A 57671-nucleotide genomic window follows, 5' to 3' on the forward strand; every position below is an offset into this window, starting at 1 on the left:
GTTTAGTCGGGTTTACAGCCGCGACAGTACAGGCCCCGTTGCTCTTAGGAGTGGCGGGGCTTGTGCGTTGGTGGGGGAGAGGAGAAGGTATTGTCTTGGCTTTAGCCCGACCAGTATTGTCGGGCTAAAGCCCGAGATGGGGAAGTCGGGCTGAAGCTGCGACAATACTTTGGGGGTCGGGCTAAAGCCGCGACAATACCTTGGGGGTTGGGCTGAAGCCGCGACAATACCTCTAGCGACCTTCGGTCTTGAGAGAGTCGGGCTAAAGCCGCGACAATACCTTGGGGGTCGGGCTGAAGCCGCGACAATACCTCTAGCGACCTTCGGTCTTGAGAGAGTCGGGCTAAAGCCGCGACAATACCTTGGGGGTCGGGCTGAAGCCGCGACAATACCTTGGGGGTCGGGCTAAAGCCGCGACAATACCTTGGGGGTCGGGCTGAAGCCGCGACAATACTTTGGGGGTCGGGCTGAAGCCGCGACAATACTTTGGGGGTCGGGCTAAAGCCGCGACAATACCTTGGGGGTCGGGCTGAAGCCGCGACAATACTTTGGGGGTCGGGCTAAAGCCGCGACAATACCTTGGGGGTCGGGCTGAAGCCGCGACAGTACCTTGGGGGTCGGGCTAAAGCCGCGACAGTACCTTGGGGGTCGGGCTGAAGTTGCTCTCCACTACCTAATATGCAGGAGTGTATTGTTGGCTGGCTTTGATTTTCAGGCAATTAGGTGGAAGTCGTTTTGTCCTAGTGTTTGTCCTAGTGCCGAAAAGCGAAATTCGGGGTGTAATAGGGTTCTTTGCAGGGTACAAAGTTGCTGTCAATAGTCGTCTTTCGATTTTCTTTTTCGCCTTCTTGTAAAAGCCCTGTCAAGTTGAGTTTAGATATTTTTTCGAGATTATAGGATTTCCTCAGGTGATTAGCATTCTGCCGTGATGGGGCTTGATAAACACTATGAACAACAGATCTACTCTCTTTCAGGTCACACCTTTTGAAGGCTGTGGCCTTTTTTATTTTGGGCGGGTGATCTACGTTTTGATTGGTAGGAGTGCATTGTCTTACCCATTAATCACAGCGACTGCCGAATATAGTGGTCGAGGTTTTTGGCAGAATCTAGGTTTAGGCTTTTAACGAGGCGGTTTCGGCTGCGCCATACACTACTGTCCGCTATCCCCAGCATTCCGGCTATTTGGGGAGTGTCAAACCCGATTTTGATGAGGATGATCAGGCGTTTTTCTGCGGGGGTAAGTGCGGGATGGCAAGATTGCAGGTGTTGCAAAAAATTGGGGAATTGTGCTGAGAATTTCTCCTGAAAGTAGCGCCACTCCTCCTTAGTGAGTATCCGCATTTCACTGAAGGGCGCTTCTTGAGCCTCTGGGAATGGCGCTTTGACGGGGTGTGCTGGTATGGGAGAGGCATCTTTGGACTTGTCGTAGCGCAGCAAGCGGAGTTCTAGGGTGTTGATCAGTTGATTTTTAAAGTTGAGAAGGCTTTCAGCTTCCAGCAATTCGTCCTTAGTTTGCAGGAGCGCTTCTTGCGATTGTGCCAGTTCTTCTTCTTTAAGCTGCGCGCGTAGCTCGACGAGCTGTTTTTCTTGTTTGAGTAATTCATTATGTTGGGCGAGCATTCTACGGTGCTGTTTATGTCGTAGATAGAATGAGATGCCGGTGCCAATGAGCAGGAAAATACAAAGCATTAGGGCAATCAGCCGCAGCCGATGAATGTGGTGTTGATTTTCCAATTCAGTTACTCGCTTGGATTGTACCAGGGCCTCGTAGCGAGCATCGGTTTCAGCGGCGGCATTGATTCGGTCGCTAGTAAATTTGGCCTTGAGCAGTTCGTCGCAGGTTTTTTGGTGTTCCCAAGCCTTTTTATAATTACCTTGTTGTTGGGCTATTTCGCCGAGCATCTGGTGGCTTGCGGCCAGGTTGCCAGTATCTGGGCTGGCCAATGACTCGTTAAGCAGGAGTACGGCGGAATCGAGACGTCCAACGCAAAGGTAGGCTTGCCCCAGGGCCATTGCATACTGGTAGTGCCCAAATGCCGTTTGCGCGCCAGGCCTCTGCTGGTAAGCGGCCAGTAGGTAGGGAAGGGCCGCATCGCATTGTTCCAGCTCCGAATACGCGCGTCCGAATAGGTAGGAGAGCCTGGCAGGTGGTGGCAATTGCAGGTCTTCCCGGATGATCCGTTCGGCCTGGTTTGCCCACTGAAGGCTAGAATCGGGCCGGACACCAAGCTGGCCTATTCCAGCCAGCAGCGCAGTTTGTGCTTTCAGCCGAGGCACCCAGTAGTCATCGTGGAGCTGAAGGGCCGTCCAGAGCCTGTTGATCCATGCCAGCATACTTTCGTACTGGCGGGCGCGCTCATAAGATACCGCGATAGAATGATAGGCTAGCGCGTGGGCCTGGGAGAAGGCAGGGTCCAGGCCATCCAAAAGTTCGATGTATTTGAAAAGCGCCTGGCGAGATTGGGAAAAATCGTTGCGATACATAGCGATCCGCCCCCGCAAAAAGTATACGTCACTTAGGTCCAGCGTTCGATTAAGGCGTAAGCTGATTTGCTCCACCTCGCGCAGGCAAGTGTCCGCTTGCGCGAATTGAGCGGCATCCACATAGAACTCGGCACGTTTTAGCTGTGCAAAGGCTCGTACGGTGTCGTGCGGGTAGTAGCGTTCGTAGAGTTCCAGTAGCCGGAACGAGGAGTCTCTATTGGTGTGGGGCATCCGGTACCACAAGCCCATGCATCCCCAGGGCTGATAGGGTGAAAGCACCTCCGCCCGTAAGCGAATGATGCTCGAATCCGGGCTGTGTAGTGGGTACGTAGCCAGATAGTCGCCGTCGTGCAGCTTGTTTCTTTCCTCAAAGTAGTGTTCCCGTGCTTCGTCCGAACGCTTGGAGGTGCAACTGCACAAAACCGCCAACAGTGCCAGGAGTAGGTGAGTGAAGCTAAGGTTGATCTGCATGGTGATGTGGTAAAACTATTTATCCAGATGGGGGCGTATTGGACTGGTTTAGCCAGTTCTCAAGAGGCTGTAAGAGGCACCACGGAGGAGTAGCCGCAAAGCGAAAGGTAATCCTGCACTGCGTTAAAAAGCCTCGCTGAACCTAAGGTCTTGCCTACGTTTTGCTTCACAGTACCCAGCGCTTTTGTCTTGTTCAGTGTAAAATTCTGCACGTTTTGGCTACGCCGCTCCTGCGTGGCCGACCCGCTAAACCAGTCTGCTGACTTCGCGGTCAGGTCCTCCGCCTCCCCTTATCGTCCGGCCAGGTCAAGGCAGGTGCTCTACAGGTCCCCACTGCTGCTGTACAGGCCGCCCAGCTGCCCGTATTTGAAGGGGAGCGGGCTTAAGATGAGGCCAGCAATGGCCCGGCAAAATAAGCCTTTTTCGCTTGGTCCAAGTCCCAATAAAGCGGTTGGTCTCCACTTTGTCCAGGTGGAAGCCCGATGCTGTCCGGTTGCTCCTCGCGTTGGTCCAGGTTTAGAGGGGCACCCTAGCCGGCAACCCAACCCAGTCAGTTCCGTGCTTGGTTTTGGGGAACGCGGGCTTGGGCCAAGAAGGGGCTTAGGCTTGGACGGGTTGGGCGAAGGCTGTGACTTCCCCGGTTCCGGCCTTTCCTTGCTCAGTGGTCCGATTCTGCGCACCTGCGGCCGCGCCCAACGGAGGCGATTACGCATAAAAGTCTGTAAAACAAGGAGATGCAAAAGTTGCTGGGAAGGAGAAGAAGGAGCTTGAAGGAGTGTTATGGAAATGATAAAGAACTGTTAAAGATCGGGGGCAAAATGGTAACAATTGGATTTTCTATATATTCGCATCCAACAAAACGTTAAGCACCTGCGTTTGTCGGCCAGCGATGCATGATTCGCCCCTAGTTAGCCAAATTTTAATCCCAGTTACATTCTTGTCTTCGCATTTACTTTTCACACCATCTGGTCTACCTTTTCCCAAAATTCATCATCACACCAGTAGCTCCGGATTCAAAATGACTTATGGCTAAGCGCTTTTTCCTTCTGCTCTTCGTGTCGTTATCGACAATTATGATGAGCTTCGAAAGTTTTTCTTTCGACGAAAACCTCAACCGACGCATTTCTGCGGCGGGCATGTTTTTCCTCCCCGAATTTTCCACGGCCCCTGCGGAGCCGGAAGTGGAGGCTCCGAGTGAGCCTGCGGTGCTTCCCCAGTTGCGCAGTTTGGAAAACACTGATCTCGCTTCGCGGCTCCGCGAGCGCATCAACGCCAACCCAGTGTGGCGTGAACTGGTGCGGAGCAAAAAGATGGCCATCGGCGTTGTTGACATGGCCAACACGGCGGCGGTTTCTTATGCTTCCATCAATGGACGGCACATGATGTACGCAGCAAGTTTGCCCAAAATTGCCGTTCTGGCTGCCGCCCACGACGCCATTGAGCGTGGTGAGCTCAAAGAGACGGCTACGGTGCGCCAGGATATGCGCCTGATGATCGCCAAGTCAAACAACGCCGCTACTACGCGGATGATCGACCTGGTTGGTTTCAAGAACATTGAGCGGACGATGACCTCTCCCGCGCTGAAGCTCTACGATCCTGAATTCGGCGGTGGCCTCTGGGTTGGAAAACGTTACGCTGCGGGGGGCAACCGCCATCCGGACCCCATGCTGGGCATCAGCCATGCGGCGACTACGGAGCAAATCTGCCGTTTCTTCTACTTGCTGGCCAATGACCAATTGCTCAGCCCCGAAAGCTCCGCCAAAATGCGCAGCTACCTGGTAGATCCCGAGTTGCACCACAAGTTTGTCAATACCCTGGACCAGGTAGCGCCCGATGCCAAAGTTTACCGGAAGTCTGGCTCCTGGAGCACTTTCCACGCCGACGTAGCCCTCGTACAGGGCCCCGCCCGCAATTACGTCATGACTGCCCTCATCGATGATGCCAATGGGGAGCAAATTTGCCGCGACCTGGCTAAAGTGCTCGACGATTTGCTGAAGCACCCGGTAGCAAAATAATGCTGGCAGGGGAGGGCAGGACCTTGTTTCCTGTGATCCATCCTTACCTTAACCAAGGAAAAAAGGCCTTCGGACGCTGTGTCCGAGGGCCTTTTTGCGTTGGAGAAAGGGATGCTGGCATGGTCTTTGCCCCGCTGGCCGGACAATCTACTGGCGGGCTGCTCAAATCCTGCCGGGAAATTCTTATGTTTGTCTTGGGCTATCGTGCAGGCCCCTAGTTTGCTGCATCGATCGGAAAGCAACCCTTAATTTCCCTGGACATCCTTGTACTGAAACGCTTCCTCGGCCGGATTTTGAACGTGCGCCCCGGCGAGTGGCGGGCCATGCTATTGCTCCAACTGCAAATTTTTCTGATCATTGCCGTGCTGCTCATCACCAAGCCGGTGGGGAGTGCGTTTTTTCTTTCCCGCTTTGGCCCGGAGGCTTTGCCCTACGCGTACATTCTGACGGCTATAGTTGCGGCGATCATCTCCACGGTGTACGCTGCGGCGGTTAAGTACTTCTCCATCCTCCGCGTTAATCTGTGGAGCCTCGGGGTGTGCATATTTACCCTTCTCCTGTTTGGTTTGGTACTGCCGTTGGGGGCTTCCAAAGACATTGTCGCGGTGGGTTTGTACCTGTGGGTGGCCCTTTTTGGGGTGCTCGCGGCCTCCCAGTTTTGGATGCTGGCCAGCATGGTTTTTGACATCCGGCAGTCCAAGCGGCTCTTCGGGCCAATTGGCGCCGGGGCCATTGCGGGCGGCATTCTGGGCGGCTACCTGGCCAATTTACTGGCCTCGGTGGTGGGGATGCGGATGCTGCTCTTCCTGGCTACGGCCATGCTTTTGCCCTGCATTTTCATCAGCCTGTACATCTGGCGCCATTACGTGCAGCCGCAAAGAACCAAAGCCAAACGGGAGTTTACCGAAGAACTGGCGGCGGCACAGCCTTACCGCATCATTCTGGCCTCTAACCATTTGTTATTGCTTTGTGGCATCATCGCGCTCAGTGTCATTACGGCTAAGTTGGTGGATTACCAGTTCAGTGCCCTGGCCTCGGCGCGCTTTGCCGACCCCGACCGGCTGACTGCCTTCTTCGGCTTTTGGTTTTCTACTTTCAACGTTATTGGCCTGCTCATCCAACTGCTGTTCACCCAACGGATTGTCCAGCGCATCGGGGTGAGCGGGGCTCTGCTGTTTTTGCCAGCGGGGCTCTCCTTGGGGGCCTTTTTCATGTTTTTGGTGCCAGGATTGGGCGCGGCTACCTTTAGCAGATTGGTGGACGGTAGTTTGAAACAAAGCCTGCACCGCGCTGGGGTGGAAATGCTCTTCTTGCCCGTAGATCCCCAGGTAAAGGGAAAGGTAAAAACCTACATTGACGTCTTGGTTGACTCTGCCGCTGGCGGAATCGGGGGCTTGCTGCTGCTTTTGTTGGTCGACGGATTTGGCATTACCTCCTTCGGCATCAGCCCGGTCGTGCTGTTCTTTGCCCTCATCTGGCTGGTGTGCGTCCTGCTGATCCGGGAGGAGTACCTGGATGCCTTCCGCGATCAACTGCGCCACCTGCGGCCCAAAGACAAGCGTAAGGGCCTCGACTCCCGCCACAAGGAAGTCCTGGCTGGTTTTCTGCGGGTGCTCAACGAAGCTGAGCTGGGCTCCGATGGCCGGCAGGTGCTTTACGTCTTGGAAAGAACGGCCGACTTACGCGACGAGCAGTTCACTGAACCCATTCAGCGCTTGCTTCACCACGAGTCTCCGGCCGTCCGGGCCCGCGCCCTCAATAGCCTGAGTTTGCGGCAGGGACCCGACCTGCTGATGGAAGTGATGCCCATGTTGGCCGACCCCGACATCCGCGTCAAAAATGCCGCACTGGAATACCTCGTCACTCACCACCTGGAAGATGCCGAGCCACTGATCCAGGACCAGCTCAACGACCCCCGGGCGGAAATTGCCGGGGCCGCCCTCGTTGAGCTCGTGCAGGAGACCCGCAGCAACCCCGTATTGCGCAAACGCTGGAAACTGCAGGAACACTTTGACCAGCGGGTGGAGGCCTTGCAGCGCCTGCCCGAAGAGGAAGCGGTCGCCTGGAGACGCAAACTTCTGGTGGCCGCAGGACGCGCCGGAACACCTCTCGGGCACGAGTTTCTCGCCACTGAGCTCGGGGGGCAGGATCCCAAAATGGTCCAGGCCGCTATCCTGGCGGCGGGGGAAAGCCTGGACGAAAGGTGGATTTTCCCTCTGGTCAATTTGCTGTCTGAAGCCCCCTACCGTCCCTACGCCATTTCCGTTTTGGTGCAGTACGACCTCAGTCTGGTGCGCGCCTTGCCCACTTACCTGCAGGAGGGCAAAATCCAGTTGGAAGACCTCCGCCGGCTACCTACGGTGCTGGAAAAAATCAACCACCAGCAAACCGTTGTTCTCCTTTTTGCCCTCATCGAGAAATACTTTCCGGCCGATCTCGAATTGCGGCTGGAAGTATTGCGTGCCCTCAACGCCATGCGGCGGGATTTTCCCGAACTTCAAATGCCCGCCACCCAGATTTTCCGCCATATTCTGGCCGAAGCCAAAACCTACCGCACGGCCATCAAAAACCTGGAAGCACAGGCGAAACTGCTGCCCTTGGGCAACGAACAACTCCGCGAAGCCCGCAGCGGGCTCTACCGGCTGCTCCTCCAGCGCCAGGATGGAAACCTTGATCGACTGTTCCGCCTGATGGGACTTCGGTACCCGCCCGCTGACATCATCCCCGTCTACCGCGGACTGCGCGCCGCCGGCCAGCAGGAAAAAATCAATGCGCTGGAATTTCTGGATGTGTTGCTCGATCAGCCCCTCAAGCGCCTCGTGATTCCCCTGATGGAGTACGGCATCCAGGCCGCCGACGCCCACCACGCCCGGCAGCGGGAAACAGATGTGGCGCAACTGGAAGAGATCCAGTTCAGAAATTTCCGCCGGATTCTCGGTGGCCGCGACGTCAGGCTCAAGTTGGCCGTCATCCACGTGCTCGGCTTGCAGGGCGACGTTCGCTACCGGCCCATCTTGGAAAAATGCCTTTCCGCACCCGATAAAAGGGTGCGCGACTTTGCCGAAAAGGCACTCCGCCGCCTGCGGGGAGAACAATTGCAGTAGGAGCGGGTCCTGAACCGCCCGCAGCGTTGGAGTAGGGCGCGGTCGCAGGTGCCAGGGAAAGGTAACGGAGCAAGGGGAGGAAAGGAGTAAAGGGACTATTCTTCTCCAGTACCAATGCTTTCGGGCGGGTCATTGGTGGCCTGAGCACTGTTGCGCAGCAGTTTATCGATCCGCGTGGCCAGCAACTGGTGGTCGTAGGCGGAGTTGCGCGAAAGCACGTTGGTCATCAGGGCCACCAGGTAGTTCGTCCCATCGGGTTGCTCTACGATGGCGACGGAGTTCATGTAATTCATCCGGTTGCCGCGGTATTTGCCGCAGCTGGTGCCTGGCTTACAGCCGTACAGAGATCCTGATTTAAAGTAGACGGCCGCGCTATCCAGGGCGGGGGCGTGGGCGTAGCGGATACGGCGGTCGGTCATGTACATCAAACGCTTGATTTCCAGGCTGGTGGGGGCGTCGATCACCCGGCCACTTTCCAGGGCGGCCAGCCACTTCATCAGGCCGCGGGGCGAGCCGGTACTGCCGCCCTGGGGTGGCACGATGGCGCTGGCCCCACGGGTAAACATGGTGCCCAGCCGCCACTCGTCGTGGCCAATGCCGAGGTGGCGCAGTGGTTCATTGACGACGTTCTCCGCAATGTCGCTCAGGGCTTTGCGGTTGGCGGTCCGGAAGTATTCATCAGCTTCTTCCTGCGTCAGGGTAGGGTAGCGCTGGCCGAAAACGCGCATCAACATGGCCTCCCGCCATACTACACTGGCCGCACCGTTGTTGCTGACCGAAAGCATGTGGTCAATCCATTCGTAAAGGCTAAACTCATGTTTCGTATTCACCTGGGGGCGGGTATAGCGTTCCGTCTCCGGGTCGTAATCGGGGATGGTGTGGTGATCATAGACGGCAAAATCTCCACCGCGGACCACCTTATTCTGCAACAAAGCCCAGCGGGCCTCAATGCTGTCCTGGTACAGGTTTTCCAGTTCACACATCAGGGCCGTGATGACGGCCAGCTTGCCTACGCTTCCGGGTTGGTAGCCCAGGTTGGCGTTCCGTTCGAGGTAACGGGGCGCGCGGCCGGCCGTAATGTCCATGATTGCCAGCGAGTAGGCCCGCCCGCCGTTGGGGATGTATTTTTCGAGTTCCGCCTCCAGGGTGGAATCCCGCGCCAGCAGGTTGGAGTCAACGGGTTGGTCGATGAGGTTGAGGCGGATATAGGGCAGGCTGTAACGGCTCCCGTAAGGCAACGTCTTGACGAAGCGGCTGGAGTCCATCCGCTCTAAGCGCACCAGCCGGCGAATGCCCGTGTGGTCAATCCCCCCGCCCACGGGGTAGCTCTCTCCCCGCTGCCAGGGGATGAACAACAGGGCGGCAATAGCCACCAGCAAGAGGGCAGAATAACGAAGTTTCATTCGGACTTAAATTTCCAGGGGGACAGTAAGGTCGTAATAAATGCCTTCGGGCTGCCGGGGGCTGATGCTTTCCAGGTAGTCGGAAGACTGGGCTTGTTTGTTTTCTACGAAGGGGCGGATCTGAAAAAGCCAGATTCTGTTGTTCTGGAAGCCTAACTCAACGTCCCACGGGCCACTACCCGTCACCCCGGGCGCTTCCGGCATCACGCGTTCCACCTCGGCGGCGAGCTTACGGAGTTCCAGCAGGTTGGCTTCCGAAAGGATGCGCTGGTGGAAGGGGGCGGACAGCATCACCGAACCTCCCGTGGCGGGCAGGCGACGGTGAAACCGTTCGCGGGCGGGACTGAGCAAAACGGTGCGGCCGGTATAATCCAGCAGGTAAGCTTCGGCGGCCTGCCCATCCACCGCTCCGCCAGCGCCACGGCTGAAGGCCACCGTCACGTCGTCTTCCCGCCCCGAAGCAACGCCTTTGGTGATCATCACCCCGGAGTAGTCTACGTCCACACTCGGAATGATCAGGATGCTGGGATAGACGTTCTCGGGGTTGAGGAGGTAACGCTGCCGCCAACGGTAGCTCCGCTCGGTGTAAGGACTGGCCCATACCTTCTTGATGCCGTCGATGATGGCCGCAGGATCCACGGCATTGAACACCGTCAGGTTGAGGCCCGCGCCCGTAAAATCGGGCAGGTCTTCCATGTTGGTGTCGGAACGAAGAAAAACGGGGACTTTCCCGAGCGCATCGCCCAGTACCGTCCGGAAGCTGTCCTGGAGCGCCTGGATGAGACCGGGGTCCAGCTGAATTTCCAGGATGGCTTCGCGCAGGATATCCAACTGGGCCAGGGTGTAGGCTTCCACTTCCGTGGCGGAGCGTCCACTTTCTTCCATCTTGCGGGCTTCGGCAAAGCGCTCGTTCAGGAAGGCCCAGTAGGACTTGCCTCCCTGGCCGGGCATGGGCTGGTCCAGGTGAGCCCGGAAAATGCCAAAGGGAATGACGAGTCCTTCCACTACTTTTTCGGGGAAGAGGGCCTTGAGCTGGCCCAGGTTGGCGGCTTTGGGGCCACAGAGTTTGCCACTGTCCTTGCTCCGCACTTCCCGCATGTTGAGGACCCGGCGGACGTCGAGGCGGATGTTTTCAACGGGGACGGTGATGCGGTCGGTTTTTCTTTCGGTTTGGGTGAAGAGGGCCTTTTCGGTGTCGGTCAGGTCAGCGGCTTTTTTCATGACGATGGTTCCTCCGTTGGACACGGCGTAGAAGACCTCCTGGCCGTCGTACTTGCGCAGTGCCCGGAACTGCTCGTCGGTGAGCACTGCGTTGGGGATGCCCAGGTTGCGGGCCAGCAGTTGGACGTGGCTGACCATATTGCCTTCATTGACGGTGGCAATGCCGCCTACGGGCTTGAGGTCGGCCGGCGGCGTGGCGAAGACGTAGATGTCGGTAGCGTTCACTTCCAATTCTTCCGGGGTGCCTTCGATTACGTGGAGGGTACCTTTTGCGTAGCCGGGGTTGAGCCCGCGAAGCTGGCCCTGGTTGGGCACGTCCAGCATGGCGTTGTTGAGGTTGCCGGCAATGGCTACCCAGTCGCCCAATTTACCCACTGCATTGCCGAGTGGGAGGAGCACGGAACTCCGGATACGGTCGTCAAGGAAACCCTGGGCTTTGGGTTCGAAGGCGGTGTAGCGTTCCACTACCTCACCGTACACCGCCCGGTTGGTAGCGGTGCCCCATTCGACGACCCGGCGGGCGTTATCGAGGTAATTCTCCAGCATGTAGGGGAAGACGTAGCGATAGTTCATATCGGCCAGCTGGAGGGCGGCGGCTTCAAATTCCCACTGCTCGACCAGGCCAGCCCCTGCGGCGGCTTCGGCCAGGTAGCAGATTTTTTCGGTCAGGGCCCGGGCGTCGTTTGCTTTCCAGTCGTTAGCGGAAGTGAAGATGATGGTTTCCAGGATCAGGCTGGCGTCGAGCAAAGGCAGGCGATCCTGGTCCCGTTCGTCCAGCAGGCCCAGACGAATTTCCCAGAGTAAGTCGGCCGCAGCCGTTACCCGGCCCATGGTGTTGGGCACGGAGGGGTTGGTAGCGTGGTATTCGGTAAAGGCGGTGAGTTTGGGCTTCAGGGCGCTTTCGCCACCGAGTTGTTCGATGTGGGGGAGAAGATCGGCGACCAGGTCGTGGCTCAGGTAAGCGGTACGGATATCGTCGGCCAGGGTTTGGGTGGCTTCGACCAGTTGCAGGGTGGCAAGTTCATCCTGGTGTTCCCGCAGGAAGCTTTCCACGGCGGCGGCATCTTTGCCTTCCGGCTGCCCGTGAATTTTGGTGCGCAGGGCCATGAACTTCGGGTAAGTATCGGCGATGTACTTCGAGTCGGCCCGGATTTTCTGGGTCAGGTTCGTATCGTTGTTGTGGGGAATGTCCTTTACCGCCTGGCGGATGAGGTAAAAGTTGGCGGCAACTTCTTCGTCTTTGGCCAGCAGCCAGGCAAAAAACTTGCGTCCCCAGGCCATTTCGTCTTCCACCTGAAAAGCGCCGCGGTAGTACTGGGCCTGGCGCAGGATCCAGCCGTCGTCAATAGCCGCCAGGTAGTTGCCGAGCTGGTACTGGATGAGGCGGGAGTGGTTGTTGGCTTCGTCCCAAAACTTGGCCCGATCGGTAGGTGCCAGAATTTGCCCCAGAAAGAGGTGTTCGTCGCGCCCCAGGTTGATGACTTCCGTTTTATAGCGGGCGTGCTGGCGGTTTTCTTTGCTGGGCTCGGGGCAGGGGTCCTTGGGTTCGCGGACGTCCCCGGAGGCACAAAACCAGCGGATGTCGCGGTAAGGACCACGGGGATCTTCCTTGTATTTGGCCACCAAGGCACTTACGTCAGTCTGGGCGGCAAGAGCCGCTAAGCAGGAGAAAGCCAGGGAGGTAAAGAGCAGTCTAAGCGACATCGGCGAGGGGGGAGGCTAATGGAATAGGGAAACAAAAAAACAAGGACCTGCCTACTTTACTGGAAAATGGCCGCACTTGTTTGCCCGGGAGCATAATTTATGCGTAAAGTTCGGTCATTGCACCCGCTTTTTACGGTTCACCGCCGGAAAATTAAGCGGGTTTGCGGCTTTGTTGCGGGCGATGTCAGGGCTGGCAGGGTAGGGGGGCGTCTTTTTGGTCGTGGGGGAACTTTGCTCCCCGTGGCGTTTGTCCGCGCTGTGTCGATTATCTTAACCCCGCTTAAAGTCACTTCATTGCCAGCACATCCTTCCCCCGCTCCTTTACCGTTCCCGGCACCTGCGTTGAGCGCCCCCGTGCTGCTGACCTCCTCCGTGCGCTTGCTGTTGCTGGCGTGCGCGCTGGGCTGTCTTTTTTCCTGTGGGGAGATCAGCGAGGGGAAAACGCTGCGCCTGGCCCACGGCCTGGACGTGAGCCACCCCGTACACGGCGGCATGGTGCGGATGGGCGAGGTGCTCGACTCGATCAGCGACGGGCAATTGCGGCTCAAAATTTACTCCGGCGGCCAGCTCGGCACCGAGAGCCAGAACCTGGAACTGCTCCAGCTCGGGTCTTTGGCCATGACGAAAGTCTCCGCCGCGGTGATGGAACGCTTCGCCCCTGCCTACAGCGTGTTGAGCCTGCCTTATCTGTTTGAGGACCGCGAAACCAGCTTCCGGGTGCTCGATGGCCCGGTCGGGCAGGAATTGCTCGCCCAGGGCGCCGCAGCCCGCTTGCGGGGACTCACCTTTTTCGATGCCGGCACCCGCAGTTTTTACACGAAATCTGCGCCGGTGCGGACGCCCGCCGACGTGGTGGGCAAGAAAGTGAGGGTCCAGAACTCGCCCATGGCCGTTGACCTGATCAAAAGCCTCGGCGGCAGCCCCACGCCCATCAGCTACGGCGAACTCTACACTGCCCTGCAACAGGGCGTAGTGGATGCGGCGGAGAACAACCTGCCTAGTTACTACACCAGCCGCCACTACGAAGTCACTCCTTACTACAGTTACGACCGGCATACGGCGGTCCCCGACGTCCTAGTCATCGGCACGGCCACCTGGGAAAAACTCAGTGGGCAGGAGCGGGACTGGCTGGCCGTAGCCGCCCGGAGCGCCACCACCTTCCAGCGCGAGAGCTGGCAGGCGGCCGAGGAAGAGGCGGTGCGGGAGCTGACCAAAGCGGGCGTGACCTTCACCGAAGTGGATGCCGCTGCCTTCCGCGCGGCCGTTGAGCAGATGTACACCGCCGCCCGGCAGGATCCTGACCTGGCCCCTATTCTGGAACGAATCCTCACTGCCCAATGAAGCCCCTGAAATTCCTCGGTTACCTCTGTGCGCTGCTCCTGGCCGTGCAGGTCGTCGTCGTCCTCTGGGGCGTCATTACCCGCTACGCTCTGGGCAACCAGGCGGGCTGGACGGAAGAGCTGGCCGGATACCTGCTCATCTGGATCAGTCTGATGGGCGCCGCTTACGCCGTGGGCACCCGCAGCCACATTGCCATTTCGCTTTTTCCCGATGGATTGCCGCCGGCGCGCCGGCGGCGCGTCAACCGCATCATCGATGGACTCATCCTTTGCTTTGCCGTAGCCGTAATGATGGTGGGGGGCAGCTACTACGTGTGGCTCACCCTCAGTCTGGGGCAGCGGGCCCCTTCCCTCCAGCTGCCCGTAGGCCTGGTGTACCTGGCGGTGCCGGTGGCGGGGCTCTTCGTCAGTTTCTTTCAGCTTAAAGACCTTATATATGGACGGGATTGAAGTGGCCGTGATGGTGATCAGCTTTTTGGCCCTGCTTAGCCTGGGGGTTCCGGTGGCCTGGACGCTGGGCCTCACTGCCATGCTCACCCTGCTGACGACGATGGATGGCCTCGTGGCGGTCGGGACGGTGGCCCAACGGATGGCTACGGGCCTGGACAGCTTCAGCCTGCTGGCCATCCCCTTCTTCATCCTGGCGGGGCAACTGATGAACCGGGGAGGGCTGGCGCGGCGCCTGATCGACTTTGCCAAGGCCCTCGTTGGTCCCCTGCCCGGGGGCCTGGCGGCCGTCAACGTCGTAGCGGCCATGCTTTTCGGGGCCATTGCCGGGTCGGCGGCGGCGGCGGCCAGCGCCATTGGCAGCATCATGACCAAGCGGATGGAAGACGAAGGCTACCCCCGCCCTTTTTCCGCCGCCGTCAACATCACCTCTGCCACTACCGGCCTGATCATTCCGCCCAGCAACATCCTCATCGTTTACAGCCTGGCTTCCGGCGGCGTATCCATCGCTGCCCTCTTTGTGGCGGGCTACGTGCCGGGCATCCTCACCGGCCTGCTGCTCATCGTGGCGGCAGCCATTTACGCCCGGCGGAAGGGCTACCCCAACGGCGAGGGCTGGAGTGCCGGGCTGATTTTGCGCACCTTCGGCGGGGCAATGCCGAGTTTGTTGCTGCTGGTGGTCGTCATCGGCGGCATCGTGGCGGGCGTATTCACCGCCACCGAAGCCAGTGCCGTGGCCGTGGCCTACTGCCTTTTGCTGGCCTTCCTCTACGGCGAAATCAAGTTGAAAGACCTGCCGGAGGTATTCACCGAAAGCGTCAATACCACCGCCATTGTGCTGCTATTGGTCTCCACCTCGCTGGCCCTGAGTTGGGTGATGAGCTACGAAAATTTACCCCAGGCCATCACCGAAGGCCTGCTGGGCATTAGCGACAACCCCATCGTCATTCTCCTGCTCATCAACCTCATCTTGTTGGTGGTGGGCATTTTTATGGACATGACCCCGGCGGTACTCATCTTCACGCCCATCTTTTTGCCCGTGGCCATCAAGCTGGGCATGGACCCCGTACACTTCGGCATCATGATGGTGCTCAACCTCTGCATCGGGCTCTGCACCCCGCCGGTGGGAACGGTCCTCTTCGTCGGCGTTGGCGTCGCCCAGGTCAAAATCACCCAGGTACTGCGCCCCCTCATGCCCCTGTTTTTGGTGATGTTGCTGGCCCTGCTGCTCGTGACTTTCTTCCCGCCCCTCACCCTTTGGTTGCCGGATTGGTTGCTGGAATAGGGCGCGGCCGCAGGTGCAAGGTATGGACGCCCCCCCAACCCCCCGGGGGGCGCAGCAAGGGAAGTCCGAACGCCGGCTCAGGGTAAGAAGCCGGCTGGAATACCCCTTCCCGGGCCGGTTCCGGGCAAAATTTTGCGCTTTACCGCAATTCTGGCAGATAAATGTTGGTGGTACATCACATAAATGTTTATGTTTGCCGTGAGAAATTGCTGAAACTCTTCCGTGCGGCAATTTCCTGGACTAGTTTTGAAAGCTTTTATCTACACCTGAGTAAAACAAGTAAGACTAAAGATAACCGCGTTCACGGGTCCGCCCGGGTGCGCTATTGTTGTGTTCGGATTGACTAGAAAACGCCAGATCAGAAACCAAAAGAGCTCCGACCCCGCGTCGGTTTATTTGCATAACCACTTCAACCCACATCGTCCCTTTAAGGCGTACATCCCAAACAAATCGTTTTCCCTATGAAGAATGTTACCTTTTTCACCAGACTACTGTCACTGGTGGTCTTACTCGTCGGATTGGTCTCCGGCTCCGCCTCCGGGCAATTTTGCAACCTCAATAGTAGTAACATTTCCGTCTCGGTAATGAACACTTGCGACGGTGAGCGCCCTACGGTATTCGTCAACTTCAACTCCTTCAACATTGAAGGGGACGTCGTTATTGAATACCAGCCCGTTTTCGCCGGTTTTATCACCACCAACATCAACTACCAGGCCAACGTGGAGGCCGTCAATGGTTTTACGAGCTTCCAGATCGAGGAGCCCATTTTGGTGTTGAACAACCAGGTCACCAACTTCGTCCGCATCCTCAGCGTCAGTGTGACCGGGGGCTGTACGCAAATGTTTACGGGAAATGAAGTGGTCAGTAACAACTACAGTTTGCAGACGCCTTCGGACATCACGATCAGCAACCTGACGGTGACTTCGCCCCCGTGCCCCAACGTGCCGACGGGCCAGATTGCGTTCTCCTTCCTGCCCAATACGCCGAATGCGGGTCCTTTTACGAACTTTAACCGCTTTCAGGTGCGGGGGACGCCGTTCAGCCCCAACTTCTTCATCACCCTCAACCCGCCCAACAACCCACCCAACAACACCAACCGTTACCGGGTGACGACCAACCAGGGCCTCGTTTCGGGTACTTACACCTTCCTGATCAATGACTTGCAGACGGGCTGTGAGGTTCCCTACACGGTTTCCATCGGCGGGATGTTTGACGTAGCCGCTGCGGCTACCGATGCTACCTGCTTCGGAGTTTCTGACGGAACGATCACCATTACGCCCCAAGGGGCCAACCCTCAGGTAAACGGCCCCCTGACCTGGGCCATCGCCGGCCCCAACTACAACGCCACGGGCGTCATCCAGGCCAACGGCCCCAATACGTACCCCAGCTTTACCCAGTCGGGCCTGGCATCGGGTTCCTACACCGTATTCCTGACCGCATCAAGCGGTGGCTGCACAGCCAGCGAAACGGTATTCATCGGCCAGCCTGCGGAAATTGTGGCTACGGTTTCTGCTCCCACCATTTGTGCGGATGCTGACCTTTTCACCGTCAACATCAGCGGTGTCAGTGGTCTGGACCCCAACGCCCGCTTCCGCTTCATCGACGGCAGCCAATTGGACAACATCCCCGGCAACAACAACAATTGCTGGACGCGCCCCAACAGTGGTACCACTCTGCTGGCTACCATTGCCAACGGCGACGGCACTTACACCTTCACTTCCGGTACCGCCTCCGCTATGCTGGGCTGCCGCGACCTGAACCGGGATACGACCGTCACCATCGCGCTCGAACTGCGTAATGCCCTGACCAATTGCCGCAACACCTTCTTCTTTGACCTTCAGATTGATGCCCAGCCCGTCGCCCCTGCAGTGGATGCCATCGCAGTGCTTTCTCCCGGTGATACGGTGACTGGCCCATTCTGCTCCGGCCAGGATATTGAGGTGTTCGTAGCCGACTACGACCCCGCCTTTGTCTACACCGTAGATTTTGCCGATGCTCTCGCGGGAGCCAACATCGATACCCTGGGCGACTTTGCTGCTCTGCCCATGACCTACACGGGTGCGGGCACCGTCGTGGGCAACTTCGTCAACAACAACAATAGCCAGCGGACCATCGCGTTCAGCATCACCAAAACCAATCCCACCACGGGTTGCGTTTCTCTGGACTCCGTTTTTACGGCCGTCATCCGCCCCCTGCCCGTAGTTGATCCTAACCTCTCTCTTACGCCCTTCGTCTGTTCCGATGAGGAATACAGCATCAGCGTAAGCCTGAACGATGGTGGTTCCAACGCCAATGTGCGCTTTAACTACCAGTGGTCGTTCAACGGCAACCTGCAGCAGTCCGGAAGCTTTAGCGGCTTCGGTTTAGAAGATGGCGACAACATTACCTCTACCTTCCGCAACGTCTCAGGAGTGGCCCAGACGGTTACCCTGACGATCACGCCCACCTTCCCCCAGAACAATCCGCTGGCGGGGGGTGGAAACACCGACAACTCCTGTGAAGGCACCCCGGTGGTCATCACCCTGACGGTAGCGCCCGAGCCCGTATTGACCTACAGCCTGGCCATTGGCGGCTCCGCTCCCGTTACGCTGGAGAGTGGCGACGTACAGGCCTACGAAATTTGCTCCGGCGATGATTTCCTGCTCAGCAACCTGATGATTGCTGAGGATGGCGGCAACTTCCGGGCGAAATTCGTAGAGTTCCGGGTCAACGGTGACGCAGGCTTCCTGAACATCCCCGTTCAAAGCATGGATCCGCAGCTGGTGCAAACGGTGGCCATCGAAAACTTCACCCTGGGGGTAGAGGATGTGATGAACAACAACCCCGACAACAATGCCCAGGTTGCGGAGATCATCCTGACCCCTTACTTTGAATCCTTCGCGACCAACTTCCCAACCTGTGCGGGCGAGCCCATTCGCCTCTTCCTGACGGTCAATCCCGAGGTGCCCACCCTCGCTTCTCCGCAGGCCGTAACGGTTTGCAGCGACGAGCGGATTGAGTACCGCATCGGCGGTGCCAGCGGCATGGGTGATCTGGAGACGCGCATTACGCGGGTGCAGGTGCTGAGCGAATCTGGCGACTTCATCGTCCCCCCGGGTGCCGCTAGCATTGATTCCTTTGCCTTCACCATTGCGGGTGCCGACGGCGGCAACGCTTTGGGTACTGGTGCGGGGAATAGCTTTGGTGGTCGCGGCGCATTGGTGCGGGGCTCCCTCAGCGACCTTGAACTGCTGCCTGGCGATACCGTACGCGTTCGCCTGGGCGTAGCCGGGGCTTCCAAACCCACGAACGGCGACGGTGGTGACGCCACTACGCTGGTCGTCATCCGGCCCGGTACCGGAATTGTCCATACCGTAGTTGCTGGCGGCGGCGGTGGCGCGGGCAATGCCTTTGGTGGCGGCTCTGGATCTTCTTTCAACGTCGGTGGAATGCCCGGTAACGGTACCCCCGGCGTAGGCCCTGGCGGCTTCGGTGGCACGGGCTTCCCGTCTGCCCTGGGCGGCGATGGCCGCAGCACCGGCGGCGGTGGCGGCGGTGGCTGGCGTGGCGGTAACGGCGGCACCAGCATTACTGGCGCAGGTGGTGAAGGTGGTTTCTCCTACCACAGCGGACTCAGCGTTTCTCCCACCTTTGGCTTCAAAAGCTCTTCCGCTACCGACGGCGAGGCGCGGCTCTTTTACACGGTGGTGTACGACGACATTCGCTTCAACCTCCTTTCCCGTACGGTGGACCCCAGCCTGATCGACAACAGCGAGCCCCTGACCAACGGTGAGGTAGACAGCATCCTGTTCGGCCAGCGCTTCTTCAATCCCACGAATGGTCCGCTCGACGTAACCTACGTCTTCAGTACCAACACCGAGGCCAACTGTGGCGACGCCGGTTCTGTAGAAGTGGTCGTAACGGTAGAACCCAACCCCACGGGCTTCCTGACCAGCGGCGCCACCGAAATCCTTGGCAATGCCACCAATGGCTACACCGCTACGATCTGTAGCGACGACCCGCTGGAAGCATTCCTGAATACGGTGATTAACCCTACCACTTCCGTAAACAGCGTTTACTTCCTGGTCAGCACCACCACTTCGCCCGGCATCACCTTCGCCCCCGGCAACGGAGAACAAGCTAATGCCAGCAGCAATTTTGGCGGCGATAACAGTGGTGCCTTCTTCCCCCTGCGCCTCTTCGAAAACGGCATCATCAACAATACCGGGGCTACGGGCACCGTAACCTACACCATCACGCCCTACATTTTCCGGGGCAGTATGCTCGACGCCTGCGCAGGTGATCCTTTCACTTTCACCGTTACCGTAGAACCAGGTTTTGATCCCGGCAACATCGCCACGCCCAGCCTGGTGACGCTGTGCTCTCGCGAGGCGCTCTCCGACGTCGGATTCGACTTCGCCGCTACGCAGACGGGACTCAACAATCCTTTCAATACGATCCGCATCGTCGACTTCCGCGCCAGCACCAATAGCCCTGACTTCACGGCCATCCAACTGGATACCGTAGGTCTTGCTAATGGTGGTACATTGGTTTTTGCCAACGAAGGCTACTTCAACGACAACAGCTTCAGCAACCGCACGGGTGCCGCAGTAACGGTAGAATATGACGTCCGCCTCGTGTCTTCCGAAGGCTGTGAGAGTGAGATCATCACCTATCCTTTCCGGATTCGTGCCGAACCCATCATCAGTGAGAGCAACGCTGCGCTTACCGTTTGTTCCGACGACGACCTCGGTATTGCGGTACTCCCCGCTCCCAACTCGGCCTTCTTCGCTACGTGGAACAACACGGCTGACGTGACCTTTTCGTATGAACTCACGGCTCCCAACCTGACCTACACGGGTTCAAACAACTACCCCGCCAGCGGAGCCAACGCTTCCCTGTTCAGCAATGATTCTTTCGAGAACCTGACCAACCAGCCCCAAACGGCAACCTACACCGTAGTAGCTACCACCCGCTTTGGTTGTACCAGCCTGCCGGCCACCTACACGATTACGGTGCTGCCCCGCCCCGATATTTCTGTAGTCGCCAGCCAGGGCAACGCCAGTGTGACGGGTACCGTCCCGGTATCGAATGCCGATACCCTGACGATCTGCAGCGGCTCTTCCGTTAACTTCGATCTGTCTCAAACCGTAACCGGAACGCCCGTCCGCTACCGCGTCGCCCGCGACCTCAGCAACGCGCCCGGCGTAACCGATGGCAGCGGTAATCCCCTCGACAACTTTGAGGGCGGCCTGGAGGTCGCTGACTTCTCCGAAGCCATCGTTAACCCCGGAACGGCTTCTGCCTTCGTACGCTACACCTTCGTAGCTTACACCTTCGGTACGAACGGAGAAGACAACAATGGTGGTACGGACGACTGCCGGGGTACCGCCTCCATTCTTTTCGTTGAGATTACTCCCTCCAACGTCGATGAGAATGCCCTGGATAATGTACTGCGCGTAGATAACGGCACCGGCCTGAACACGGAGCCCAACGGCACCCAGGTATGTGATAATTCCGAGATCCGGGTACGCCCCCGCACTACGCTCGACCCCCGCAGTGGCCTCGGCTTTACCTGGGTTCGGGAAAATGATGGTACGCCCCTCGCCGGGGATACCGAAGGCACTGGTGTTTTCGATACAACGCTGAACGGCAGCTTCTACGACGCCGTTGGCCCGAACCGGATTCGTCAGATCCTTACCGCAACCGATGAAACGACCCAGGAGGTTCGCTACATCATTCGCCTCTACTCCTTCGGTAACGACGGCATCAACGATTTCCTCACCGAAGGCAGCGACGATTGCCTGGGTGACGTAGACACCGTTACGGTGCTGCTCGATCCTACGCCTGTCCTGACCCTTGATCTGGAAGTAGGCAGCCAAAGCGCTACCCTCAACGCAGCAGGTGGGCCTTACTTCTACGAAATCTGCAGCGGTGATGACTTCCTGATTGACAACCTGATGATTCCCGAATCAGCTACGGGTAAAACCAAGTACATTTCCATCGAAGCGTTGGGCCAACTCGGATTCCTTGGTCTGCCGGGTGCCGTTTTTGCCGATGTAGCTCCCGCCGCTGGCTTCTCGCTGGGTGCACAGAACGTGCAGAACACCACGATGAACAACGCTGCCCAAACGGCCATCATCAGGATTACCCCCTACTTCGAGGATGGAGGAGACCCCAATAATTTCTCAACCGACGAGTGTGCGGGAGAACCCATCGTGATTACCGTCACGCTCAATCCTACGCCAACCCCCATTGGTCCATTCAGTGAGGTTGTGTGTAGTGACGAACGTGTAGCTTACACTATTCCTGACGCCATGAACGTCGGCCAGTCGCGGGTAGCGGGTGGCACCGACTTCAGCGAAAGCAATGACTTTGTGGTGCCCGTTGGTGCCCAGGCCATTCGCCAGGTAAACATCTCCCTAAGTGGAGCCAACGGTGGCGCTACCATCGGCAACACCCGCGGTGGCCTGGGTGGAACGGTAGACGCCGATCAACTCAATTCCTTCTTCGGACCGCAGACGCTCTTCCCTGGAGATACGGTACGGGTCCGCAAAGGAACTCCCGGTAATGTGGGCATTTCCAACGGCGACGGCGGTAACGCAACCCTGGTATACTTCATTGCTGGCCCCAATAACCCCGGTACGGAAGGTGAGATCTTCCAGACCTACGTCGCTGGCGGTGGTGGTGGAGCTGGCTTTGCCTCTTCTGGTGGTGATACGAGCGGTGGTTCCTTAAATCCTAACACTCCCGCTCCCGGTACCGGCACCACTGGCCTTGGTCTTGGCGGCTTCGGTGGCACGGGCTGGCTCATGGGCAACCCCACTGCGGGTAGCCTCGGCGGCGCGGGCCGTAGCAACGGCGGCGGCGGCGGTGGCGGCTGGCGCGGTGGTAATGGCGGCAGCAATCTCGACGGTGCTGGCGGCGCTGCGGGTACCTCCTTCGCAGGAGTCTCCGCTGGCGCCACTTTTGGCACGAAGAGCTTCGGCGACCCAGCCGATGGTGAAGTCCAGATGACCTACACGCTGGTGTACAACGACATCCGCTTCGTGCTCAATAACCGCAATATTGCGCCCGGTCTGGTAGACAACAGCGACAACCCCATCGTCGACGGCGAAACCGATACCATCCTCTTCGGTGAGCGCTTCTTCAACCCTACGGATGGCCCGCTGGACGTAGTGTACAATTTCTCCACCAGCTCCGAGGCCAACTGCCCCGGTAGTGAGGTCATCGTTACCCTGACGGTAGAGCCCAACCCGACCGTAACGCTGAGCAGCGGTGGAACCACCATTGTGGACAACAATGATGGTACTTACTCCGCAGAAATTTGCAGCGGTGATAGCCTGAGCGCCATCCTGAGTTCACTCACCATCCCCACGGCTGGAGCGAACGCAGTACGGGCGCAGGTCGTTAGCGTAGAGCGTGGACCTAACATCACTTTCGGATCTTCAACGGGTCAGCAAGCAAGTGGCAACGCTGGTATGGGCGGCAACTTCGGTGGCAACAACCGCCCGAGTGTAGCGCCAATCCCCTTCTTTGAATCGTCCATTACCAACATCGGGACCGGTCCTGAGGAAGTAACCTACACCGTAGTTCCCTTCATCGCGAACCCGGGTGCACCCAACTGCTTCGGAGATACCATCCAACTGACGGTAACGGTGAACCCCGAATTCGTGGGCGTTAACCAAAACCCCGCCACGCTGAACCTGTGCTCCAACAGCACCCTGGCCGACGGTGGATTCGACCTCGAAGGAACCCAGACCATCAGCAACATGATCGCCTACGACCGGATCATCATTGATACCGTCGTCATTTCGCCTGCGAATAACCCCAACTTCGAAATCCTCGCATCGATCTACAACGGTTCACCCGTGATCGTCAACGAAGCCCTGGATTACTTCGGCGATGACCTGTACCGCAACCGCACGGGATCGCCAGTCTTCGTTACCTACACCGTACGCCTGATTTCTGGCACCGACTGCTTCAGCGAACCCATCAGCTACGTATTCCGCATCACGGCGGAGCCCGTTATCCTGGCCACGGAAACGCCGACCAACAGCATCGATACGGTCATCTGTAACAACCTCACGACTGGCTTGGTGGTCAACCCCGCCAGCAACAGTGCATTCAACACCATCGGTGCCTTCGAGGCCAATGTCGACCTGAGCTACGAAATCGACCTGCCCAGTGGCGTTACCCTGACGAAAGTCAACGGGGTCTACCCCAACCCCGATGGAGGCCGCTCCTACATGGAGGATGATGAACTGGAAAACACCACCGACGGCCCGCTGGACGTGGTCTACACCGTTACGCCATTCAACAATGGTTGTGTTGGTGATCCAGTTGTATACACCGTAACGGTGGAGCCCAACCCCTCCGTAGAACTCACCCTTACCTCCCTCGATGCCGTGGGTATTTTCAACCCGGGCAACAGTGCTCAACCCGTCAACCCGAACCCAGTATTCAATCTGTGCTCCGGTCAGGCGCTAGAGACAACGGTATCGGCGGCTTCCGTAGCTTCGGAAGGCATGCTGATGGCCCGCGTGGTCATTACCGATCCAGGTATGCTGACGGGCCTGACGAGTCCCGTGATCTTACCCGCCAGCCAACTCGGTGATCTGCTGAGCTTCGCAGCGGGAGAACTGGTCAATACCACGGCTGCTGCCCAGACCATTACCGTGAACTACTTCACCTGGTTCGAAAAGAACGGTACGACTGGATTCCAGAGTGCCACCGACTGCCGCTCCTCTGGCAACGTGGAATTTAACGTGGTCGTCAGCCCCGTAAATACTGCGCGGGTAGACGTACGGGTGACGGATGATGCGGTAATCACCCCCATCCCTTCGGGCCAGGATACCCTGTGCAGCGGAGCTTTGTTTGACCTCGCGGTCCGCACCAGTTCTGCGGTAGCTTCCGATCCCAATCGTCCGGCCATCGATAGCTTCCTCGTGCAAGTGGATGCCCCAGGATTGATTGCTGGCCCCGGCACCCAAGCCAGCGACTTCATCGTAGGCCCGCCTTTTGAAAACCCCGCCTTCTTCTTCACGCGCCTGGACGATTTGTCTTTCACTAACACAACCGCAGGGATCAAAACGGTGACCTACATCGTCACCCCGTTCTCCAACGGTTGTGCCGGCATCGCCGATACGACCACGATCAGCTTCCGCCCCACCACGGAGCTTGAGCTGAACGAACCCGTTATCTGCGCCCTGCCAGGTACGGCAACGGCCATCTTCGCAGTGGATGTAAATCAGCAGACGCTGACGACGGCAAACGCTGATTACCGCTGGCGCTACATCGGAGGCACGGCCAGTGGCTTCTCTCTGACCAGAGCGAACGGTAACAACTTTGTTTTCGTTGGTGATCCGGCTAACCAGGCGAACACGATCACGTTCAACAATGAACGTACCCTTATCGTGACCCCATCACAGACGGTGATGCCTGGCATTGCCCGCTTCGAGATTCTCTACGATAACCTGACCAACGGTGCTTGTGGCATGGTACTGGATACCGTAACCCTCACCCTGAGTGCCGAGGCGGATTCCGGTACGCCCGATCCTACCTTCCCCGTCCAGTGTGACGGTGTAAACATCGTCTTGACGGACGCCCTGCTTGGCGAGTCTGCCGGTGGCGTGTTTACCCTGGCGGGCGGCGGTGCCATCCCCGGCAGCCCCAACTTCACCCCGATGGTGGGCGGCAACAGTACGACGCCCGTTGAAATTCAACTCGTCTACACTGTGGGTGGTGGCAACTCCGGTTGCTCCATCGAGTCTACGCCCTTCAGCATCTTCGTAGAGCCTGCGCCCAACGCCGGAAGCTACGTTGGCACGCCTGGCGAAGCTTGCCAGGGAGCCTTCGCGGTCAATCTCTACGACCTGCTCACTGGCGCTACCCCCGGTGGCACCTTTACGCAGACGGCGGGCATCGACTTCGTGGCCGTAGGCAGTGACGGGGTGTTTGACCAAAACGGAGTAACCCCGGGAACCTACGTGTACAGCTACACCGTAGCCAGCTCCTTCGGTTGCGGCAGCGACGTTACCACGGGCCTTACCCTGGTGGTACGTTCACAGCAAGATTGTTCCGAGCCCGTACCGTGTGACACGATTGTCCTCAACGCCGGCTTCAACGTGATCTCCTTCGACGTGATCCCGATGGACACCCGGATCGAGAGCATCTTCGCCGACGAAATCGCTACAAACAACCTGCTCTCCGTCTTCTCGGTAAACCCGGTAACGCGCAGCTCTGAGACCTATACCTACAACCCGGTATTCGGAACGACCAGCAACAGCATCGCTGGCATCGTGGACGGACTGGGCTACATCGTACAGGTCGAGAATGCCACTACCATCGTCACTTGTGGCATGGCGGCAGACACGAGCATCCGTGCCGAGCTGATCAGTGGCCTCAACATCGTGGGCTACACGAAGCCAGGCTCTGAGTCTTCACTGGATTACTTCAGCACCCTGATTGCCGCTGGCGACCTGAACCAGATCCGCACCGTTGAAAATGGACAGTTACTGCGCCTGCGATTTAACCCGCTGAACGGAGACTTCATTTTCGTGCAGAATAGCTTCGGCTATCTCTTGGATGTAGCGAGCGATTACGCGCCCGGCAGCTGGCGGACCGGCGAACAAATGCCGACTTCCAGCTTCGATAAACTGTTCGGATACACCAACCTTGGTGCCGAGTACGCTGGCCAATCCATCAAATTCCTTGATGCGGTGGGCAATGTGTTGACCAGAGCAACGGTGGCCGAAAATGGCACCTTCGAAAACGTGATCCTCTACGGCGACCTCAGCCAGACCCGCCTCCTGGAGGGCCTGATGGTTGGCGAAGAGATTTTCGCCGAATTCCAAGGGGAGGTCATCTCAACTGGCCTGCAGTTCGACGGCGGCTGGTACCTGCGTCAGGCGGACCTCAACTTCAGTTTGGTCAAAGAAGCGGTGGAAGAAACCATTTCCGACGAGTTTAGCGTAAGTTTGTACCCGAACCCCACCGCAGGCCTTACGAAGGTAGACCTGAACCTCGACCAGGATTACGATTACGTCCGCCTGGAAGTAGTCAGCATGCTGGGCCAGGTAGTAGCTACGTACGAGTACGACCAACAGGCGAAAGGACAGCAGACGAAGGAAATTGACCTTCAGTTGTTACCATCCGGTACCTACCAGGTACTGGTGCTCACTGAACAAGGTGTCAAAGCCACGCGTCAGGTCATCCGCCGCTAAGCGCAGTTCACCCGAATCATCACAACAGTGGGGGAGGGGAGTCTCCAAGGGCTCTTTTCCCCCACCCTTAATCTTCCCCCAAATGCTAAAGTATCTTTACAATCTTACGCTTATCGTTGCCGTGCTTGCTACGGGTCCCCTAGTCGCTCAACCCACTCAATTTACATTCCCGGCGGGGTGCGTTGCCCCCGATCCCATAGGCGCAGAAGGCGTCCCCTTTGCAGTGACCGCACAGGTAGACGGTGTAGATGCTTCTGCATCAGGAGACTGGATAGGTGTTTTTAATGGCAACGGCGATCTGGTTGGCCGGGGTAATGTCAAAAATTTCTTCCGCAACGGTATTCAAGTAGTGGGGGCCACTCTGACATTGCGCGCCCAGGCTGGAAGCAACAACTGTCCAACCTTTGTGGAAGCGCCAGAGCTGACCGTTCAACTATTTGACGCTAGTTCTGGGAACTACCTCCTAGCAGGTAATTCTGTTTTCATCGCCGTGAACGACAACGGAGAAATCAACGGCCCCGACGGCACTGGCGCTACAGCGGACAACTTCAACTTCCTGACCGCCTCCCTCCCCGTAACCCTCCAAAACTTCAACGCCAACACCGTCGACCGCACGGTAGCGCTGAGCTGGGCTACCAGTCAGGAAACGGACAACAGCCACTTTGAAGTTGAGCGCTCTGCCAACCCCGCCGAAGGTTTTACCTACGTCGGCAAGGTACTTGGCAACGAAACGACCGACCGGGCCAACAACTACGCTTTCGTCGACAACAACCCCGCCGAAGGTATGAACTACTACCGCCTCAAGCAAGTAGACTTCAGCGGTAGCTTTGAGTACAGTTCCATCGTGGTGGCCGAACTCGAGCAAGCCGCCGAGACCAGCGTTTCCGTCTTCCCCAACCCCACCGCTTCCAACGGCCGGATCACCATCCGCCTCAACGGTGGCTGGGCCAAAGGCGCAACGACCCTGAACCTCTACGACGCCAGCGGCCGCCAGGTCGCCCAGTGGCAGCAGCAGAGCAACGGCAGCCTCAATACCGAACTGCCCGCCCTCCCCGCTGGCCTCTACCAGCTGGTTGCTTCCGACGGCCAGGCCCGCGAGACCGCCCGCGTTCTCGTCCGCTAAGCCCCCTACGCCTTTTTGGCAACGGCAAAGCCGCGCCCAGACCCTGTTCTGGCGCGGCTTTGTTCGTTTCCTCCCCAGCCCCAAGAGAGATTTGTGCGGGCGCGACCGCAGGTGCAAGGAAAAAACCAAAAGCGGGGATGGACAAAAAGCCAATCCACCATCCTTTTCTGCCCATGCCCACCTCTTCTTCCCTGATTTGCTACAGGTTTTTTTGTTAAAATTCAGTACTTAGTTTGTTTTTTAAGTAAAGAAGGACTAAATTTACATTCTCAAGATAGCTTAATAATAAAACTAACTAAATTCATTCGTTATGGGTTACGGAAAATGGTCTTCCGCTGAGTACAGTTCCTTCCGCTCCAGCTACGCAGGAAAGAGCCGCGACGACATCTTCACCGCCAACAAGCACCGCCGCATTGACCCCAAGCTGGATCCCTTCCGCGTAGGTATGCGCGAGAGCCGGGACTCCGTGGAGCACCCCAACAGCCTGGCCATCGCGGTCTTTCTCGACGTAACGGGTTCCATGGGCCACATTCCCCACGATCTGGTGGCCAACCAACTTGGGGCGCTCATGGATACGCTTACCGACCACGGCGTCCAGGACCCCCAGTTGATGTTCTCTGCCGTGGGCGACCACCGCTGCGACAAAGCGCCACTTCAGTTTGGCCAATTCGAGTCGAGCACCCAGCTGGTCAACGACGGCCTGAGCCGTCTTTTCCTGGAGGGTGGGGGAGGAGACGCTCCCGAAAGCTACCTCCTGGCCTGGCACGCCGCCGCCCGGCATACCAGCATCGACTGCTGGGAAAAGCGGCAGCAGAAAGGATTTCTCTTCACCGTGGGGGACGACACCAGCCACACCACTTTTGAAGGGCAGTTGCAGGCCCAACTCTTCGGCTACTCCGGGGCACAGACGCTTACCGACCAGCAGTTGCTGGCCGAGGCCCAACAACGCTACCACGTCTTCCACGTTCACGTCGGGAAGAACAATGAGCAAAGCAACCCCAGGGTCACCAATTACTGGCAGCCGCTGCTGGGCAAGCGTTTCATTACCCTGGCCGACTACCGGCAGCTCGGTTTGCTGGTAGCGATGGTGGTTGCCATTCTCACCGGCAGCCCCGCCGAAACGGTGATCAGCAAGCAAGCCCCCGGTTTACAAAGGTCAGTTGGAGACGCCCTGCTGGCCTAAGCATCCTGGCCGTGCCAAATAACGGGGGATCCTCCGGTATAGCCCGCTGGTCCAGAAATAATCCCCTACCTCCCTTTTTTTACCGGCCCCGGACCTCTCGTCCGGGAGTCCCTTACTTCCTTTCCAATGAAAAGCAGCATCGTTCTTGGCCTGGGCTTCGGAGACGAAGGAAAAGGCGTAGTTACCGACTGGCTCTGCCGCCAGGCGCAACGGCCCCTCGTGGTTCGTTTCAGCGGGGGGCACCAGGCGGGCCACACGGTGGTTGACGGTGCCGGCAGGTCGCACGTATTCAGCAACTTCGGAGCAGGAACGCTGGCGGGGGCGGCGACTTTCTGGAGCAGCTACTGTACTTTTCATCCCGTAGGCGTTGCCAATGAGCACCGGGCCCTGGTCGATCTGGGTCTGGCTCCGGTGCTGTACGTGGCAGGGTTGGCGGCGGTGACCACTCCGTACGACCTGCTCTACAACCGGGTGCTGGAGGCTAACCAACGCCACGGCAGTTGTGGGCTTGGCTTTGGAGCCACCGTTGCCCGCCACGCAGGGCCGCATAAACTCCACGTGATGGATTTATTCGACGACTTCGTGCTGGAGCAAAAGCTGGGCAGCGTAGCGGCTTACTACCGGCAGTTGGGAGTTTCCTTCGCAGAGGAGGTATTGGAGCAGCAGCTGGAGGATTTTTACCGGGCCGTCGATTATTGCCGTACCGCCATTCATTGCACCTGCGGCCGCGCCCACTTTAAAAACGCCGCTGACCACTACGACTCGCTGATCTTTGAGGGAAGCCAGGGCTTGTTGCTGGACCAGGAATTCGGCTATTTTCCCCACGTTACGCGCGCTCACGTGAGCAGCCGAAACGCCCTGGAAATGATCCGGGAATATGGTCTGCCCGAGCCCCAGGTGTTTTACGTAACCCGGGCCTACCAAACCCGCCACGGCAACGGACCGCTCACGCTTGAACATCTGGCACCACAACTGCACCCGACGCCCTACGAAACCAATGTGCATAACCCCTGGCAGGGCGAGCAACGCCGTAGTTTGCTGGACCTTAACCAACTCCGTTACGCCCTATCGGCCGATGCCCAGTACGCGGCTGGCCTGGCCCGTCAGCTGGTGGTTACCTGCCTGGACCAACTCGACGGCCCCTGGTGGGTCAGCGACGACGACCGCCGGACGACCCTGGATACGGTCTCCGAACTGGCCCACCGTCTGGGAGGCCACTGGCAAAACTGCTACGGCAACTACGGCCAGGCGGGGAACTTAGTGGCTGGCTAGGAGGGCCTCCAGTACCCGCTCCCGCCAGTTGAAGGGGGTCAGATCTCCCAGCCCCAAGACTTCCACGGCTGCGTCCAGCTCTTCCTCCCGATCGCCGCTGAAACTAAAGGCCTTCCCCGCCCGGCGCAGGTAGCGCTCGGGGATGAGGCCAATTAATTCGGATCCGGTGACGTCGGCTCCCATTTCTTTGGCCAGGCTGACGGCGGTGAGGTAGACTTTGGCGAGGTCCGTTTTCTCGGCGTCCACCACGTTGCAGCTGATCTGGCAGCGGCCGTACTCGGGCAGGTGCCAGCCAATGGCCCGCAGGCCGGGGAAAAGCCCGGGTTTGCCCTGGCTGCCGCTGCCGCGCAGTTTGGCCGCCAGGGCCTTGGCCGTAGCCAGGGGGACGTTGGGCGCGAGGTTGATGTTCCACGCGATGAGAAAAGGGCGGGCCCCCAAAACGGTGGCTCCGAAGGTGGGGTTGTAGCGCGGACCGAAGTCGGGCAGCCACGCCGGATCTTTTACCTTTTCGGCGAGCCCTTCGTACCCGCCCCGGCGGATATCGGCCAGGTTGGCACGGTGGGCAGCGGTGGCGGAGGCAGCGTAGAGAAAGACCGGGATGCCCAAACTTTCTCCCAGTTCCTGGCCCAGCACCTGCGTCAGCGCCACTACTTCGGGCAGGCTGATGCCGGAGATGGGAACGAACGGGCAGACATCCACCGCCCCAATGCGGGGATGCTCGCCGTGGTGGGTGCGCATGTCGATGCGCTCAGCGGCCACCGAGTAAACCAAGCGGGCGGCGTCAACCACGGCCTGCGGACGGCCGGCGAAGGTGAAGACCGTACGGTGGGCCCCCGCACCTACGTCCTGGTGCAGGAGCATACACCCGGGAACCGACTCAATGGCCGCCGCAAACGCCGCCAGCGTAGTGGCGTTGCGCCCTTCGGAGACGTTGACGATGCATTCTAAAAGGGGAGACTTCGGCATGCGGGAAGCGCGTAAGAGGGCAATGAATTGGGGTAATCCTGCGCAGTCCATCCCGGGGCTGCCCGCGCTGCACTACCTTTGCGGGCCAAAATACCCCAATTGCATGAATCCGACCCTGCTGCGTTCCCTGGCCTTCCTTCTGCTGGCACTGGCTTACTTGGGGTGTACCTCCAACGATAAACCCGCCGCAGAGGTTTCAACGGGCACCGGTGACCCGGGGATTGACCGCATCTCGGCGGCTCTCCTGACCGATTCGCTCAACGCTGACCTCTACGCCCAGCGCGCCACCATGTGGTACGACAAAGAAAACTACGATGCCGCGATAATGGACATGCAGCGTGCCCTCCAGCTGGACAGTACCAACATCGACTACCACTACAACCTGAGCGACGTTTACCTCGATTATTACCGCAGCCGCCTGGCGTTGCGCACGCTTGAGCGGGCCGCGCTCCTCGACCCCAACCGGGTGGAAACCCAGTTGCGCCTGGCCGAAACCCAACTCGTCCTGAAGCAGTACGACGATGCCCTGCGCTCCCTCAACGAAGTCACCCGCCTCGACCCCCGCAACCCCGATGCCTACCTTTTACTCAGCCAGACCTTTCTGGAAACGGGAGATACCGCGCGGGCCATCAAATCGGCGGAAGAAGCAACCGAAATAGACCCGGATATGGCCGATGCCTTCATCATTTTGGGGCAGCTTTTATTTGCGAAAGGCCTGCCGCGGGCGGGGGATTACTTTGACGCGGCCGTGGCCATCGACCCCACCAACGTGTACGCTCTCCACGCCAAGGCCGACTTTCTGCGGGATTCGGAGCGTTTGCCGGAGGCTATTGCCACCTACCGCTCGGCGAGTTTGGCCGATCGGCAGTACGTGGCGGGCTACTTCAACGCGGGCCTCTTGCTGATGGAGATGGACAGCCTGGAAGCGGCGCTGCGGGAGTTCGACCTGGTGGTGAAAAACGATCCCCTGCACATTCGCGGCTTCTTTTTCCGCGGCTACGCCTACGAAAAACTCGGGCAACTGGCCCAGGCCAAGGAAAACTACGAGGTGGCCCTGCGCTTTGCCCCCGATTATGAACTGGCGCTGGAAGGCCTGGAGCGTATCACCAGCGTGACCCCTCAGTAACACCCAGAGGGTACTATGGCGCGGTCGCAGGTGCCCCCCAACCCCCAAAGGGGGAGAGCGGACAAGGAGCAGTGGAAGGTTCCCAACCCCATCCCTCCCCGGAACCTTCGATACCCTTACCATATATAAGGTGTAACTTAGCCAAAGAAAAGCCTGCCCAGTGAACTTCCACGAATTCCTAGCTCACCTTACGCACCAACGGCGGGTCAGTCCGCACACCCTGGCGGCCTACCGGACGGATCTGGGCCAGTTTGCGGCTTACTGCGCCCAGGAGTTTGGGGTGGTGGCTGCGGCGGCGGTCAGTCGCGATATGCTCAAGGCCTGGCTGGCCAGCCTGATGCAGGAGCAATTGGCCCCGGCATCGATCCGTCGTAAACTTTCGGCCATCAAAGCCTTTTACGCCTACCGCCACCAGCGGGGCCACCAGGCGGAGAACCCCACCTTGCGCATTCCCACCCCTAAGCTGGGCCGGCGTTTACCATCTACCGTTGCGGAGGGTGACCTGCGCCGTCTTTTTGCGGCTTTCCCCGACCCGGCGGTCAATCAAGACTTTGGTTTGCTCCGCGACCACCTTATCCTGGCTTTGCTCTACCAGACGGGGGTGCGACGGGCGGAACTCATTGGCCTGCGCTGGGAGGACGTGGACTTGTACCAGCGCCGCATTTCCGTAGTAGGCAAGGGCAATAAGCAGCGCCTGATTCCCTTCGGTCCCGGCCTGGCGGAACTGCTGGAAGCCTACGGGGCACTGCGGGTTGCGGCTTTCCCCGATGCCGGGGTAGCAGAACTGTTGCTGACCGACCGGGGGAAGAGCCTGTACCCCAAGCTGGTGTACAACCTGGTGACCAGCTACCTGGGGGGTGTTACCACGGAGGAAAAGAAGAGCCCCCACGTCCTGCGCCACTCCTTTGCCACTCAATTGCTGGAGGGTGGTGCGGACCTCAACGCGGTCAAAGAGTTGCTGGGGCACGCCAATCTGGCCGCTACCCAGCTTTACACCCACAACAACATCGAACGTTTGCGGGACATTTACCGGCAGGCGCACCCCGAAGGCGGAGGCAAAGGAGTGGAAAAGGGCCCGGAAACACCCAATGCGGCAGAAAGAAAAGCTGCAACTAAAAAATAAATTCGGAGTGTTTTGTGAATTGTGAGAAACAACTTACCTTTGCAATCGCTTTTGGAAAACGTCCTAAAGTTGACTTGAAAAACAGGTATTGATCACCGGCAAAACGCCGATATAGCTCAGTTGGTAGAGCAGCTGATTTGTAATCAGCTGGTCGGCGGTTCGAGTCCGTCTATCGGCTCCAGAGCGGTCAGGCTTCGGCCTGGTCTTGCGGGTGATCAGTTAAAAATACCGGGGGGTGCGCTACAGTTGGAGAGGTAGGACGGACTGTAAATCCGTTGTTTCGGCTGAGTAGGTTCGAATCCTACCACCCCCACCATTGTTTAATACGGTTGATTTGAATTTGACACTAAGCATGGGGCCCGCCTGGAAACGTGGTACCTTTTGCTTGCTTCAGGTGTTGAGTTCTGCCGGTTAAACGCTTGCGGAAGTAGCTCAGTTGGTAGAGCATCAGCCTTCCAAGCTGAGGGTCGCGGGTTCGAGCCTCGTCTTCCGCTCTAATTTCAAGGGCCGTAATGTCGGCCCTTAGTTTTTTGACAGTTTGCCGACGTAGCTCAGGGGTAGAGCACTTCCATGGTAAGGAAGGGGTCGTGAGTTCAAATCTCACCGTTGGCTCATCACGTTAGTGGTGGCGCAATGCATGCTTTCGGGCGGCAAAGTATCTGCTTAACTGACAAGATAAGCTTTGGGGAATTCCCCGGGGCTGGGGCGGCCGGGGTGCGGTTCGCACCCTGATCAAACTAGTTTTTTAATCCCCTAAATACTTACCAGTAATGGCTAAGGAACAATTTAACAGAAGCAAGCCGCACGTAAACATTGGTACCATCGGTCACGTCGACCACGGTAAGACCACCCTGACTGCTGCCATCACCACCGTTCTTGCTGCCGCTAACGGTGGCGGTAAGATCATGTCTTACGACAGCATCGACTCTGCTCCTGAGGAGAAAGAGCGCGGTATCACGATCAACACGGCCCACGTCGAGTACGAAACGGCCAATCGTCACTACGCTCACGTTGACTGCCCCGGCCACGCTGACTACGTAAAGAACATGGTTACGGGTGCTGCCCAGATGGACGGAGCTATCCTCGTGGTTGCTGCTACCGACGGCCCCATGCCCCAAACCCGCGAGCACATCCTTCTCGCCCGCCAGGTAGGAGTTCCCAACATCGTGGTCTTCATGAACAAGGCTGACCTTGTTGATGACCCCGAGATGCTCGAGCTCGTGGAGATGGAAGTTCGTGACTTGCTCTCTACCTACGAGTACGACGGCGACAACGCCAGCGTAATCATCGGTTCTGCCCTCAAAGCACTCGAAGGCGACGCCGAGGGAGTAAAGCAGGTTCAGGATCTGATGGCTGCCGTAGACAAAGACATCGCCGAGCCCGAGCGCCTGGTTGACCTTCCCTTCCTGATGCCCGTTGAGGACGTGTTCTCAATCACGGGCCGTGGTACCGTTGCTACCGGCCGTATCGAGCGCGGTGTGATCAACGTAGGTGACCCGGTAGAAATCATCGGTATGATGGAGAAAGGCAAAGTCCTCACCTCTACCATCACCGGTGTGGAAATGTTCCGCAAGCTCCTCGATCGTGGTGAAGCTGGTGACAACGCCGGTCTCCTCCTCCGCGGTATCGACAAAACTGCCATCAAGCGCGGAATGGTTATCTGTAAGCCCAAGTCCGTAAAGCCCCACACCAACTTCAAGTGTGAGGTTTACGTCCTCTCCAAAGAGGAAGGTGGCCGCCACACGCCATTCTTCAACGGCTACCGCCCCCAGTTCTACTTCCGTACCACGGACGTAACCGGGGACGTGAAGCTCCCCGATGGCGTAGAAATGGTAATGCCAGGTGACAACGTAACCCTGACGGTTACGCTCCTCGCTGAGATCGCCATGGAAAAAGGCCTTCGTTTCGCTATCCGCGAAGGTGGCCGCACCGTAGGTGCCGGTCAGGTTACTGAAATTCTCGACTAGGATGTGTCTTGGGCTTCGGCTCAAATCATTACCAAGTCAATAATCTTGAAAGTTAAGTGCTCAATTTCGAGCACTTAACTTTCATTTTCTTAGGAAAGTCGTACTTTTGCGGCCGATTAGGAAGGACTCCACCCTGAACGCAGGGCTGGAAAAACAAAATCACCCACGGGCGTAGCTCAATTTGCCTACGGCAGCTACTTCGTGGTGGTAGAGCACTGGTCTCCACCGCCGCTAAGACAGCCACGCAGTGCAAACCAGGGGCTGGGCTCCTCGCTCCCCTGAACGCAGGGCTGGAAAAACAAAATCACCCACGGGCGTAGCTCAATTTGCCTACGGCAGCTACTTCGTGGTGGTAGAGCACTGGTCTCCACCGCCGCTAAGGCAGCCACGCAGTGCAAACCAGGGGCTGGGCTCCTCCCTCCCCTGAACGCAGGGCTGGAAAAACAAAATCACACACGGGCGTAGCTCAATCGGTAGAGCACTGGTCTCCAAAACCAGGGGCTGGGAGTTCGAGTCTCTCCGCCCGTGCAAGTTAAAAGGCTGTTGAACGAAACGGTCTTACTCATTCACGAACGGAAAGATGTACTCTCCAGGCACCAGGTCTCCAACCGCCGCAGGCAGCCGCGTAGCGAAACCAGGGGCTGGGAGTTCGAACTTAGCGAAGCGGTCTCACGGCCGTACGCAGTAGGACGTAGTCTCTCCGCCCGTGCAAGTTAAAAGGCTGTTGAACGAAACAGTCTTCCTTATTCACGAACGGAAAGATGTACTCTCCAAGCACCAGGTCTCCAACCGCCGCAGGCAGCCGCGTAGCGAAACCAGAGGCTGGGAGTTCGAACTTAGCGAAGCGGTCTCACGGCCGTACGCAGTAGGACGTAGTCTCTCCGCCCGTGCAAGTTCTCGGAAAGAAAGGCTCCGCAAGGAGCCCTTCCAAACCTTTATAACATGGACAAATTCGGACTTTATCTGCGGGAAAGCTACAACGAACTGGTACACAACGTGACCTGGCCGAGCTATAAAACCTTGCAGACCAACACCATCCTGGTCCTTGCTGGCTCCGCGATTTTTGCCCTCGTCATCTTCTTCATGGATGTGATTTGGGACAACCTCGTCACCTTCATCTACGACTTGGTTTAATCGACGGAAGTAATGGCAGTAACTAAATGGTACTCGCTGCGGGTAATCAGCGGCAAGGAAAAAAAGATCAAGGAGCGCATCGAAAAAGAGATCGCCCGGAATCAGTGGGAAGACCACGTGATGAAGGTCGTGGTGCCCACCGAGAAGGTCTACAAGATCCGCGCTGGTAAGAAGGTGATCTCCGACCGGAACATCCTTCCCGGGTACATTTTGGTCGAGGCCGATCCTTACGCGCTGAACGCAGAATTGGTGGATGCCATCACCAGCCTGCCCAATGTCATTCACTTCCTGGGCAAGAGCGAGCCCATCCCCATGCGGGAGGCAGAGGCCAACCGCCTGCTTGGCAAGGTGGACGAAAGTCTTGAAGCGGGTGACACCATGATTGAGCCGTTCATCGAAGGGGAAACGGTAAAAATCATCGATGGCCCATTCAACGAATTCGTCGGAGATATTCAGGAGGTCAACGAAGAAAAGAAAAAACTGAAAGTGATTGTAAAAATCTTTGGCCGTGGTACGGAAGTTGAACTGAACTTCATGCAGGTCGAAAAGCAATCCTAACCTAATTATTCATCCAAAAGTCGGAGAGTGATGGATTCCTCCCTCATTCGTCGGTACGACACAAATCAGCTACAATGGCTAAGGAAGTAGACGTTAAAATTAAACTTCAGGTCAAAGGCGGTGCCGCCAACCCTGCTCCCCCCGTCGGTCCTGCACTGGGCTCTAAGGGCGTGAACATTATGGAATTCTGCAAGCGCTTCAACGCTGCTACGCAGGATAAGCAAGGCAAAATCCTGCCCGTAATTATTTCAGTGTACAAAGACAAGTCTTTTGACTTCGTCGTAAAAACCCCGCCAGCCCCCATCCAATTGCTGGAAGCTGCCAAGGTCAAGAGCGGTTCTAAAGAGCCTAACCGGATCAAGGTGGCCAAGGTCACTTGGGCGCAAGTCCAGGCCATCGCCGAAGACAAAATGGCGGACCTGAACTGTTTCCAGCTCGACAGTGCCATGAAAATGGTAGCGGGCACGGCACGCTCCATGGGCATTACCGTAACGGGCACGCCCCCCTGGAACGCCTAAGCAGCAGTTGCTCCGTACCGCAGCAGTGGTGCGGAACCCAGGCTTCCACTCATCAATCGCATTTTATCATTCACAGTAGGGAGCATGCCTCCGGGCGTGCGCTTCACCTCAAATTTTTATCATAATGGCTAAACTTAGCAAAGCGCGGAAAGCCGCCGCCGAAAAGGTCGACGCCGCGAAGCAGTACACCCTCTCCGAGGCCATGGCTCTCGTTAAAGAGATCAACACTGCCAAGTTCGACGCTTCGGTTGACGTTCACGTCCGCCTGGGAATTGACCCCCGCAAACCCGACCAAGCCCTCCGGGGTACCGTAACCCTGCCCCACGGCACGGGTAAGGTAAAGCGGGTAATCGCCTTCGTCACCGCCGACAAAGAAAAGGAAGCACTCGACGCGGGTGCGGACTACGTCGGGCTGGACGATCTGGTCAACAAAGTAGCCGACGGTTGGACGGACTTCGACGTTGTTGTGGCCATGCCACAGACGATGGCGAAAGTAGGTCGCCTCGGTCGCGTACTCGGCCCCCGTGGCCTCATGCCTAACCCTAAAACGGGTACGGTAACGATGGACGTAGGCCAGGCCATCACCGACGTTAAAGGCGGCAAGATCGCCTTCCGCGTAGATAAATTCGGGATCATCCACAGCAGCGTTGGCCGCGTTGGCTTTACCCCTGAACAACTGAAGGACAACGCCGACGAGCTCCTCACCACGCTCGTACGCATGAAGCCCTCCAGTTCCAAAGGGACCTACGTCAAATCCGTAACGGTAGCTTCAACCATGAGCCCCGGCATCAAGGTGGACCCCAAAACCGTTGTTTAACCGTCCCCCCCTCAAACTAACTTACCATGACTAAGACAGATAAAGGAGCGGCAATCGAGCAGCTCAAGGAGCGATTCGAGAACAACGAGTTCTTCTACATCGCCGATGCATCTACGCTGGACGCGGAGCGCACGACCGAACTCCGGAGAATGCTTTTCGCAAAAGGCATCTCCATGCAGGTGGTGAAAAACACCCTGGCCCGCAAGGCCCTGGAGCAATTGCCCGTAGAAAACAACTACAGCGCCGTTTTTGACACCCTCAAAGGCCCCACCGCGCTGCTGTTCACTGAGGTAGCCAATGCGCCGGCGAAGGTCCTCAAAGAGTTCCGTGGCAAAGACGGTGAGCGCCCCATCCTCAAGGCCGCCTACATCGCCAGCGCCGTCTACAAAGGCGACGATCAACTGGATAACCTGGCCAAGCTGAAATCGCGCGAAGAAATGCTTTCCGACCTGGTCACGCTGCTGCAAAGCCCGATGCAAAACCTGCTCGGTGCCCTCAACAGCGGTGGCAGCAAGGTGGCTGGCCTGCTCAAGACGCTCGAAGAACGCGGCGCCTAGGCTTCCCTTACTCCCGGTGCTGCCCAACGCAGCATCGAACACTCACAATTCTCTGGCTTCCAAGCTGATATTACGCGATCTACTCGTAAATCACTTTTAAATACTTTTTTATTATGGCAGACGTAAAAGCAATTGCCGAATCCCTCGTAAACCTCACCATCAAAGAGGTAACTGAGTTGGTAACCATCATGAAGGACGAGTACGGCATTGAGCCTGCTGCCGCCGCGGTAGCGGTTGCTGCAGGTCCTGCTGGCGGTGGAGGCGACGATGCCCCCGCCGAAAAGACCGAATTCGACGTAGTGATGACCTCCGCCGGTGGCGAGAAACTCAAGGTTGTCAAAGAAGTCAAGACCCTCCTCGGTCTGGGCCTCAAAGAAGCTAAGGAACTCGTAGACAGCGCCCCTTGCAACATCAAGGAAGGTGCTTCTAAGAGCGAGGCCGAAAGCATGAAGGCAACCCTCGAGGGTGTAGGTGCTTCCATCGAGCTGAAGTAATTCGGCTCACTGCTCAAGAAATAGTAGGGGGCGTCAGGCCGATTCGGTTTGCGCCCCCGCTACTTCTTCTCTAAAAGGAACGAAGGGTTCCTTTTACGGCTTAGCGGATGGTTTATCCAGCTAGGCCATTTGCGTATAACGCCCCGCAGGCATCCAGCCTCCGAATGCCCAACTTTCGGAACGGTACTTACGGGTTTCGGGCTACGCGTACCATCCAAGAATTTCCCCCAGGGTAAAACTTTTTGGGAGTAAAAGTTGTCTTATCAATTCGCACTCCCTATTCCCGCCCGGGCTAATGTGCCCGGTCCCCCCCCCTTAAATCCCTCGAAAGCTGGCCACCGCGGAAGGTCAGTGCTCGAGCATAATACAAAGGAAAACTGCTAATGACGTCAAACGGCCAGATCCTTAATGCTGAAGAACAACGGGTTAGCTTCGGTAAAATTAAGTTAACCGATCATTCTCCCGATCTACTAGAAATCCAATTAAAGTCATTCCAGGAATTTTTCCAGCTCGAAACTACGCCCGAAAACCGGGCGCTCGAGGGTCTGTACCGGGTGTTTCAGGAAAATTTCCCGATCTCCGATACCCGGAACATCTTCAACCTGGAATTTCTCGACTACTTCGTCGACCCCCCCCGCTACACCATTCCTGAGTGTATGCAGCGCGGCCTCACCTACAGCGTTCCGCTGAAGGCGAAACTGCGTCTATCGTGTAACGATGAGGAGCACGTCGACTTCCAAACCATCGAGCAGGATGTGTTTCTGGGGAATATCCCCTACATGACCCCCAAGGGCACCTTCGTAATCAACGGTGCAGAACGGGTCATCGTATCCCAGCTGCACCGCAGCCCCGGGGTATTCTTTGGGCAGAACTTCCACCCCAACGGTTCGGCCATCTACTCCGCACGCGTAATCCCCTTCAAGGGAGCGTGGATGGAGTTCGCTACCGACATCAACACGGTGATGTACGCCTACATCGACCGGAAGAAGAAGTTCCCCGTTACTACGCTGCTGCGCGCCATCGGCTTCGATAGCGATAAGTCGATCCTCGACTTGTTTGGCCTGGCCGACGAAGTTCCCAACACCCGCGAAGCACTCACTGCTGCCGTCGGACGCAAACTTGCCGCCCGGGTCCTCAAGGCCTGGACGGAAGACTTCGTTGACGAAGACACCGGTGAGCTCGTCATCCTGGAGCGGAACGAAATCATCCTTGAGCGCGATACCATCCTGACGGAGGAAAACATCGAGGAAATCATCGGCGCGGAAGGCATTGAAACCATCATCCTCCAGAAGGAAGATGTGGGGATGGACTTCGGCATCATCTACAACACCCTCCAGAAAGATCCCTCCAGCTCGGAAATCGAGGCGGTACAGTACATCTACCGCCAGTTGCGCGGCAGTGATCCACCGGACGAAGAGACTGCCCGGGGCATCATCGATAAGTTGTTCTTCAGTGACAAGCGCTACAACCTCGGGGAAGTAGGCCGCTACAAGATCAACCGGAAACTCCAGGCAGGAACCGATGATGAGATCCTGGTACTGACCAAGGAAGACATCATCGCCATCGTTAAGTACCTCGTTGCGCTGATGAACCAGCGGGCCGAGATTGATGACATCGACCACCTGAGCAACCGCCGTGTCCGCACGGTAGGGGAGCAGCTCTACGCTCAGTTTGGCGTAGGTCTGGCCCGGATGGCCCGTACGATCCGCGAACGGATGAACGTACGCGACAACGAGGTCTTCACGCCCATCGACCTGATCAACGCCCGGACCCTCTCCAGCGTCATCAACAGCTTCTTTGGCACCAGCCAGTTGAGCCAGTTCCTCGACCAGACGAACCCCCTTTCCGAAATCACCCACAAGCGGCGGATTTCCGCCCTCGGACCCGGCGGTCTGAGCCGTGAACGCGCTGGCTTTGAGGTGCGCGACGTACACTACAGCCACTACGGCCGCCTGTGTACGATCGAGACGCCGGAAGGACCCAACATCGGTCTGATTTCCACCCTCTGTGTCCACGCGAAGGTGAACAAGATGGGCTTCCTCGAAACGCCCTACCGCGCCGTTGCCGACAGCAAAGTGGTAATGGACGGAGACCCCATCTACCTGAGTGCCGAAGGCGAAGACTTCAAGAAAATTGCCCAGGCCAACTCGCCCATCAACGAACAAGGTGCTTTCCTGAGCGACCGCGTCAAGGCACGGGACCACGGTGACTTCCCCGTACTTGAGCCCAGCGACCTGGAGTTTATGGACGTGGCCCCGAACCAAATCGTGGGTGTTTCGGCGTCCATGATTCCCTTCCTGGAGAACGACGACGCCAACCGGGCCCTGATGGGATCCAACATGCAACGGCAGGCCGTGCCGCTGCTGCGCCCCGCCAGCCCCATTGTGGGTACCGGCCTCGAAGGCAAAGTAGCCCGCGACAGCCGCATGCTCATCAACGCGGAAGGCGACGGGGAAATCGAATACGTAGACGCCAACGAGATCATCGTCCGCTACGAGCGTACCGAAGAAGACCGCCTGGTTTCCTTCGAAGATGACCGCGTAACTTATACCCTGACCAAGTTCCTGCGTACCAACCAGGGTACCTGCGTTAACCTCAAGCCCATCGTACGCCGGGGGCAGAAAGTGCGCAAGGGTCAGATTCTCTGCGACGGTTACGCCACTGAAAAAGGGGAACTTGCCCTTGGACAGAACATGAAGGTGGCCTTCATGCCCTGGAAAGGTTACAACTTCGAAGATGCCATCGTGCTCAGCGAGCGGGTAGTCCGCGAAGACATCTTCACCTCCCTGCACATCGAACACTTCGAAATGGACGTGCGCGATACGAAGCTGGGCGAAGAAGAACTGACCAACGACATCCCGAACGTATCCGAAGAAGCTACCAAAGACCTCGACGAGAACGGCATCATTCGCGTAGGAGCCTGGATCAAGGAAGGCGACATCCTCATCGGTAAAATCACGCCCAAGGGCGAGAGCGACCCGACGCCGGAAGAGAAACTCCTGCGGGCCATCTTCGGTGACAAGGCGGGCGACGTAAAAGACGCCTCTCTCAAAGCCAACCCTTCGCTGAAGGGGGTAGTCATCGGCAAAGACCTTTTCTCCAAGACCAAGAAGGAGCAAACCCAGAAGGACGCGGAGAAAATCAAACTCCAGAAGCTGGAGGATGAGCACAAGATCAACCTCAACAAGCTCAAGACCCGCCTGGTCGACAAAATGGACCAGCTCGTCCGCGGACGCGCCAGCCAGGGTGTCAATACCATCTACGGCGAGTCGGTAGTCCCCAAGGGAGAGAAGTTCACCCAGTCGCTGCTGCGCGACCTCGACTACACGTCGATTGACTACAGCAACTGGACGACGAGCGAAGACCTCAACGCCCTCATTGCCCGCCTGCTGCACAACTACAGCATCAAGGTCAACGAGGAAGTGGGCCGCTACAAGCGGGAGACCTTCAACATCAGCGTTGGTGATGAACTCCCCGCCGGCGTACTCAAGTTGGCCAAAGTATACCTCGCCAAGAAGCGCAAGCTGAAGGTAGGGGATAAACTGGCCGGTCGTCACGGCAACAAAGGAATCGTTTCCCGCATCGTGCGCGATGAGGACATGCCCTTCCTGGAAGACGGAACGCCGGTTGACATCATCCTCAACCCCCTGGGCGTACCCTCGCGGATGAACCTGGGCCAGATTTTCGAGACGGTTCTTGGTTGGGCCGGCGAAAAGCTGGGCATGAAGTTTGGCACGCCGATCTTCGACGGTGCCAGCCAGGCGGAAATCGAGGAGTACATCCAGCAGGCTAAGCTGCCGAGCCTGGGACAGACCTACCTGTACGACGGGGAAACGGGCGACCGCTTCCACCAGCAAGCTACGGTAGGGGTGATCTACATGCTCAAGCTCAGCCACATGGTGGACGACAAGATGCACGCCCGCTCCATTGGCCCCTACAGCCTCATTACCCAGCAGCCGCTCGGTGGTAAGGCCCAGTTCGGTGGCCAGCGCTTCGGCGAGATGGAGGTGTGGGCCCTGGAGGCCTTCGGTGCTTCGCACATCCTGCAGGAGTTGCTGACCATCAAGTCGGACGACATCCAGGGACGCGCCAAGGCCTACGAGGCCATCGTCAAGGGCGACAACCTCCCGGAACCCAACATTCCGGAGTCGTTCAACGTACTGGTCCACGAACTGCGCGGCCTGGCGCTGGACGTGAAGTTCGACTAGCCAGGCGGCAGCCCTTACTGCCCACCGGGGCAGGGCAAAAACGGACCCTTGAACGAGAGGGGACGATTATTTAAAAGTCAGTTTTTTGGGCGCGGACGCAGGTGCCCGGTACTGGATGAGGAGCAATGAACGGTCTGACCTTCCCCCGCTTCGCATCCCTTCCACCGCACCTGCGGCCGCGCCCCAAAAGGCTTTACTATAAAACCAAATATGGCATTCAAGAAGACTAACAGCATCCAGAAGCAGGACTTCGACGCGATCACCATCAGCCTGAGCAGCCCAGACGATATTCTGGAGCGCAGCTTTGGGGAGGTGTTGAAGCCTGAGACCATCAATTACCGCAGCTACAAGCCGGAGCGGGATGGCCTCTTCTGCGAACGGATCTTCGGCCCCGTTAAAGATTACGAATGTTACTGTGGCAAGTACAAGCGCATCCGCTACAAGGGGATCGTTTGTGACCGCTGTGGGGTGGAGGTGACGGAGAAGAAAGTCCGGCGCGAGCGCATGGGCCACATCCGCCTGGTGGTACCCGTGGTACACATCTGGTTCTTCAAGAGCCTCCCCAACAAGATTGCCTACCTGCTGGGCTTCAGCTCCAAGAACCTGGAGAGCATCATTTACTACGAGCGTTACGTGGTGATCAACGCCGGCATCCGCGCCAGCGACGAGATTGAGCACAAGACCTTGCTGACCGAAGAGCAGTACCTCGACATCCTCGAGACCCTGCCCATCGAAAACCAGCAGCTCGAAGATGGCCACCCCGATAAGTTCGTGGCCAAAATGGGTGCGGAAGCCATCCGCGACCTTCTGGAAGGCCTGCAACTGGACATCCTCTCCGACGAACTGCGCCACCAGGCCAGCACCGAAACGAGCCAGCAGCGCAAGAGCGAAGCCCTTAAGCGCCTGCGCGTGGTGGAAGCTTTCCGCGACGCCCAGGCCCACATCATCAACAAGCCGGAATGGACGATCATCCAGTACCTGCCCGTGGTTCCGCCGGAACTGCGTCCGCTGGTGCCCCTGGACGGTGGTCGCTTTGCTTCTTCCGACCTCAACGACCTCTACCGTCGGGTCATCATCCGCAACAACCGCCTGAAGCGTTTGCTGGAGATCAAGGCCCCCGAGGTCATCCTCCGCAACGAAAAGCGGATGCTCCAGGAGGCGGTGGACAGCCTTTTCGACAACAGCCGCAAATCCAACGCCGTAAAAGCGGAGGGTGGCCGTGCGCTCAAGTCGCTGTCCGATATCCTTAAGGGCAAGCAAGGCCGTTTCCGGCAGAACCTGTTGGGTAAGCGGGTAGACTACTCCGGCCGTTCGGTCATCGTAGTAGGCCCTACCCTGAAACTGCACGAGTGTGGTATTCCGAAGGGCATGGCGGCCGAGCTGTTCAAGCCGTTCATCATCCGTAAGCTCATCGAGCGCGGCATCGTCAAGACGGTGAAATCGGCCAAGAAATTGGTGGACCGCAAAGAGCCCGTCATCTGGGAAATCCTGGAGAACATCCTCAAGGGCCACCCCGTACTGCTCAACCGGGCACCTACGCTGCACCGTCTTTCCATCCAGAGCTTCCAGCCGAAGCTCATCGAGGGTAAGGCCATCCAACTGCACCCTCTCGTTTGTTCGGCCTTCAACGCCGACTTCGACGGTGACCAGATGGCGGTGCACGTACCCCTGAGCCAGGCTGCCATCCTCGAGGCCCAGGTGTTGATGCTTTCCAGCCACAACATGCTCAACCCGCAGAACGGTACGCCCGTGACGCTGCCTTCGCAGGACATGGTACTGGGCCTTTACTACATCACCAAGGAGCGGAAAAGCACGCCGGAACGCCCCGTAAAGGGCGAAGGAAAGCGGTTCTATAGCCCCGAGGAGGTAATGATTGCCTACAACGAGGGCCAGCTCGACCTGCACGCCGCCATTAAGGTGCGCGTACCGGTAGAGGATGAAAAGGGCAACCTGGTACTGAAGCTGACCGATACCACCTGCGGGCGGGTCATCTTCAACAGTGCCGTGCCGGATACGGTACCTTACCAAAACGTTCTGCTGACCAAGAAGAACCTGAAAAACGTAATCGGGGACATCATTGAGCGGACCAACTTTGCGGTAACGGCCACCTTCCTGGATAAGATCAAGGACATGGGCTTCCGGTGGGCCTTCAAGGGTGGACTGTCGTTCAACCTCGGTGACCTGATCACGCCCTCCGTTAAGGCCGAGCAGCTGGCCAAAGCCCGCGCCGAAGTGGACGAGGTGATGGACAACTACAACATGGGTCTCATCACCAACAACGAGCGCTACAACCAGATCATCGACAAGTGGACGTACGCGGATAACCAGATCACCAGCACCCTGATGGAGGAGCTTGCCGAGCACAAGCAAGGCTTCAACTCCGTGTACATGATGCTGCACTCCGGTGCCCGCGGTTCCACCCAGCAGATCAAGCAGTTGTGCGGCTTGCGCGGTTTGATGGCTAAGCCTAAAAAGAGCAATGACGCTGGCCCGGCGGTAATCGAAAACCCGATCCTCTCCAACTTCGTAGACGGACTTTCGGTTCTCGAATACTTCATCTCTACGCACGGTGCCCGGAAGGGTCTGGCGGATACGGCCCTTAAGACGGCCGACGCCGGTTACCTCACCCGCCGTTTGGTGGACGTGGCCCAGGACGTAGTTATCGTCACCGACGACTGTGGCACCCTGCGGGGCATCGACACCTCGGCGTTGAAGGAAAACGACAAGGTCATTGAGAGCCTGGAAAGCCGGATTGCCGGCCGCTACGCGCTTGAAGACATTCTGCACCCCGTTACCGACGAGGTGATCGTCAAGGCCGATGAATACATCGACCATAAGACGGCTGCCTACATCGAAGAAGAGGGCGTAGAGGAAGTAACCATCCGCTCCGTTCTTACCTGCGAAACCGAGCGCGGCGTGTGTGCCAAGTGCTACGGCATGAACCTGGCCACCGGCCGCAAGGCGGAGATGGGCGACGCGGTGGGCATCATTGCCGCCCAGTCCATCGGTGAACCCGGAACCCAGCTGACGCTGCGTACCTTCCACGTTGGGGGTACTGCATCGGTGACCCGCCAGGAAAGCGAACTCGTCTCCAAGTTCAACGGACGCATTCAATTCGAAGACATCCGGACGGTAACGGCCAAGAACGACATGGACGAAGAGCAGGAAATCATCCTCTCCCGTTCCGGTGAATTCCGGATCGTCGACCCCGAAACCGGCAAGGTCTTCACCACGCAGCACGTTCCCTACGGTGGCCTGCTGTTCGTGAAAGATGGGCAGGACATCAAGAAAGGCGACGTCATCGTTGAGTGGGACCCCTACAATGCCGTGATCGTTTCTGAATTCAACGGTGTGGCCCGCTTCTCCGATATCGAAGAGGGCATCACCTTCCGTACCGAGCGGGACGAACTGACGGGCTTTGAGGAAAAGGTAGTGATTGAGAGCCGCGACCGGCGCAAAATCCCCACCATCACCATCATGAGCAAAGACGGTGAGGAACTGCGGCAGTACAACCTTCCCGTGGGAGCTTACATCAGCATCAAAGACGGTGCGGGCGTAAAAACGGGTGATAAGATCGTGAAAATCCCCCGTAAGGGTGGTAAGATTGCGGACATCACCGGTGGTCTGCCCCGGGTAACGGAGCTTTTCGAAGCCCGTAACCCCAGCAACCCCGCCGTGGTATCCGAGATCGACGGTATCGTCACCTTCAGCAAAAAGATCAAGCGCGGCAACCGCGAGTTGATCGTGGAAGCCAAAGACGGGCAGGTGCGCAAGTATCTGATCAACCTGAGCAAGCACATCCTGGTCCAGGACCAAGACTTTGTGCGCGCCGGGATGCCGCTCTCCGACGGCGCGATTGCTCCGAAGGACATTCTGGACATCAAAGGCCCCTTCGCCGTGCAGACCTACCTGGTCAACGGCGTACAGGAAGTGTACCGCTCACAGGGCATCACGATCAACAACAAGCACATCGAAGCCATCGTCCGGCAGATGATGCGCCGGGTGCAGATCATGGACCAGGGCGACACCACCTTCCTGGAAGGTGAGGCGGTGGAGCGCTACGAGTTCTTCACGCAGAACGACTGGATCTTCGACAAGAAAGTCATCACCGATCCGGGCGACAGTGAAGTGCTCCGGGCTGGTAAGATCGTGACGATGCGCCAGGTCCGCGAGGAGAACAGCCGTCTGAAGCGCGAAGACCGCAAGATTGCTACCTACCGGGATGCGCAAGCGGCGACGTCGTTCCCCCTCCTGCAGGGCATCACGAAATCGAGCCTCGGTACGCCGAGCTGGATCAGTGCGGCGTCCTTCCAGGAGACCACCAAGGTACTTTCTACGGCGGCCATTGCGGCCAAGCAGGATTACCTCGTTGGCCTGAAGGAGAACGTAATCGTTGGCAAGCGGATTCCTGCGGGAACGGGTATGCGCAAGTACGATCGCCTGTTCGTTACCACCCGCGAAGCCCAGGACCAGTGGGAGGCCCGCCAAGCGGCCTTCGCCGAGGAGGAAGCTTCCATGCGGGAGGCCGAAAACGAGGTACGTACCGTGCGCAGCAATGATATGATGGGGTAATTCTCCCCTTTGAATGCTACTGAAACCTACGCCCCGTCTAGCTGCTTGCTGGCGGGGCGTTGTTGTTTTTTGCTTCGCAGTATTTCATGCTGGGCGCGGGCGCAGGTGCTCCCCCCCGGCCCCCCGAAGGGGGGAGTATGAACGGAGGAGCGGGGGAGGGGGGAGATAACCCTCAGGCGGTTAGGTCGTAGTGTTTTAGTTCTGTACTTCTATAGTTCTGTAGTAGGGTGTTGTCCACTACAGAACTACAATACTACAGAACTACAGAACTATAAAACTGCCTTCTAAAAACCGTTGAAGACCCATTAATGGTGATTATTGCAAGGGCTTAACCTCGCGTTAGGCTGGGGGACGTGCTTAGCCGGGTGATTATCCGGCCCGGGCATGGCTCGTTTGTTCTTTACCTTGCACCTGCGGCCGCGCCCGATGCGAAAAGCAGAGCGGGGACGCGGAAGGAGGGGCCTCCGCCCGGGTTAGGGAATGGGTTACCTAGCCAACGGATACTATAGCGGCTGTGAGGATCGCCCAAAGGGCACTTTACCGACGCATTAGTGCTTCCTGACGTACGGAAAAACCTCAGGGAGCAGTGCTGTCTTCCTTTCCGGAAGATGAAATGTTGAGGAAAGTTTTTACGGCGGCAGACTTGGATTTGACCCCCATTTTTTGGTAAATGCTTTTGACATAGTAGCGTACGCCGTCAACGGTTAAGCCCATGGCGGTAGCGGCCTTTGCGTAGGAATAACCTTCGCTGAACAAGCGCAGGAGTTGGATCTCTTTTGGGGATAGTTCCCAGTGGGGGCTTGTTACGGGTGCGGGGGTGAAGTGAAGAATCAGCTTTTTGGCCATGCGGGGGGAAAGGAGTGCTCCGCCTTGGCGGTATACCATGAGGAGTTCCTGAAAGTTGGCGATGGATAAATCCTTGTTGAGCCATCCGCTCGCGCCACCGTGGAGGGCCTTTAAGAGGTGATCGTCGGCGTCGGAGATGGTCAGGATGATGATGTCGGCTTTAGGAAGGCGTTTTTTGAGCTGGGGTAAGGCATCCAGGCCAGACTGCCCGGGCAAGTCAACATCCAGAAACAGGAGGTCGATCCAGGTGTGGGGTTCGAGTTGTTCCCAAAAACTTTCAACGCTACTGGCTTGCAGGGCCATCCGGGCATTGGGTAGTAGTTGAACCTGCCGGGCAATGCTTTGTCGCATTTGTTCATCGTCATCGATAATTGCGATTTCCACTGACAGAGGTTTTGTACGTAAGATAGGGGAATTGTGGGGCCTGAACCTGGGAGCTTGGGGTAAACGGGGTTGAACTACATAAATATGTGGTCTAAAAAACCAAGCAAGTGTTTTAACATTTTTGGGTGGGGCGTAACTTTGCGTTGTCATAATCGTCCGCTGACTTGAGGTAGCGGGTAGCACAAACGACATAACACAGTCGAGTAACATGAAAAATGAAAACCGATCTTCCCACGACCTGGGTGGAAACTCCTTTGCACTTAAGATCCGATTTTCTGCCCGCCTCCCTTGGCGAACGCTGAAATTGGCGATAATCCTGATGGGGGCTATGCTGGGAGGCCCGGAGTCTTTCGTACAGGCTTCCGGCTGGCCCTGCCCCGCCCAGCAACACGATGTTTGTTGGGGTTGGCCGTTCTTTGGTAACACCCCGAGCGGAATGGATGCAGGGCCGAAGATCTATGTACCCGGTGAGCATAGTTTTGACGGTGATGGAGGGCTGAGTTGGACGGGGTCAACGTCGTCCAGTAGTATTGCGACGATGCCAACCGAGGCCATTCCCTACACTCCGTTTGATGCAGCCCACGCGACGTACCCAATTGATCCGTTAACACGGCAGCTATTTATGTATGGGGTGACATTCAGCACTGATGATGCCATGGCCATTGATTTGGGAGGGGCCTTAGTAGATGAAATCGTTTGCGCGGCAGAAAATATTAACGGAACGGGCAGTAAAGGTGCGCCGATCACTTGGGGATACGGAGCCGCGGCCTTCTCTGAGTGGATTAAGGGTTTTCGTTATGCACCGGTTTTTGCCCCTTTCGAAGCCCAGATCAGTCAGCTTTGTGATGGCGACAGCCCAAATGAAGCGACCATCATTTTTGCTACTGCTAATGACGCCCCAAGCGGCACCTGGGTGCTTCGTACCCTGAATAACCCCTCTGAAGTTTGGGCAATGGGTGCTAACGGCAGTCTGCAGGAGGCGGTAATGGTCCCGGTAGGTACGGTTCTGGAAATTGTGGACGGGAACAACATTGTCGGCAGTGATGTAGCGACCATCACTAATCTTTTCGGAGGTTCAACTTTCTACATCACCCCGGATGACGATACTGCGATAGAAGGGGACAATGAACTCGGCTGCCAGAACGAAGAAGCCTGTCCTGCGGGAAGTCTGTTTGACCTGATCGCGGAGGGATTCGTCGGATCATACGCTGCCGGAAATGCTAATGGCATCCTTGGCGGGAGCACTCTGGGTGGTCCCCATAATGGCAACTTCAACGCCGTCATTTTTGGTAACCTCACTAATGACGGAACCGGTGATACGGAAGGCCGCCTGGCGGTGCAAGGCAATTTTACATCGGTCAATCCCGACCCGGTACAACTGTCAACCTATTCGATCGGTGCCAGTAATCCGTTGGCTACCGGTGCATTGCACGCCCCGCAGGGGTGGGATAATCTGGTCGTTGGCGGTGACGTCAACCATGAAAACCCAAATGTGGGTATGCGTGGCAATATATTGTACAATACAGCTACGGGTCTACCTGGTTTTAGCGGTGGCTTCAGCCAGGTTCCGGGCATCTATCGCAACTTTACACCGGATGTGAACTGGGCTGGTGCGCTGGCGTATTTCCAGGGCTTCTCCGCCAATTACAACCCTGCCAATATCAATTCCAGTTGTGGTTCCATTACCCTCGGAACAATTGATGATTCCGGAGATCCCATTTTACTGGATGCGCAAAATAGCGGTGGCGTGGTGGTATTCAACCTGTCCGGTATTGGAGCCGGTTCGAGTTACGACTTCCGGAACACGGATAATGCCGAGGTGATTCTGGTGAATGCAGGGGGAACGACGCTCACCAAAACAGGTGGTTCAATCTTTATTGACGGTATCACTGCGACGAAGCCTTATGCGGGCGCCGAAGTAACTTTCATCGAGAAAACATGCTGGAATTTCTACGAAACCACCACCATCAACCACGGTGGTTTCGCCTGGCTGGGAAGTTTCCTGGCCCCCCTTGCTGCCAGTACTTCACTCAGCGGTGGTGATATCAACGGACAAGCGGTAATCAGTGGTGAGGTCGTCCAGGAGGGGGGCTTTGAATTCCATAATTTCTGCTTCAATGGAAATCTGTCGTCTTGTAATGCTTGCGCCCTGAATACTCCCACCATCCAGGCAACCTGCAATGATGCGGGTACACCTAATGATCCAAGTGATGATACCTTTACCTTCACGATCGTGGTGACCGGACAAAACACAGGCCAGGATTTCAGCATAGACTTCCAAGGTTTGTATCCTAATATCAGCGACCTGGCCTACAACACGGTGAGCGTCCCCCTCGGCCCCTTTCCCATCAGCGGTGGCGACCTGACGATCACGATCACGGACGAAGCTACGGGCAGTTGCCAGTTGGTGGATGTGGTAATCAGTGCGCCGACAACTTGTTCGGCATGCAATCAACCCACCGCCACCCTCACCCCCACCGCCGCCACCTGCACGGCCGGTACGGCGAATAACAACGGCAGCATTTCCCTCACCACCGCCAGCAACGCCACCCACTACGGCATCAGCAGCGCTGGTGCGGCGACCTATGACGGACCACTGACGATCGGCATGGCCACTGCCGTGCCGGGCACGCTACCCGCTACCATTCTGAGCAATGCACCCAATGCGGGGGCAAGCTACATTGTGCGCATCTTCAACGGAGCGGATGATTGTTTTGTGGACGAGGTGGTGACGGTGGCGGCGAATGTCTGCGTACCCTCCAACGTTTGTGAGTGTGGAGATTATATTTATCTCAATGAACCAAGGGGAGGCAACGGACTTGTCCACAAGTTTCGGATCAATTCCGACGGCAGCTTTACGGAAATCCCTAATGGTATAACGAATACCCTTCCGTGGTTTCCGCAGGGTGGGGGACTACCATCTCCCCACGGACTGGGGCAAGACTTGAATGGCAATCTCTACATTGGTGAAACCGAAACCGGCCCAATACGTAAATTGACCTGTGAGGGGGAACTGTTGCCCGTTTCCGAATTTGCTCCTACGCCTACCCTGTCGCCAATGCTTAGTGGTATCGGGGGCTTTAACGTTGTTTCCTACAATGGCGTCCTTTACGTCAATAATATTGGAAGCGACCGGATATCCGCTTACGATATCTGTACCGGGATGGAACTGGGCTACGTAAGATTGGCTGGCATCCCTGACAATAATGGATCTTACTTTTTCCCAAGTTTGCAGGATTGGGGTTTCCATATTGATGAGAACGGAGTTTTTTACGCAACCGTAGGATTCTTCGATAGTCCAATAGGCTTGCGGGGTATTTATCGGTTCGTTCCCACCGAAGCTGATTTTACGGCGCACACTACTTATTCGGTTACGGTGCCCTCTTCTACTTTTCCTGCCATCATCACTAACTATAATGTTTGGGGCATTACCTCGGATGAAAGTGGGAACATGTTCGTTATCATTGAAGATGGAGGGAATAATAGAACATGGATCCTTAAATACGATGCTGCTGGTAATTTCTTGGCCAGCACTTTTGAAGTGGTGAGCGGAGATAATGTAGGATTTGAAGGGGCCCGTGGCTTAACCTACTTAAGCCGCACCAACAAAATTTACGTGGCGGCCGGCATTTTTGGAGATTGTGTTGCCATTATAGATCCGATTACCCTGGCGTACGAGGGGTCTGCGGTAGGGAATGTTCCCGGTCAGGATCCTAAAGGAATCAGTATAGTTAAGGAGTGTTGCCCGCCTAGCGGTATCTCTACGATTGAAGAATCCATCTGCTACGACGGAACGACCGGGCGTTATTTCTTACAGGACCTGATCAATTGTGATGGGCCAGTGTGCCAGGGCGGATGGGAAGAACTGATGAGTAATCCGGCGATAACCTACAACGATTGCGATGCTTCTGTAACCATAACAGGAACAGGCTGTGCGGTATTCAGGCTCCAGCAAACCTCGGGTAATTCGGTTTGTCCCACCTTTACAATACTCATCAACCTTTGCTCCGTTACCCCGGATGTTACCCTTTCCGACCCCGCTGACGTCTGCATCGACGGTGCCGATATGAACTTCACGGCGGCACCAGCGGGCGGCGTATTTACCACTACTGCCACAATGGGCTTCACACCCAATAACGCGGCGGGTACGGCCACTTTGGACGTCAGCGCGGCGGGTGCGGGTACGTACGACGTTACCTATATCTACACCGATGCCGACGGCTGCGAAGCAAGCCAGACGGTAAGCGTGGAAGTCTTTGGTGTGCCCACAGTGACCTTGGACGACCCCGCTGACGTCTGCATCGACGGTGCCGATATGAACTTCACGGCTACGCCAACGGGCGGGGTGTTCACGACTACGGCCACTGCGGGCTTTACGCCCAATAACGCAGCGGGTACGGCCACTTTGGACGTCAGCGCGGCGGGGGCGGGTACGTACGACGTTACCTATACCTACACCGATGCCAACGGCTGCGACGCTTTCCAAACGGTGAGCGTGACGGTGAATCCGCTGCCTATACTGACTTGCCCCGCTGACCGTACGGTTTGCCTGACTGCCGCGCCAGTGGTACTGGATGCACTGCCCGCCGGGGGAACTTATGCCGGGGCCGGCGTAGCAGGGAATACGTTCACGGCCGCCACTGCTGGCGTTGGCACCTCTACCATTACCTATACTTTCACGGATGGAAATGGCTGCGAAAATGCCTGCACGTTCAATATTAATGTTCTTAAAGTCGATTGTGGGACCTTCCCCTGGACCGGGACCGGAAACTAAGCATCTGGAGGATCCAGGGGCCCACCGGGCTATTCGTTTTTGGTGAATTTTGTATGTTGTTCATTGTGTCATGAAAAGCCAGGGCTTTTCTCTTAAATCATCAGCCGGGGGCGACTATATGGGTCGCCCCGGCGGCTGTTCTTACTTAGCGGATTTTTCACTTTGGCTTACACTGAATGCAGAATAATTATTAAAGAAATTAGCCATTTAGGCGCTTTAGATTTCCGGTCACTGCCGTGTAATGTTGGTCGGGGAATTAGGGTGAAAGCCCGTTTCGTTTTATTTTTTTAGCTTACACCTCTCTCGTGAAAAATTATTTAGGTTTTTATTTTTTATGTTATGATTTGACAGTTTTGGGCGGCCTCAGGGAGGTCGCCCTTTTTTATTCGGGCGCGGGCGCAGGTGCTCCCCCCCGGCCCCCCGAAGGGGGGAGTATGAACGGAGGAGCGGGGGAGGGGAGGGGGGAGATAACCCTCAGGCGGTTAGGTTGTAGTGTTTTAGTTCTGTAGTAGGGTAAAGTCTACTATAAGACTTCAAGACTACCGAACTATAAGACTACCGAACTGCATACTTCTAAAAGCCGTTGAAGACCCATTAGTGGTGATTATTGCAAGGGCTCAACCTCAGGTTAGGCTGGGAGGGGTTCGGGTTGGGACACCCTCAGCCGGGTCATTATCCGGCCCCGGCATTGCTCGTTTGTTCTTTACATTGCACCTGCGGCCGCGCCCGCTTTGAACAGCTGGATGGAGGGAAGGCCCTACCTTTGCCGCACCAAAGCCACCTGCGATGCAAAAAGAAGAGAAGTATTCGACCATCCACTACCACAATTATCTGGAGCTGGACCAGCTGCTGGCCCTGCAAAACAAGCGCAGCGCCGCGCTGGGCGAAAATGCCCACGATGAGACGCTGTTCATCATCATGCACCAGGTGTACGAACTGTGGTTTAAGCAGATTTTGACCGAACTCGACTCCGTTTGCCACCTCTTTCGGGATGAGCGCGTCAACGAAGACAATATGAATACGGTGCTGCTGCGGCTGAAGCGGGTATCGGCCATCGTCAACCTCATGATCGAACAAATCCACGTGATGGAAACGCTGACGCCACTGGATTTCCTGGATTTTCGCGATTACCTCTTCCCCGCCTCCGGCTTCCAGAGCATGCAGTTCCGAATGGTAGAATCTACGCTGGGGCTGCGCGAAGAAGATCGCCTGACCTACCACGGCAAGTCGTACAAAATTGTGTTTACGGATGCGCAACGGGCGCAATTGGACGCCATTGAGCAGGGCGGCAGCCTTTTCGAATTGGTGGAACGCTGGCTGGAGCGGACGCCTTTTCTACAGTTCGCGGGCTTCGATTTTCTGGCCGCCTACCGCGCGGCGGTGGACCGCATGATCGAAAAAGAGCAGGCCAACATTATGAACAGCGACTACCTGGCACCGGAGATGAAGGCCATGCGGCTACGGATGCTCGGCGATAGCAACAGTTATTTTAAGCACGTGCTTTCCCAGGCTGAACACGAACGGATGCTGGCCGCCGGTGAGTGCCGGCTTTCGTACCGCGCCACCGTGGCGGCCTTATTGATCAACCTGTACCGCGAAAAACCCATCCTCAACATCCCCTTCAACCTCCTGATGGAGCTGATGAACATCGATGAACTGCTGACCACCTGGCGCTACCGACACGCACAAATGGTGATGCGCATGATCGGCAATAAAATCGGTACTGGCGGTTCCTCGGGACACGATTATCTGGCCGCGACGGCCGCCAAGCACAAGATTTTCAAGGATTTGCACAACATCAGTTCGCTGCTCATTCCGCGGTCTGAACTGCCCGATTTGCCGGAGGATTTGAACCGGAATTTGGGCTTTTACCATTCGGCGCAGGTTTAAATTGGGCGCGGACGCAGGTGCTGGGGAAGTCTTTAGGGAGATGGTTGGTCGGGCTGAAGTAGCGAACAATAACTTGCTGACCTTTGGTCTGAACAGTCGGGCTAAAGCCGCGACAATACCTTGGGGTCGGGCTGAAGCCGCGACAATAAATTGCTGACCTTTGGTCTGAACAGTCGGGCTAAAGCCGCGACAATACCTTGGGGTCGGGCTGAAGCCGCGACAATACCTTGGATTAGCCCAGTTTGAGTTTATCGAGGGAATTGGCGAGGCGGTCGACGTTTTTGCAGCCGATGAGGTAGCTTTCCCCGTCTTTGGTGGTGACGGAAAGTCCGTTGCGGCCGGAGAGGGAAAAGAAATGCTCGTTGGCGTAGCTCAGGTTGGCCCCTTGCCAGCGGGAGAGGAGAGGGGAGCGCACTACTACGCAGGAATCGACGTCTTCCCACTCAATTTTGCGGGCCTTGACGTGGATGGGGTGAAGCTTGTACTTGATGCACTTCTGGTCGATGGACACCTTCATGCGCAAGCTACGCAGGTACCACATGATGCCGCCCAGGCCAGCGGCAATTGCCAGGCAGCCGAGGACATAGGTGAGCTCGGCGTTGCCTTGCCAGACGGCCTTGCCCGCAGCGAAGAGCGCACCTAAGCCACCCAGTGCAATGAGGGCCTGGATGCCGAGGTCGTTGAAGGATTGTTTTTCTTTATAGATCTTGTTAGCCATGTTGGTTGGGGATGTTGTATTGCTAGAACGCTTAACGTACAGCAAATGTAGTTAACTTTGAGTTAACATTGGGTTTACCTGTAAAAAACATTGCGAATTTAACATTGGTTCGCCCGGGCTGGACGGTGGCCCTTATCTTCGTCCCCGGCAGCCGGCGCCTTGTTCCTGCCCAGCTTTTTGATGCGATGACCACCCGCGCGAAAAAATTTGGCACCTTCGGGGGTGTATTTACTCCCACGATCCTGACCGTCCTGGGGGTGATCGTGTTCCTGCGCCTGGGATGGGTGGTGGGGAATGCGGGCCTGCTGGGGGCTTGGCTCATCATCCTGATTGCTTTTTCCATTTCCCTGTGTACGGCGCTGTCGATGTCGTCCATCACCACCAATACCCGCATCGGGGCGGGTGGGGCCTACGCCATTGTCTCGCGGTCGTTGGGGCTGGAGGTGGGGGGAAGTCTGGGGATCCCGCGCTACATCTCCCAGGGTTTGGCGGTAACGATGTACATCTTCGGTTTTCGGGAAGGCTGGCTGGTGCTGTTCCCGGAGCATCCGGCCTTTTTGGTGGATCTGGGGGTATTTACGCTGGTGTACCTGATTGCCTACCTGAGTGCGCGCCTGGCGGTGAGCATCCAATTTGTGGTGCTGGGGGTGATTGTGCTGGCGCTGCTTTCGGTGGTGCTGGCGGCGTACTTCGGGTCGATGCGGTTTGCTACGGCGGAGGTGGCGCGCTTCGGGAATTACGCGGGCATGGCCAGGGAGGGGGC

General features: G+C 57.3%; 29 protein-coding genes and 5 tRNA genes (1 of these 34 running past the window's edge). 28 read left to right on the top strand and 6 right to left on the bottom strand.

Going from position 1 to position 57671, the window contains the following annotated elements; translation table 11 throughout:
- Nucleotides 1-1062: 1062 nt before the first annotated feature.
- Entirely contained in the window at nt 1063-2955 is a 1893-nt protein-coding gene (locus tag H9S92_RS03015; RefSeq protein ID WP_187465247.1) for a tetratricopeptide repeat protein, read from the bottom strand.
- A 1025-nt stretch (nt 2956-3980) separates the two neighbouring features.
- On the opposite strand from H9S92_RS03015, the gene H9S92_RS03020 reads away from it, so the two are divergent.
- The gene (locus H9S92_RS03020) at nt 3981-4970 is read left to right on the top strand and encodes a serine hydrolase (protein ID WP_246463611.1); all 990 of its coding nucleotides are present in this window, start codon (nt 3981-3983) and stop codon (nt 4968-4970) included.
- 323 nt (nt 4971-5293) lie between these two features.
- Entirely contained in the window at nt 5294-8074 is a 2781-nt protein-coding gene (locus H9S92_RS03025) for an Npt1/Npt2 family nucleotide transporter (protein ID WP_222935950.1), read from the top strand.
- A 95-nt stretch (nt 8075-8169) separates the two neighbouring features.
- Here H9S92_RS03025 and H9S92_RS03030 read toward each other — a convergent pair whose 3' ends face one another.
- Nucleotides 8170-9477: a serine hydrolase gene (locus H9S92_RS03030; protein ID WP_187465249.1), complete on the bottom strand. Its 1308-nt coding sequence runs from the start codon at nt 9475-9477 to the stop codon at nt 8170-8172.
- Nucleotides 9478-9483: 6 nt separating this feature from the next.
- Nucleotides 9484-12402 carry a PEP/pyruvate-binding domain-containing protein gene (locus H9S92_RS03035; protein ID WP_187465250.1) on the bottom strand — a complete coding sequence of 973 codons (2919 nt, stop codon included), beginning with the start codon at nt 12400-12402 and terminating at the stop codon, nt 9484-9486.
- Between the two features lie 294 nt (nt 12403-12696).
- Between H9S92_RS03035 and H9S92_RS03040 the strand changes: the two genes are divergently transcribed.
- From H9S92_RS03040 to H9S92_RS03070, 7 genes are all read left to right on the top strand, one after another.
- Complete coding sequence (locus H9S92_RS03040) at nt 12697-13743, top strand: TRAP transporter substrate-binding protein (RefSeq protein WP_246463613.1); 1047 nt, start codon at nt 12697-12699, stop codon at nt 13741-13743.
- Complete coding sequence (locus H9S92_RS03045) at nt 13740-14192, top strand: TRAP transporter small permease (protein WP_187465252.1); 453 nt, start codon at nt 13740-13742, stop codon at nt 14190-14192. Before H9S92_RS03040 ends, H9S92_RS03045 begins: the two co-directional genes overlap by 4 nt.
- Nucleotides 14179-15474 (top strand): TRAP transporter large permease, encoded by a 1296-nt coding sequence (locus H9S92_RS03050; RefSeq protein WP_187465253.1) that lies wholly within the window; start codon nt 14179-14181, stop codon nt 15472-15474. Before H9S92_RS03045 ends, H9S92_RS03050 begins: the two co-directional genes overlap by 14 nt.
- 461 nt (nt 15475-15935) lie before the next feature.
- A complete protein-coding gene (locus H9S92_RS22455) occupies nt 15936-26678 on the top strand; it encodes a PKD-like domain-containing protein (protein ID WP_187465254.1) in 10743 nt (3580 codons plus the stop codon).
- A 223-nt stretch (nt 26679-26901) separates the two neighbouring features.
- Nucleotides 26902-27801, top strand: coding sequence for a T9SS type A sorting domain-containing protein (locus tag H9S92_RS22605; protein WP_222935951.1), 900 nt, complete (start codon nt 26902-26904; stop codon nt 27799-27801).
- Between the two features lie 310 nt (nt 27802-28111).
- The gene (locus tag H9S92_RS03065) at nt 28112-28984 is read left to right on the top strand and encodes a hypothetical protein (protein WP_187465256.1); all 873 of its coding nucleotides are present in this window, start codon (nt 28112-28114) and stop codon (nt 28982-28984) included.
- 126 nt (nt 28985-29110) lie between these two features.
- A complete protein-coding gene (locus H9S92_RS03070) occupies nt 29111-30256 on the top strand; it encodes an adenylosuccinate synthetase (protein WP_187465257.1) in 1146 nt (381 codons plus the stop codon).
- Here H9S92_RS03070 and ftcD read toward each other — a convergent pair.
- Nucleotides 30242-31222, bottom strand: a complete 981-nt coding sequence (gene ftcD / locus H9S92_RS03075; RefSeq protein WP_187465258.1) for a glutamate formimidoyltransferase — start codon at nt 31220-31222, stop codon at nt 30242-30244. The genes H9S92_RS03070 and ftcD overlap by 15 nt on opposite strands.
- 103 nt (nt 31223-31325) lie before the next feature.
- Here ftcD and H9S92_RS03080 point away from each other — a divergent pair, with 103 nt between their 5' ends.
- The 16 genes from H9S92_RS03080 to rpoC all read left to right on the top strand — a co-directional run bounded on the left by H9S92_RS03080 (nt 31326) and on the right by rpoC (nt 48296).
- Nucleotides 31326-32348, top strand: coding sequence for a tetratricopeptide repeat protein (locus H9S92_RS03080; protein ID WP_187465259.1), 1023 nt, complete (start codon nt 31326-31328; stop codon nt 32346-32348).
- Between the two features lie 160 nt (nt 32349-32508).
- Nucleotides 32509-33471 carry a tyrosine-type recombinase/integrase gene (locus H9S92_RS22610; protein WP_187465260.1) on the top strand — a complete coding sequence of 321 codons (963 nt, stop codon included), beginning with the start codon at nt 32509-32511 and terminating at the stop codon, nt 33469-33471.
- 105 nt (nt 33472-33576) lie between these two features.
- A tRNA-Thr gene (locus H9S92_RS03090) sits at nt 33577-33652 on the top strand.
- A gap of 50 nt (nt 33653-33702) precedes the next feature.
- A tRNA-Tyr gene (locus H9S92_RS03095) sits at nt 33703-33787 on the top strand.
- A gap of 105 nt (nt 33788-33892) precedes the next feature.
- Nucleotides 33893-33965, top strand: a tRNA-Gly gene (locus tag H9S92_RS03100).
- Nucleotides 33966-34011: 46 nt separating this feature from the next.
- Nucleotides 34012-34083, top strand: a tRNA-Thr gene (locus tag H9S92_RS03105).
- A 158-nt stretch (nt 34084-34241) separates the two neighbouring features.
- Nucleotides 34242-35438 (top strand): elongation factor Tu, encoded by a 1197-nt coding sequence (tuf, locus tag H9S92_RS03110; protein ID WP_187465261.1) that lies wholly within the window; start codon nt 34242-34244, stop codon nt 35436-35438.
- Nucleotides 35439-35893: 455 nt separating this feature from the next.
- Nucleotides 35894-35966: transfer RNA gene (locus tag H9S92_RS03115), tRNA-Trp, on the top strand.
- 414 nt (nt 35967-36380) lie between these two features.
- Nucleotides 36381-36572, top strand: coding sequence for a preprotein translocase subunit SecE (gene secE / locus H9S92_RS03120; protein WP_187465262.1), 192 nt, complete (start codon nt 36381-36383; stop codon nt 36570-36572).
- Between the two features lie 12 nt (nt 36573-36584).
- Nucleotides 36585-37130 (top strand): transcription termination/antitermination protein NusG, encoded by a 546-nt coding sequence (gene nusG, locus H9S92_RS03125; protein ID WP_187465263.1) that lies wholly within the window; start codon nt 36585-36587, stop codon nt 37128-37130.
- Nucleotides 37131-37204: 74 nt separating this feature from the next.
- On the top strand, nt 37205-37648 hold the full coding sequence (rplK, locus tag H9S92_RS03130) for a 50S ribosomal protein L11 (RefSeq protein ID WP_187465264.1): 444 nt from the start codon (nt 37205-37207) through the stop codon (nt 37646-37648).
- 124 nt (nt 37649-37772) lie between these two features.
- Complete coding sequence (rplA, locus tag H9S92_RS03135) at nt 37773-38465, top strand: 50S ribosomal protein L1 (protein WP_187465265.1); 693 nt, start codon at nt 37773-37775, stop codon at nt 38463-38465.
- Between the two features lie 26 nt (nt 38466-38491).
- A complete protein-coding gene (gene rplJ / locus H9S92_RS03140; protein ID WP_187465266.1) occupies nt 38492-39022 on the top strand; it encodes a 50S ribosomal protein L10 in 531 nt (176 codons plus the stop codon).
- A 113-nt stretch (nt 39023-39135) separates the two neighbouring features.
- Nucleotides 39136-39516, top strand: a complete 381-nt coding sequence (rplL, locus tag H9S92_RS03145) for a 50S ribosomal protein L7/L12 (RefSeq protein ID WP_187465267.1) — start codon at nt 39136-39138, stop codon at nt 39514-39516.
- A gap of 383 nt (nt 39517-39899) precedes the next feature.
- Nucleotides 39900-43724 (top strand): DNA-directed RNA polymerase subunit beta, encoded by a 3825-nt coding sequence (gene rpoB / locus H9S92_RS03150; protein ID WP_187465268.1) that lies wholly within the window; start codon nt 39900-39902, stop codon nt 43722-43724.
- 210 nt (nt 43725-43934) lie between these two features.
- The gene (gene rpoC, locus H9S92_RS03155; protein WP_187465269.1) at nt 43935-48296 is read left to right on the top strand and encodes a DNA-directed RNA polymerase subunit beta'; all 4362 of its coding nucleotides are present in this window, start codon (nt 43935-43937) and stop codon (nt 48294-48296) included.
- 576 nt (nt 48297-48872) lie between these two features.
- Here the strand turns inward: rpoC and H9S92_RS03160 are convergent.
- On the bottom strand, nt 48873-49526 hold the full coding sequence (locus tag H9S92_RS03160; protein ID WP_187465270.1) for a response regulator: 654 nt from the start codon (nt 49524-49526) through the stop codon (nt 48873-48875).
- A gap of 538 nt (nt 49527-50064) precedes the next feature.
- Here H9S92_RS03160 and H9S92_RS03165 point away from each other — a divergent pair.
- On the top strand, nt 50065-54300 hold the full coding sequence (locus H9S92_RS03165) for a choice-of-anchor A family protein (RefSeq protein WP_187465271.1): 4236 nt from the start codon (nt 50065-50067) through the stop codon (nt 54298-54300).
- A 786-nt stretch (nt 54301-55086) separates the two neighbouring features.
- A complete protein-coding gene (locus tag H9S92_RS03170) occupies nt 55087-56190 on the top strand; it encodes a tryptophan 2,3-dioxygenase family protein (protein WP_187465272.1) in 1104 nt (367 codons plus the stop codon).
- A gap of 232 nt (nt 56191-56422) precedes the next feature.
- On the opposite strand, the gene H9S92_RS03175 is transcribed toward H9S92_RS03170, so the two are convergent.
- Nucleotides 56423-56908: a hypothetical protein gene (locus tag H9S92_RS03175; RefSeq protein ID WP_187465273.1), complete on the bottom strand. Its 486-nt coding sequence runs from the start codon at nt 56906-56908 to the stop codon at nt 56423-56425.
- 104 nt (nt 56909-57012) lie between these two features.
- On the opposite strand from H9S92_RS03175, the gene H9S92_RS03180 reads away from it, so the two are divergent.
- Nucleotides 57013-57671 carry the beginning of an amino acid permease gene (locus tag H9S92_RS03180; RefSeq protein WP_246463614.1) on the top strand. The gene runs 1597 nt beyond the window's last position, so 659 of the gene's 2256 nt are visible here — the first part of the coding sequence; it begins with the start codon at nt 57013-57015; its stop codon lies beyond the right edge, outside the window.

This window comes from Neolewinella lacunae, from assembly GCF_014349155.1.
GTDB lineage: Bacteria > Bacteroidota > Bacteroidia > Chitinophagales > Saprospiraceae > Neolewinella > Neolewinella lacunae.

What these genes read in the sequence shown, in the direction of transcription:
- H9S92_RS03015 (WP_187465247.1), bottom strand. Translation starts at nt 2,955, where the DNA reads ATGCAGATCAACCTTAGCTTCACTCACCTACTCCTGGCACTGTTGGCG.
- H9S92_RS03020 (WP_246463611.1), top strand. Translation starts at nt 3,981, where the DNA reads ATGGCTAAGCGCTTTTTCCTTCTGCTCTTCGTGTCGTTATCGACAATT.
- H9S92_RS03025 (WP_222935950.1), top strand. Translation starts at nt 5,294, where the DNA reads ATGCTATTGCTCCAACTGCAAATTTTTCTGATCATTGCCGTGCTGCTC.
- H9S92_RS03030 (WP_187465249.1), bottom strand. Translation starts at nt 9,477, where the DNA reads ATGAAACTTCGTTATTCTGCCCTCTTGCTGGTGGCTATTGCCGCCCTG.
- H9S92_RS03035 (WP_187465250.1), bottom strand. Translation starts at nt 12,402, where the DNA reads ATGTCGCTTAGACTGCTCTTTACCTCCCTGGCTTTCTCCTGCTTAGCG.
- H9S92_RS03045 (WP_187465252.1), top strand. Translation starts at nt 13,740, where the DNA reads ATGAAGCCCCTGAAATTCCTCGGTTACCTCTGTGCGCTGCTCCTGGCC.
- H9S92_RS03050 (WP_187465253.1), top strand. Translation starts at nt 14,179, where the DNA reads ATGGACGGGATTGAAGTGGCCGTGATGGTGATCAGCTTTTTGGCCCTG.
- H9S92_RS22455 (WP_187465254.1), top strand. Translation starts at nt 15,936, where the DNA reads ATGAAGAATGTTACCTTTTTCACCAGACTACTGTCACTGGTGGTCTTA.
- H9S92_RS03065 (WP_187465256.1), top strand. Translation starts at nt 28,112, where the DNA reads ATGGGTTACGGAAAATGGTCTTCCGCTGAGTACAGTTCCTTCCGCTCC.
- H9S92_RS03070 (WP_187465257.1), top strand. Translation starts at nt 29,111, where the DNA reads ATGAAAAGCAGCATCGTTCTTGGCCTGGGCTTCGGAGACGAAGGAAAA.
- ftcD (WP_187465258.1), bottom strand. Translation starts at nt 31,222, where the DNA reads ATGCCGAAGTCTCCCCTTTTAGAATGCATCGTCAACGTCTCCGAAGGG.
- H9S92_RS03080 (WP_187465259.1), top strand. Translation starts at nt 31,326, where the DNA reads ATGAATCCGACCCTGCTGCGTTCCCTGGCCTTCCTTCTGCTGGCACTG.
- tuf (WP_187465261.1), top strand. Translation starts at nt 34,242, where the DNA reads ATGGCTAAGGAACAATTTAACAGAAGCAAGCCGCACGTAAACATTGGT.
- secE (WP_187465262.1), top strand. Translation starts at nt 36,381, where the DNA reads ATGGACAAATTCGGACTTTATCTGCGGGAAAGCTACAACGAACTGGTA.
- nusG (WP_187465263.1), top strand. Translation starts at nt 36,585, where the DNA reads ATGGCAGTAACTAAATGGTACTCGCTGCGGGTAATCAGCGGCAAGGAA.
- rplK (WP_187465264.1), top strand. Translation starts at nt 37,205, where the DNA reads ATGGCTAAGGAAGTAGACGTTAAAATTAAACTTCAGGTCAAAGGCGGT.
- rplA (WP_187465265.1), top strand. Translation starts at nt 37,773, where the DNA reads ATGGCTAAACTTAGCAAAGCGCGGAAAGCCGCCGCCGAAAAGGTCGAC.
- rplJ (WP_187465266.1), top strand. Translation starts at nt 38,492, where the DNA reads ATGACTAAGACAGATAAAGGAGCGGCAATCGAGCAGCTCAAGGAGCGA.
- rplL (WP_187465267.1), top strand. Translation starts at nt 39,136, where the DNA reads ATGGCAGACGTAAAAGCAATTGCCGAATCCCTCGTAAACCTCACCATC.
- rpoB (WP_187465268.1), top strand. Translation starts at nt 39,900, where the DNA reads ATGACGTCAAACGGCCAGATCCTTAATGCTGAAGAACAACGGGTTAGC.
- rpoC (WP_187465269.1), top strand. Translation starts at nt 43,935, where the DNA reads ATGGCATTCAAGAAGACTAACAGCATCCAGAAGCAGGACTTCGACGCG.
- H9S92_RS03165 (WP_187465271.1), top strand. Translation starts at nt 50,065, where the DNA reads ATGCCAACCGAGGCCATTCCCTACACTCCGTTTGATGCAGCCCACGCG.
- H9S92_RS03170 (WP_187465272.1), top strand. Translation starts at nt 55,087, where the DNA reads ATGCAAAAAGAAGAGAAGTATTCGACCATCCACTACCACAATTATCTG.
- H9S92_RS03175 (WP_187465273.1), bottom strand. Translation starts at nt 56,908, where the DNA reads ATGGCTAACAAGATCTATAAAGAAAAACAATCCTTCAACGACCTCGGC.